Source organism: Fulvivirga imtechensis AK7 (genome assembly GCF_000331535.1).
GTDB lineage: Bacteria > Bacteroidota > Bacteroidia > Cytophagales > Cyclobacteriaceae > Fulvivirga > Fulvivirga imtechensis.
In genome coordinates, this window is the sequence record NZ_AMZN01000027.1 from 1 (window position 1) to 57,671 (window position 57,671).

Annotated in this window: 44 protein-coding genes (1 of these 44 running past the window's edge); 35 read left to right on the forward strand and 9 right to left on the reverse strand. The window is 44.6% G+C overall.

All coding sequences use genetic code 11. The annotated features are described in order from the left end of the window. Positions 1 to 379 precede the first annotated feature (379 nt). The 23 genes from C900_RS08130 to C900_RS08235 all read left to right on the forward strand — a co-directional run bounded on the left by C900_RS08130 (position 380) and on the right by C900_RS08235 (position 38,612). Positions 380 to 988 carry a Pvc16 family protein gene (locus tag C900_RS08130; RefSeq protein ID WP_009579258.1) on the forward strand — a complete coding sequence of 203 codons (609 nt, stop codon included), beginning with the start codon at positions 380 to 382 and terminating at the stop codon, positions 986 to 988. A 3-nt stretch (positions 989 to 991) separates the two neighbouring features. Further along, the gene (locus tag C900_RS08135; RefSeq protein WP_009579259.1) at positions 992 to 2,122 is read left to right on the forward strand and encodes a hypothetical protein; all 1,131 of its coding nucleotides are present in this window, start codon (positions 992 to 994) and stop codon (positions 2,120 to 2,122) included. Between the two features lie 17 nt (positions 2,123 to 2,139). After that, positions 2,140 to 3,855, forward strand: coding sequence for a phage tail sheath family protein (locus tag C900_RS08140; RefSeq protein ID WP_009579260.1), 1,716 nt, complete (start codon positions 2,140 to 2,142; stop codon positions 3,853 to 3,855). A gap of 18 nt (positions 3,856 to 3,873) precedes the next feature. Next, complete coding sequence (locus tag C900_RS08145) at positions 3,874 to 5,286, forward strand: phage tail sheath family protein (protein ID WP_009579261.1); 1,413 nt, start codon at positions 3,874 to 3,876, stop codon at positions 5,284 to 5,286. Positions 5,287 to 5,455: 169 nt separating this feature from the next. Next, the gene (locus C900_RS08150; protein ID WP_009579262.1) at positions 5,456 to 5,890 is read left to right on the forward strand and encodes a phage tail protein; all 435 of its coding nucleotides are present in this window, start codon (positions 5,456 to 5,458) and stop codon (positions 5,888 to 5,890) included. 3 nt (positions 5,891 to 5,893) lie between these two features. Next, the gene (locus C900_RS08155; protein ID WP_009579263.1) at positions 5,894 to 6,343 is read left to right on the forward strand and encodes a phage tail protein; all 450 of its coding nucleotides are present in this window, start codon (positions 5,894 to 5,896) and stop codon (positions 6,341 to 6,343) included. A 12-nt stretch (positions 6,344 to 6,355) separates the two neighbouring features. Continuing rightward, positions 6,356 to 6,517 carry a DUF5908 family protein gene (locus tag C900_RS29795; protein ID WP_009579264.1) on the forward strand — a complete coding sequence of 54 codons (162 nt, stop codon included), beginning with the start codon at positions 6,356 to 6,358 and terminating at the stop codon, positions 6,515 to 6,517. Positions 6,518 to 6,547: 30 nt separating this feature from the next. Next, positions 6,548 to 7,231 (forward strand): CIS tube protein, encoded by a 684-nt coding sequence (locus C900_RS08160; protein ID WP_157493945.1) that lies wholly within the window; start codon positions 6,548 to 6,550, stop codon positions 7,229 to 7,231. Then, entirely contained in the window at positions 7,228 to 8,976 is a 1,749-nt protein-coding gene (gene vgrG, locus C900_RS08165) for a type VI secretion system tip protein VgrG (protein WP_009579266.1), read from the forward strand. The genes C900_RS08160 and vgrG overlap by 4 nt, the downstream gene beginning before the upstream one ends. A 16-nt stretch (positions 8,977 to 8,992) precedes the next feature. After that, the gene (locus C900_RS08170) at positions 8,993 to 9,277 is read left to right on the forward strand and encodes a PAAR domain-containing protein (RefSeq protein ID WP_009579267.1); all 285 of its coding nucleotides are present in this window, start codon (positions 8,993 to 8,995) and stop codon (positions 9,275 to 9,277) included. Positions 9,278 to 9,294: 17 nt separating this feature from the next. Beyond that, on the forward strand, positions 9,295 to 9,708 hold the full coding sequence (locus C900_RS08175; RefSeq protein ID WP_009579268.1) for a GPW/gp25 family protein: 414 nt from the start codon (positions 9,295 to 9,297) through the stop codon (positions 9,706 to 9,708). Beyond that, positions 9,705 to 13,055 (forward strand): baseplate J/gp47 family protein, encoded by a 3,351-nt coding sequence (locus tag C900_RS08180; RefSeq protein WP_009579269.1) that lies wholly within the window; start codon positions 9,705 to 9,707, stop codon positions 13,053 to 13,055. Before C900_RS08175 ends, C900_RS08180 begins: the two co-directional genes overlap by 4 nt. Before the next feature lie 3 nt (positions 13,056 to 13,058). Beyond that, complete coding sequence (locus C900_RS08185) at positions 13,059 to 17,798, forward strand: hypothetical protein (protein WP_009579270.1); 4,740 nt, start codon at positions 13,059 to 13,061, stop codon at positions 17,796 to 17,798. 12 nt (positions 17,799 to 17,810) lie between these two features. Continuing rightward, entirely contained in the window at positions 17,811 to 22,073 is a 4,263-nt protein-coding gene (locus C900_RS08190; protein ID WP_009579271.1) for an MSCRAMM family protein, read from the forward strand. A gap of 169 nt (positions 22,074 to 22,242) precedes the next feature. Beyond that, positions 22,243 to 23,862, forward strand: a complete 1,620-nt coding sequence (locus C900_RS28225; protein ID WP_009579272.1) for a contractile injection system tape measure protein — start codon at positions 22,243 to 22,245, stop codon at positions 23,860 to 23,862. After that, positions 23,856 to 25,208 (forward strand): ATP-binding protein, encoded by a 1,353-nt coding sequence (locus tag C900_RS08200; protein WP_009579273.1) that lies wholly within the window; start codon positions 23,856 to 23,858, stop codon positions 25,206 to 25,208. Before C900_RS28225 ends, C900_RS08200 begins: the two co-directional genes overlap by 7 nt. 11 nt (positions 25,209 to 25,219) lie before the next feature. Next, positions 25,220 to 26,356 (forward strand): eCIS core domain-containing protein, encoded by a 1,137-nt coding sequence (locus tag C900_RS30560; RefSeq protein WP_009579274.1) that lies wholly within the window; start codon positions 25,220 to 25,222, stop codon positions 26,354 to 26,356. Between the two features lie 31 nt (positions 26,357 to 26,387). Then, on the forward strand, positions 26,388 to 27,995 hold the full coding sequence (locus C900_RS28235) for an eCIS core domain-containing protein (RefSeq protein ID WP_009579275.1): 1,608 nt from the start codon (positions 26,388 to 26,390) through the stop codon (positions 27,993 to 27,995). A 25-nt stretch (positions 27,996 to 28,020) separates the two neighbouring features. Beyond that, positions 28,021 to 28,335: a hypothetical protein gene (locus C900_RS08215; RefSeq protein ID WP_157493946.1), complete on the forward strand. Its 315-nt coding sequence runs from the start codon at positions 28,021 to 28,023 to the stop codon at positions 28,333 to 28,335. An 8-nt stretch (positions 28,336 to 28,343) separates the two neighbouring features. Further along, positions 28,344 to 30,164: an eCIS core domain-containing protein gene (locus C900_RS28240; RefSeq protein WP_009579277.1), complete on the forward strand. Its 1,821-nt coding sequence runs from the start codon at positions 28,344 to 28,346 to the stop codon at positions 30,162 to 30,164. A gap of 13 nt (positions 30,165 to 30,177) precedes the next feature. After that, on the forward strand, positions 30,178 to 33,699 hold the full coding sequence (locus C900_RS30350; protein ID WP_009579278.1) for an eCIS core domain-containing protein: 3,522 nt from the start codon (positions 30,178 to 30,180) through the stop codon (positions 33,697 to 33,699). A 256-nt stretch (positions 33,700 to 33,955) separates the two neighbouring features. Beyond that, entirely contained in the window at positions 33,956 to 37,321 is a 3,366-nt protein-coding gene (locus C900_RS28250) for an eCIS core domain-containing protein (RefSeq protein WP_009579279.1), read from the forward strand. Continuing rightward, a complete protein-coding gene (locus tag C900_RS08235; protein WP_009579280.1) occupies positions 37,308 to 38,612 on the forward strand; it encodes a hypothetical protein in 1,305 nt (434 codons plus the stop codon). Before C900_RS28250 ends, C900_RS08235 begins: the two co-directional genes overlap by 14 nt. A gap of 54 nt (positions 38,613 to 38,666) precedes the next feature. Here C900_RS08235 and C900_RS08240 read toward each other — a convergent pair whose 3' ends face one another. Beyond that, complete coding sequence (locus tag C900_RS08240; RefSeq protein ID WP_009579281.1) at positions 38,667 to 39,413, reverse strand: YqjF family protein; 747 nt, start codon at positions 39,411 to 39,413, stop codon at positions 38,667 to 38,669. Between the two features lie 175 nt (positions 39,414 to 39,588). Here C900_RS08240 and C900_RS28255 point away from each other — a divergent pair, with 175 nt between their 5' ends. From C900_RS28255 to C900_RS08265, 5 genes are all read left to right on the forward strand, one after another. Further along, positions 39,589 to 40,074 (forward strand): YybH family protein, encoded by a 486-nt coding sequence (locus tag C900_RS28255; protein WP_009579282.1) that lies wholly within the window; start codon positions 39,589 to 39,591, stop codon positions 40,072 to 40,074. 249 nt (positions 40,075 to 40,323) lie between these two features. Then, positions 40,324 to 41,121 (forward strand): RNA polymerase sigma factor, encoded by a 798-nt coding sequence (locus C900_RS08250; protein WP_009579283.1) that lies wholly within the window; start codon positions 40,324 to 40,326, stop codon positions 41,119 to 41,121. A 275-nt stretch (positions 41,122 to 41,396) separates the two neighbouring features. Beyond that, positions 41,397 to 42,197, forward strand: a complete 801-nt coding sequence (locus tag C900_RS08255) for a hypothetical protein (protein WP_009579284.1) — start codon at positions 41,397 to 41,399, stop codon at positions 42,195 to 42,197. 118 nt (positions 42,198 to 42,315) lie between these two features. After that, entirely contained in the window at positions 42,316 to 42,690 is a 375-nt protein-coding gene (locus tag C900_RS08260; protein ID WP_040496157.1) for a VOC family protein, read from the forward strand. Between the two features lie 75 nt (positions 42,691 to 42,765). Beyond that, positions 42,766 to 43,659, forward strand: a complete 894-nt coding sequence (locus C900_RS08265; protein WP_185113961.1) for a sugar phosphate isomerase/epimerase family protein — start codon at positions 42,766 to 42,768, stop codon at positions 43,657 to 43,659. A gap of 295 nt (positions 43,660 to 43,954) precedes the next feature. Here C900_RS08265 and C900_RS30815 read toward each other — a convergent pair whose 3' ends face one another. Both C900_RS30815 and C900_RS08270 read right to left on the reverse strand, forming a co-directional pair. Next, a complete protein-coding gene (locus C900_RS30815) occupies positions 43,955 to 44,077 on the reverse strand; it encodes a hypothetical protein (RefSeq protein WP_009579288.1) in 123 nt (40 codons plus the stop codon). Positions 44,078 to 44,187: 110 nt separating this feature from the next. Further along, positions 44,188 to 44,412, reverse strand: coding sequence for a helix-turn-helix domain-containing protein (locus C900_RS08270; protein ID WP_009579289.1), 225 nt, complete (start codon positions 44,410 to 44,412; stop codon positions 44,188 to 44,190). A gap of 66 nt (positions 44,413 to 44,478) precedes the next feature. Between C900_RS08270 and C900_RS08275 the strand changes: the two genes are divergently transcribed. Then, the gene (locus C900_RS08275; RefSeq protein WP_009579290.1) at positions 44,479 to 44,706 is read left to right on the forward strand and encodes a helix-turn-helix domain-containing protein; all 228 of its coding nucleotides are present in this window, start codon (positions 44,479 to 44,481) and stop codon (positions 44,704 to 44,706) included. Positions 44,707 to 44,990: 284 nt separating this feature from the next. Here the strand turns inward: C900_RS08275 and C900_RS08280 are convergent, their stop codons facing one another. Continuing rightward, positions 44,991 to 45,887, reverse strand: a complete 897-nt coding sequence (locus C900_RS08280; protein ID WP_009579291.1) for a cation diffusion facilitator family transporter — start codon at positions 45,885 to 45,887, stop codon at positions 44,991 to 44,993. Between the two features lie 103 nt (positions 45,888 to 45,990). On the opposite strand from C900_RS08280, the gene C900_RS08285 reads away from it, so the two are divergent. Genes C900_RS08285 through C900_RS30570 form a run of 3 tightly spaced genes read left to right on the forward strand, consistent with a single transcriptional unit; the run spans position 45,991 to position 48,594 of the window. After that, positions 45,991 to 47,316 carry a sialidase family protein gene (locus C900_RS08285; protein ID WP_157493947.1) on the forward strand — a complete coding sequence of 442 codons (1,326 nt, stop codon included), beginning with the start codon at positions 45,991 to 45,993 and terminating at the stop codon, positions 47,314 to 47,316. 53 nt (positions 47,317 to 47,369) lie between these two features. Further along, entirely contained in the window at positions 47,370 to 48,083 is a 714-nt protein-coding gene (locus tag C900_RS30565) for an ABC transporter permease (RefSeq protein ID WP_009579293.1), read from the forward strand. 19 nt (positions 48,084 to 48,102) lie between these two features. Then, entirely contained in the window at positions 48,103 to 48,594 is a 492-nt protein-coding gene (locus tag C900_RS30570; protein ID WP_245558408.1) for an ABC transporter permease, read from the forward strand. 663 nt (positions 48,595 to 49,257) lie between these two features. Here C900_RS30570 and C900_RS08300 read toward each other — a convergent pair. Continuing rightward, positions 49,258 to 50,922, reverse strand: coding sequence for a M1 family metallopeptidase (locus C900_RS08300; RefSeq protein WP_009579295.1), 1,665 nt, complete (start codon positions 50,920 to 50,922; stop codon positions 49,258 to 49,260). Between the two features lie 202 nt (positions 50,923 to 51,124). On the opposite strand from C900_RS08300, the gene C900_RS08305 reads away from it, so the two are divergent. Continuing rightward, positions 51,125 to 52,141: an ABC transporter ATP-binding protein gene (locus C900_RS08305; RefSeq protein ID WP_009579296.1), complete on the forward strand. Its 1,017-nt coding sequence runs from the start codon at positions 51,125 to 51,127 to the stop codon at positions 52,139 to 52,141. A 77-nt stretch (positions 52,142 to 52,218) separates the two neighbouring features. Here the strand turns inward: C900_RS08305 and C900_RS08310 are convergent, their stop codons facing one another. The 4 genes from C900_RS08310 to C900_RS08325 all read right to left on the reverse strand — a co-directional run bounded on the left by C900_RS08310 (position 52,219) and on the right by C900_RS08325 (position 56,323). Further along, complete coding sequence (locus C900_RS08310) at positions 52,219 to 52,989, reverse strand: acyl-CoA desaturase (RefSeq protein ID WP_009579297.1); 771 nt, start codon at positions 52,987 to 52,989, stop codon at positions 52,219 to 52,221. 149 nt (positions 52,990 to 53,138) lie between these two features. Then, on the reverse strand, positions 53,139 to 53,756 hold the full coding sequence (locus tag C900_RS08315) for a sigma-70 family RNA polymerase sigma factor (RefSeq protein ID WP_009579298.1): 618 nt from the start codon (positions 53,754 to 53,756) through the stop codon (positions 53,139 to 53,141). A gap of 607 nt (positions 53,757 to 54,363) precedes the next feature. Then, positions 54,364 to 55,716 (reverse strand): MATE family efflux transporter, encoded by a 1,353-nt coding sequence (locus tag C900_RS08320; protein ID WP_040496187.1) that lies wholly within the window; start codon positions 55,714 to 55,716, stop codon positions 54,364 to 54,366. A 55-nt stretch (positions 55,717 to 55,771) separates the two neighbouring features. Then, a complete protein-coding gene (locus C900_RS08325; RefSeq protein ID WP_009579300.1) occupies positions 55,772 to 56,323 on the reverse strand; it encodes an NUDIX domain-containing protein in 552 nt (183 codons plus the stop codon). 144 nt (positions 56,324 to 56,467) lie between these two features. Here C900_RS08325 and C900_RS08330 point away from each other — a divergent pair, with 144 nt between their 5' ends. Both C900_RS08330 and C900_RS08335 read left to right on the forward strand, forming a co-directional pair. Continuing rightward, positions 56,468 to 57,073: a ribonuclease HII gene (locus tag C900_RS08330; protein WP_009579302.1), complete on the forward strand. Its 606-nt coding sequence runs from the start codon at positions 56,468 to 56,470 to the stop codon at positions 57,071 to 57,073. 28 nt (positions 57,074 to 57,101) lie between these two features. Further along, positions 57,102 to 57,671, forward strand: partial view of an NRDE family protein gene (locus C900_RS08335; RefSeq protein WP_040496158.1) — the 5' portion only. The gene runs 204 nt beyond the window's last position; only the first 570 of its 774 coding nucleotides appear in the window; it begins with the start codon at positions 57,102 to 57,104; its stop codon lies beyond the right edge, outside the window.

Sequence of the window (57,671 nt, forward strand, 5' to 3'; positions counted from 1 at the left end):
CCGTGGTCTGTGGCTCACAGACCATAAACAATTGCCGTGCGGTGGTTTCCTAAGCCTGCCAGGACTAGGAAACCTGGGTATTCTGTCAATGCTTCCGAACGTTAAGCTTTACCAAACTTTAGAAGTTTAGTAAAGCACCCCCAAAGCTCTCTGAGGCCTCTGCTCCTTCTCCGTTTTTCTCTGTGGTAAAACAACTACTCTCATTTCCCATTTACTCAAATCTCCTGCTATGCACGAATCCTCTCGTGAACCTTCCAAAGGTTTCAGATTTCAGATTTCCTATTTCAAAATGACCATAAATGGGGATTGAAATCGCTTCGAAAAGGCAGGAACTTGCATGAATAGAATCTATCGCAAATCATAAGCGAAAAAAATATCAATGCTACATACGGCACTACAATTTCTTACGGCAGAGCTCAACAACTATCTCAAGTTGCGAACAGGCGATCTTGATGAAAACAGGGTGTTCATCACCAATGTGGCTACAGAGAGCGGTGGTGTGGTTATCCCGGACATGTCATTGGGGATGTCGCTGATCAATATCGAGGAAGAAAGAGTATTTAAAGATCAGCAAACCACATTTGTCAACAACGAGGGCCGGACAGAACATATTAATCCCGAGATAAAGCTTAATCTATACATACTCATCTCAGCTAATTTTCAGGATAAGCAAAGCGATTCATCGGAAGATGATTATGTGGAAGGACTCAAGCAGCTTTCTTATGTGATCTCATTTTTTCAGAGCAAGAATGTATTCACCATGGAGAACTCTCCGGCCCTGGCAGAACGGGATCCGTCCATCAAAAAGCTGATCGTGGAGTTGTACTCCTACTCTTTTGAACAGCTTTATAACTTCTGGAGCGTGCTGGGTACCAAGTACCTGCCTTCGGTCTTGTACAAAGTGCGACTGCTCAGATTTCAGGAGCAGGCTGTTCAGCAGAGCAATTTACCTATTGAAAAGATTAAAATTAACTCCTTTGGCAGGTAGGCTATGAATCTGTTATACACACGACTATTTAACCTGAGCATTCGGCACGACTACTACAAGGATGGGTTGGCCAAGGGGGTGAGCCTGCTGCCTTCGGCTGATACAGTCAGGCTATTAAAAGGTGGAAAAATGTTGTTTAAGAATATCCCGAAAGGCATAACAGTGCTTTACAGGACTGAGGATGATGAAACTACCCCTTTTGTGGATCTCGGTAAAGATGTAAGACTCACTTTTGAGTTGTCACTGTCTAATAAAAATCAGTTTCTGAACATAACAGACCTCGATGAATCTCCAACCAGGAAATATTCATCATCAAATATTCTGTACTTTAAAAATGACCCCGCCTCCGCTTCTACTGATTCGGGTGCCCCGGAGGAACTTAGCTTCGAACTACTCGATTTTATACAGGGAAGGCTGTTTACCTATAGTTTTAGCCTGAGTGGTTCGCCTGCGCAGGTGCTATTCCGGGTATACAATGAAGATAACACGCTGGTGCCCATAGGTAAAGAGGTAGACGGCACACCATGGAGTACCACCCTTACGCTCGACAAACTAAGCAATGATACCTACAGCCAGCAGATAGACCTGCGAGACCAGCCTAAGGGAAGGTATAAAATCACCATCAGAAACACAGCCGATACTACTACGCTTCACGAGAAAGAAGTATATCTCGATGAGGAAATGGCGGGGAAGAATATCAATGGTATAGTAGATATTATCTACGATACTGCCGGGGATCACATTTACGATGATACTGAAGAATACGCGATACAATTCAACCGGAAAAGGTCATTCTGGAAGTACCTGGTGGTCAATAAAAGCAATACCCATGATTTTAATGCTGATACTTTCAGTATCGATGACGCGGGTTCGGCAACAGGGCCCTATGTAGTCAATACCTTTTCCGTTTTGGGCAGCGTACCGAGTGCAGATGTAAAAGTGAGCGGATTGGATACCATCGTTTTCCGGTCCAATGCGGAAATACCTTTTTATGAAATACCCAAAGTCAGTTTAGAGCTAAAAAAAAATGCGCTAACAAGCCCGGTTTTAGGCGATTTGCCCAACCCGCTTCACAGCGGTGTGGTCAAGGAAGAAGCTGGAGCCTTAGCCTCTGAAATCTATGTTTTTATTTAAATAAACAATAAAGTACTATGGCAAATTATAAAACCCCGGGAGTATATGTAGAGGAGATATCCACCCTGCCGGCTTCAGTAGCTCCTGTGGCTACGGCCATCCCAGCTTTTGTCGGATATACGGAGCTACGTCCCACTGATAAACCGGTAAGAATCACCTCGTTGTTGGAATATCGAGAGAAATTTGGTGTCAGCAGAGCTGAAAACTTTCAGATCACTTTGACTGTAAATGCAACCGATCCTACCGTTACCGATATAGCCATTGCCGACCCGGCCGGAGGCTTGTCAAAGTATATCCTTTACTACCAGTTGCAAATGTATTTTAGGAATGGCGGGGGACCCTGCTACATCGTATCGGTGGATGAATACCAGGAAGATGGCAGCTTTGACAAAGCGAAGATGCTGACTGCCATAGGCCAGTTGAAAGAGGAGGATGAGCCGACCATTCTGGTAGTGCCCGAGGCGGTGCTTTTGACTAATGCGGCAGATAGAGCAGAGATCAACAATGCACTGCTGGACCAATGCAACAAGCTACAGGATCGTGTCGCCATTATGGACGTACTGGCTAATCCCGCAAACACTGTTCTGCAGGATGCAGCCGCTTTCAGAAATAATGATGTAGGTATGAGCTATCTGAAATATGGAGCCGCCTACTATCCCAGGCTGAAAACTACGCTCGTCCGCTACTACGATGAAGATACACTGGTGATCACCGACAACAGGGGAGGTGCAGGGTCCGGTGCTTTCCATAACTTTTCTTTGAGCATACTTCCCCTGGGAGAAGAATATGCCATGGGTAAGATCGTCATCACCAATAATGCCAATATCGATGGTGATATCTTTACCATCGGTACCGATACCTACACCGAAGGAACAGACTTTACCAAAGGCACCAGCAAGAACAAAACTGCTGCCGCACTGGCTGCTGCTATTACAGCAGCAGGGAGCGCGGGCTACGAGGTGGCCGATCAATCAGGAAATACAATTCTGATCAAAGCCACTGCCAAAGGTGCTCCCGGAGCATTACCATTTACCTACAACAACAACGGAACCGGAGATGGTGCCACATTATCCGGAACTACACTGGAAATTGTAGCTGCGAATACCAGCCTGTACAATGACATCAGGAAAAAGCTCAACTCTACCTATACCCTCGAACTGTATCCCGGAGCGACTATGGCGGGGATATATGCCAGAGTGGATAGAGATCGGGGTGTTTGGAAGGCTCCTGCCAATGTGAGTGTCAATGGTATCTATGAACCGGCTGTATTAGTTACTCCCGCGCAACAAGCCGACCTGAATGTGGACGCTACCTCTGGTAAGTCTATCAATGTTATCAGGCCTTTCGCAGGTAAAGGTACTCTGGTATGGGGTGCGCGAACCCTTGCCGGAAACGACAACGAGTGGCGCTATGTGCCGGTAAGAAGATTCTTCAATTTTATGGAAGAGTCTATCAAAAAAGCAACAGAGCCTTCTGTATTTGAACCCAACACACAGGCCACATGGACCAGGCTAAAAGCCATGATCGAAAATTTCCTTACTCAGTTGTGGAGTGCGGGTGCTTTGGCAGGCGCTACCCCTCAGCAGGCCTTTTTTGTAAACGTTGGCTTAGGCAAAACCATGACTGCCCTGGACATCCTGGAAGGCAGGTTGAACATTGAAGTTGGTGTGGCGGCTGTAAGGCCGGCAGAGTTCATCATACTGAAATTCTCTCATAAGCTACAAGAATCATAAAATTTAAAATATACGATTATGTTACCACCAAAAACCCCCGGGGTCTATATAGAGGAAATATCCACCTTACCGGCATCGATAGCCAGTGTTGAAACAGCTATTCCGGCATTCATTGGCTATACTGAAGATGCTACTTTGCTCAATACCCCGACCAGAATTACGTCTTTACTGGAATACATCGATAAGTTCGGAGGGGCGCCTCCTCAGGAGTTTGACCTCACTCTCAATGACATATACACGGACGGAGAACTGACCTCCAGAACATTCACGGTAGCTGATCCTACCCCAAGTATATTCAAGCTGTACCACAGCCTGGAGCTGTATTTTAACAATGGAGGTGGACCATGCTATATTGTGTCAGTAGGCGCCTACTCGGGAGGTGCAGTAGCCGTAGGTACCGAAGACCCGAAGGCCGGGCTGTTAGGAGGTATTGCGGCCACCGAAAAGGTAGATGAACCGACATTGTATGTATTCCCTGATGCCATTAGCCTCAATGATGAGGTAGAATACGGCTCGGTGGTAAAAGCCGCACTTGACATGTGTAACACCCTGCAGGACAGGTTCACTATTTGTGATGTATACGATAATGAAGCTACGACAGCGATAACCGACTTTAGAGGCGAGCTTGGGATGGATTACCTGAAATATGGCGCTGCTTATTATCCATCATTGAAAACCAGTCTGAATTACCTGACGGATAATGCTAATTCTAATATTACACATAACATCACCATCAACGGCACCGCCCCTGTTCCGGCTCCCACCAACCATACAGGTACATTGGCAGCGGTGGAGTCTGCCGATCAGGTGATCTATCGCGGTTTTGTTGCTGAACTAAAGAAAAAATACCTCACGCTTCCAGCCTCAGGCGCTATTGCGGGGGTATATGCCAAAGTGGATGCCAACAGAGGCGTGTGGAAAGCACCAGCTAACGTTAGCCTTAACTCTGTGACCGCGCCCACGGTAAAAGTAACGCATGAGGAGCAGGCGGGATTGAATGTGGATGCTACAACAGGCAAATCGATTAATGTGATCCGCTCTTTTTCGGGAAAAGGCATATTGGTGTGGGGCGCGCGTACGCTGGCTGGCAATGACAACGAGTGGCGGTATGTACCCGTCCGCAGACTGTACATCACGGTAGAGGAATCAGTGAAAAAGGCTACCGAGTTTGTGGTTTTTGAACCCAACACCGCTACTACGTGGGTGAGGGTGAAAGCCATGATCGAAAACTATCTTACTGGCCTGTGGCGCGATGGCGCACTGGCTGGGGCTAAGCCTGAGCAGGCCTTCTTTGTAAAGGTGGGACTCGGTGAAACGATGACCGCACTGGACATTCTCGAGGGCAGAATGAATGTGGAGATTGGCCTGGCTGCAGTTCGTCCTGCAGAGTTTATCATACTGAAATTCTCTCATAAGCTTCAGGAATCATAATTAGTGTCTCTAGGAAAACGTCAATGTCTGCGTTACGCTCGTTCCAAAAATGCTCGTGTACCTCAGTACATTCCGCTTTTTGGAACTTCACAAGCCTTGACCTAGACGCTTTCTTAAAGCCACTTCTAGTTTACTAACAATTAAAACATCAACTAAAAATTAAATAATCATGGCAGAAAGTTATCCCGTATCGGCATTCCATTTTCAGGTGGAATGGGGTGGTACAAGAATCGGATTTACAGAAGTTTCAGGACTTACTGTGGAGTTGCAAACAATAGACTATAGAGAAGGAAACGCTAAAGAATATCAGGTCACCAAAATGCCTGGTATACCACAATTTTCCAATATCACCCTCAAGCGTGGTATGTACCGGACGGACAATGAATTCTTCCAGTGGCTCAATACCGTGTCTTTAAACAATATAGAAAGAAGAGACATTACCGTGAGCCTGCTCAATGAGGAACATGATCCTATTACCGTATGGAAGATAAAAGCGGCATTTCCCACGAAAGTGGAAGGTCCCTCGCTCAACTCCACAGGAAACGAAGTGGCAGTAGAAACTATCGAATTGGCCCATGAGGGGTTGACCGTTGAATATATCTAATCTATGGCCAGCTACTATCCACCGGTTGCTTTTCATTTTCGGGTAGACATCGATGGGCTCACTACCGGAGACAAAGACATCAATTTTCAGGAGGTCTCCGGCCTGGATGCTACGGTAGGTGAGTATACCCACAACGAAGGGGGTGAGAACCGTTTCGTTCACCGGCTTCCCGACCGCGTCACCTACGATAAACTGGTGCTGAAGCGCGGCATGCTTGTGGGCTCAGCGCTCATCGGCTGGTTCAGAGATGCGGTGGAATCCTTCAAGTTTGACCCGAAGGATGTTGTAGTCACTTTGCTTAATGCTGATCACGAGCCGCTGGAGGCCTGGAATTTTGTGAAAGCCTATCCTGTAAAATGGTCCATCTCGGGATTCAATGCGCAGGGAAATGAAATAGTAGTGGAAACCATAGAGCTGTCTTTTCAATACTTCACCCGCATGGAGGTGAACTAAAAAACGGAAAAAATGCCGATAGAGATCAAAGAGTTGGTAATACGCGCCACTGTGGAGCGTGAACAACCACAACAGAGTACAGCGCCCGCGGGAGCAAGCAGTGCGCAGGTCCGCGCGCTTAGAGACAGGATAGATGAACTAATGCAAATGATTAACGAAAGGAACGAAAGATAAATGGGACTGCTTGACGGAAAACTTGCCAAAATGCTGATACTGTCATTTGCTACAGATGATGACGGTTTAATGAAGGGTATACCCGTGCCGTTTCCGGTGATGTACAACCCGGAGAAGTTTTCCAAAAGTGTCAGGACCAGGTATCAGCGAAGGCAGGTGCCCGGAGATGCCGGTGAAGAATTGTCATTCGAAGGTATTGAAGGTGATGAGATCAGCTTTGAATTCCTTTTTGATGCTACGGGTGGATCGATCAACTCTATCCAGGGTGAAGTAGCAAAGGCGCTGGATGGTGTAGATGTGCAAATAGAATTATTCCTGGCACTGACACACTCCCGGGACCCTAACGAGCACCAGCCCCCCAAGCTCACACTGGTTTGGGGCACGTTTATTTTCGACTGCAGGCTGGTGAATGCCACCATTGATTACACGCTGTTTAACCCTTTGGGCCGGCCACTACGGGCAACGATAAATGCCACATTTAAAGGCGATGAGCCCAGGATACTACAGGCGGCTTTCGATAAGCTGTTTTCAGCAGATCTGACGCACGCACGAATTGTGAAAGAAGGCGAAACACTGCCCATGATATCCAAGGACGTATATGGCGATCCGAAATATTACCTGGAGATAGCCAAGATCAATGGCTTAAAGAATTTTCGTAGCGTTCCCGCAGGTACCGAACTGATATTGCCACCAATAAACAAACAGGAGCAATGATTTCAAGGAATATACACGATACCGTACTGGACGTAACCGCGTTTTCCATCTTTTCCAATGGCACCGAGTTGCCTGATAGCTTTGCTGTGGAGTCGCTGGCCGTTTCCAAGTCTACCAACAAGATTGCCAGCGCCCGGCTGGTTTTGCAGGATGGCAGTGTCGCAGCGGAGGATTTCCCTTCCAGCAATAAAGATGAATTTTTGCCCGGTAGTGAGATAGAAATAAAGCTCGGCTACAGAGATAGCCTCGAGACAATCTTTAAGGGGTTAGTCATTAAACATGGGATCAGAACCCGCGAGAGTGAACCCTCGCAACTCATCATCGAGCTGAAGGACGTAGCGGTGAAAATGACCATAGGCAGAAAGAACAGGTATTTCCAGGAGGTGACAGACAGCGATATTATTGAAGAAATACTGGGTGAATATGAAGTAGAGCCGGATGTGGAGTCTATGACGGTAACACATGCGGAGATGGTGCAATACTATTGTACTGACTGGGATTTCGTGGTAACTCGTGCGGAAGCCAATGGCAAGCTGGTGTTTGTGGATGATGGCGCCATCACCATCAAAGCTCCCGATCTGTCCACATCTCCGGTTCTCGATCTGGTGTATGGCCAGAATATCAAAGAATTTGACGGCAGCATGGATGCTCGAGACCAGTACAACAGCATCAGCGGAACATCCTGGGACTATGCACAGCAGCAAGTCATTACCTCGGAAGGCACTGACCCTATGCTTACCGACATCGGAAACGTATCCGGCAGCGACCTGGCTGGGGTGATAGGCCTTGATGCATTACCTCAGCAACATGGCGGAAGGGTGAGCACAGAGGAGTTGCAGTCATTGTCCGATGCCCGGTTTACCCGGAGCCGGCTGGCCAAAGTGAGGGGCAGACTGCGCATACTGGGCTACGCTGAAGTAAAACCGGGTGATGTAGTGCAGTTGGGAGGCCTTGGAGATCGCTTTAACGGTGTGGCTTTTGTCTCCTCGGTAGGCCACCACTATGGTCTGGGCACCTCCTGGTATACTGATCTTGAAATTGGGCTTTCACAGGAATGGCTCATAGAAAAGTACGACAACGTGATGGCCAGGCCTTCAGCTTCTCTGCTGCCCGCCATTCAGGGACTGCACATAGGGGTGGTTACGGCCATTCATGATGATCCTGACGGTGAAGACCGGATACAGGTAAAGCTGCCAATCATAGATCCTGAAAATGAAGGTATATGGGCCAGAATAGCCAGCCTGGACGCGGGAGAAAACAGAGGCGCTTTTTTCCGGCCTGAGGTTGATGATGAGGTAGTAGTGGGTTTTATTAACGATGATCCCAGAGACGCGGTAGTGCTGGGGATGTTGCACAGCAGCGCCAAGCCGGCACCGATCACGGCCACGGAAGAGAACAGTGAAAAGGGCTTTATTACTAAAAGCGAGCTCAAGATACTGTTCAATGATGAAACCAAGATCATTACCATCATCACTCCCAATGAAAATAAGGTAGAGCTAAGCGATGACGGAGGATCCATCACCTTGTCTGATGAGAATGGGAATAGCGTGTTGATGGATTCTTCGGGGATCACCATAGAAAGTGCAGGAGATGTGAACATCAAGGCCAGTGGAGATATCAATGTGGAAGGTACGAATGTAAATAACAAGGCGTCCGCCAATGTAGTGTGTGAGGGAAGCTCGGGAGCGGAATTTAAATCCAGCGGAACGGCCAAGATCGAAGGGGCTTTGGTCCAGATTAACTAATAAAAACAACAATAAAATGCCAGCAGCAGCAAAAGTAGCAGACACTACCACCCACGGAGGTACAATTGTAGGCCCGGGCGAACCTACGGTGTTGATAGGAGGCATGCCCGCGGTGGTAGCAGGAGATATGCATGTGTGTGTTATACCACCACCTCCGGCAGGCGGACCGCATCCTCCATCGCCATTTTCCTCCGGTAGCGGAACAGTTCTGATTGGTGGTAAGCCCGCTATCAGAACTACAGATACCTGCGGTTGTGGGGCGATGTCGGCAGTAGGAGAGCCGACAGTTTTAATAGGTTAGAATAAAAATCAAATACAATGGCTCAAGGTAAGGAGTTTCTAGGGCGGGGATGGAAGTTTCCGGTATCATTTAAAAAGGGATACCGCGGGGCTGAACTCAGCGAGTTTGAAAAGGACATCAAAGAGAGTTTGATCATCCTGCTATCCACCATTCGCGGGGAACGGGTCATGAGGCCCAATTACGGCACTACGGTCCGCGACCTGATCTTCGAGCCCTTAGACGTTTCCACCGGTACGCTGGTAGCTGAGGAACTCAAAAAGGCCATCCTTATCCATGAGCCTCGTGTTTTTGTGGAAAAGATCACTCCGGTTCAGGAGGAGCTGAACGGCTACCTGGAAGTGAGCATCGAATACACCATCATAGCTACTAATACGCGATCAAACCTGGTATTTCCATTTTACGAAAGTGAAGGAACAAATATTGAACAATGAGCAGTATCTGTACATCTGAAAATACGTCTGTTGACACCGGTGGTGACGAAAAGCATTGCTTGTCGCAAAATCCACTGGTCAGGGATGGTGTGAGCCAGCAACAGCGCTTACTCAAAACCCTGTTGCCTTCCTATGTAAATGTGGACGAGCGTAGCATGAAGGACCTGGCCCAGTTTGTCTATGAACTAGGTGAAGAGATCCAGTACTATGAGTATGACAATGCCACCGCTACAGTAATAAAAGATACCTGGGATATCTTTTTTAAGATCACTGATGAAGAGTGGGATAAGTTTAACCTCGAAGGATACCTGACAAAGCTCAGGATCCAAAAGGAAACACAGCCGCATCTTGCACTGTTCTTTGGCTTCCTCTACATATTTCGCATCGCCCAGGACGATCTGAATACCATCACCAAACGGCATCTTGATTTTTATTATCGGGAAGTTTTGCAGTTGCATGAAAATCCTGCTGTTTCCGACCAGGCCGCGGTGATATTCAACCTGGCAAAAAACGTGGATGACTACCTGGTAAAAGAAGGTACAAAGCTAAAAGGTGGTAAAGATGATACCGGGGTGGAGCGGATATATGAGGTGGAAGAGGATATCGTGGTGAATAAAGCAAAGGTTGCAGACTTAAAAGCAGTTTTTGCAAACATCGACAACCGGCTAAAGGACGATGTGCCAGGGCTTCAAAACGACAACCGCATCTATGCATCGACTGTAGCCAACTCTTCTGATGGTGAAGGAGGCAAGATCGAAAATGAGGAGATGAGCTGGAGGACCTTCGGGCAGCCCGAATTCACGGAAAACGGAGGGGCGTTTACGGCTGATAGAAAGGAGCCTGAAACAGGTTTTGCACTGGCCTCGCCCATATTATTTCTGGCAGAGGGCAACAGGGCGATCACGCTTGAACTGACCTTTCCCTCAAACACAGGCCTCAACGGCGCATTGCAGCATGACCACTTTGTGGTTAGGCTAAGTGGCGAAAAGGAGTGGCTAAAAGCAGAGGCGCTTACTACAAGTGACACCCAGTCCAGTGGCAACAAGATTATTTTAAAGCGGACATTGAATGAGGGACAGGCTCCTGTAGTTTCCTATAGCGAAAAAGTACTTCTACAGCCCTTTAAAACACAATGGCCGGTGATCCAGGTATTGCTCAACACAGAGAAGGTCCATGACCCGTTCATCTATAAAAACCTAAAGAACCTGAAGCCACAAAGTGTTGTCATTAAGGTGCACGTCACAGGTGTTAAGGACCTGGTATTGCAAAACGACCATGCTGTTCTGGACCCTTCAAAGCCTTTTGTGCCTTTTGGCAATCGCCCTTATGTTGGAAGCAAATTCTATATCGGTAGCTGGGAGGTTTTTCAAAAGGAATTGTCATCGTTAAAGATCAGATTTCAGTGGAACGACCTACCTTCAGGTACCTTTGGTGACTACTACACCAACTATGACAAGATCACTGGCACCCCTTCCGGGCCTGTGCCATCATCTACCAGGAAAAACACCGATTTTAAAGTTGATATTAAGGGCCTGGATAATAAATCGTGGAAATCCCTGTTGACCACCACCAACACCAATTTATTTACGGATGCCTCTGGGAATGACGTTAGCGATAGTTCGAATTTGCCTTCAGCCGGTTCTTACAGTCTTATCAAAGCCATTGATACCAACAAGCTAAAAATTATACCTCGTGATGAGGACCTGGAAAAATTTGATGAGTTTGATGTAAACACCCAGAAGGGTTTCATACGCCTGACGTTACAGGGAGTGGACTTCGGACACGCTGTTTTTCCGAATGCTTATGCCCGCCAGGCCATTGAACTGGCAAAGGAAAGCCCCGCAGCCTGGGCGCAGTTGCCCAACCCTCCGTATACTCCTTCACTACAGGAGCTTTCATTGGAGTATGAGTCTGCGGTGACCTACAGTTTTAACAACACATCGGCTTCCACCACCAACACTGAGCAATTCTTCTACCTCGAACCCTTCGGTGTAAAAGAAGTGATTAAAAAGGGCACTGCAGCCAGTTTTCTGCTGCCTCAGTTCGATCATGAGGGCAACCTATATATTGGCATCAGTGATCTTGTTCCACCTCAAACACTTTCACTGCTGTTTCAGGTAGCGGAGGGCAGCGCTAATCCGAACCGGGAAGTACAGGAGGTAAGCTGGGCGATACTTTCAAACAATGAATGGATTACCCTCGATGAAAAATCGGTGCTCTCTGATACTACCAATGGCCTACTGACCTCTGGCATCATTCAATTGGCCATGCCCGAAGAGGCTACAAAAGGCAACACCCTACTGCCATTACCCTATTACTGGATCAGGGCTTCCGTGACAGAGCAATCCGATGCGGTCAGCAAACTGATTGATATCAGGGCGCAGGCGGTCTTGGTGAAATTTAAAGATAATAACAACGACCCTGATCATTTAAGGGTAGCGCTTCCTGCCGGGTCTATTAGCAAGCTGGTGAAGTCGGATAGTGCTATCGACAAAGTAGAACAGCCTTACTCATCCTTTGGAGGAAAGGTAAAAGAAGAAAGTCGGGATTATTATACCCGCATTAGCGAAAGGCTAAGACATAAGCATCGCGCCATCACCATTTGGGATTATGAGCACATGATCCTGCAGCAGTTCCCTTCCGTGTACAAGGTAAAATGCGTCAATCACACCCGGTTTGAAGGTACGCTGACCAACTATTCAGAAATGGCCCCGGGACATGTCACACTCGTGGTGGTGTCCAACGTACAAAACAAGAATGCGGTGGATCCCCTGCGCCCGATGACCAGCCTGGCCACACTCGACAGTATTCACAGCTACATTGACGGTCTTAACCCTATGAGTGCTGAAATACATGTGAAAAATCCGATTTACGAGGAGGTGAAGGTGTCTTTTAAGGTAAAATTCTTCAGCAGCGATATTGGCTACTACCAAAACAAGCTGGAGCAGGAGTTGAAGGAGTTCCTCTCTCCCTGGTCGTCAGGTTGTGCAGCAGATATCACGTTTGGAGGGAAGATACACAAGTCGGTGATCCTCAATTTTGTGGAGGAACGCTCATACGTAGATTTCGTTTCCTGCTTCAAAATGTTCCATATCGTGCCGCTGGACCCGACCCACGATCCTGATAAAGACCGTGATGAAGCGATAGCCACCACCGCTGTTTCCATTCTGGGCTCTGCCGATGAACATGACATCATGCAGTTGGATACTACAAAAGAAGATTGTGACTGTCCGGATAACGAGGTAGTAAGTACTGCTGAAATAGCTACTGCGGATGAATGCCCCTGCTATCACGAGATCACCTCACTGGAAGAGACGACCGAAACCAAAATCATTGACCTGACCTAAACAATGGAAAATTCGCCAACCATATCGAAAAAAGCCCCTGAACTGAAGAGCATGCAGTATGACCTGCTCCGGGAAACAGCTATCAGGCATATTCAGGATCTGGCCGGAAAGCTATGGACCGACTATAATTCGCACGATCCGGGCATTACCATGCTGGAGGTAATGAGTTATGTGATCACCGACCTCGGATTCAGGGTAAACTATGATGTTAAAGACATCCTGGCCCAGCAACTCAGCGACACTACGGATATCAGGAATTTCTATACCGCAGGTGAGATACTTCCCAATTGCCCGGTAACAAAAAATGACTTCCGAAAGCTGATGATGGACGTAGAGGTGGTGGATGACACCGATGACGAATGCAAATATGCAGGGGTAAAAAATGCCTGGATCACCCGGTCACCCATAGCAGAGCATGAGATCTTTGTCAATAACAGCAAAAGTGAGCTTTCACTGGAAGAAGTTCCCTTTGTGCCGGAACAGGACAGCTATTATGTACAGGCGCTGTATGATGTGCTTTTGGAGTTTGATTCCTGTGATACTTATGGAGATCTGAATTCCAACACCATCGACAAAGACCTGGTAATCTACGAGCATGCTCCTGACCCCGACATCCAGGGAGTGCGTTTCAATGTTAAAGTTGAATTTCCCCGATGGGATAATGCTACTGTAGACTGGAGCAGCGCAGCCAGTGTTCAGGCCAATATTATCAAGGTCACGGTAAAGATCTTCGATCTTCCCGGTAACTACACGCTGAATGTTGCCATCAGCAATAAAAATGAAGTGATACTTACCGGCAACAAAGAAATTTCCGGGACAGTAAGCGCCATTGACGGCCTGCCAGAGATCATTGATCAGGTCAATAACTTCATCTATGACCCTACAGAAGGTCTGCTTCAGCTTTATGTACAAAAGGTAGCGAAGATCCACGAGATCGTTAATGAAGTCTTCGACACCCTACATGCCAATAGAACCCTTTGTGATGATTATTTCAAATTCCACGCCCTCAAAGTAGAGGAGATCCTGCTTTGCGCTGACATTCATATCGACCCGATAGCCGATGTTGAAACGGTAGAAGCCTATATTTACTATGAGATTTCGAAATTCCTGTCTCCCCAGGTCAACTTCTATACCCTCGAGGAGATGCTGAACAAATGCAGGAATGCTACGCAGTACCAGATTGCAGAGATCAAGCGATTCAAAAAGACCTTTACCATCAATCAGGGGCTGAAAGAGGACCTGAGCAAAGATGATATCATTACTGTGCTGAACGCGGGTGAGGTAGACGGAGAGTACACGGTAACCTGCATCAGTAAAAACAAGGAAAACCCGGAGTATACCGATATCCAGGTGCTGGAAGAAATTGCTACAAACGATTTTGAAGAAGGCGCTTATCTTTTCATAGGCACCATAGATGATACACTTTGCCTGACGGTAGACAAAATATTTGAAGGGCCTAAGCTGAAACATGGCTTTATCGATGATGATGAGCTCAATAGAGCGGAAAGAATGAAATATATCCACGTTTCGGATTTGATCAAGATCATCATGGATGTGGAGGGTGTGCTGGCAGTGAACAGCATCCAGATCGCCAACAGGCCTTTGGATAATACAGACAATATCCCGTCAAAAAGTGTCAGATGGTGCCTGGAACTGGCTATGGAAGAGAATTACGTTCCGCGCCTTAACCTGGATGACTCGAAGATCACCTTCTATAAAGATCAACTGCCCTACCTGGGCGACAGAACAGAGGTCCGTGAACTGATTGAAGAGCTGGAAGGCAGCAGTCGCTCGCAAAAGATCCGATACCCTAAAATGGATATTCCGGTTCCCCGGGGCGATTACAAAGACATAGAAACATACACGAGTCTGCTCGAAGAATTTCCATCCACCTATGGACTGGGGTCAAAAGGTATCCCTGGTCTTGAAGCGCTGGATGACAAAGGCAAAACCATCAAAAAGACGCAGGTGAAGCAGCATAAGGGATTTCTCTTGTTTTTTGACCAGTTGTTGGCTAACTATTTATCGCAGCTCTCCCACGTGAAAGACCTGTTTTCCATGAACGGAGAGAAGGATAAGTTTGGGAATTACCTGATTGATAAAACCTACTTTTCCCAACCGCTGTATGACATACCGCCAGACCCAGACAAGGTTGATCTGTATAAAGACCTGTATGTAGACAGGTCGGGCCATTTGGTAAAGCTGCAGCAGATCATTGAAGACCAGGAGCTATATGAAAAAAGGAGAAATAAGTTTTTAGACCACCTGCTGGGGCGGTTTGCAGAGACATTCACAGATTATGCCCTGCTCTCTTATAAAATTTCGGGGGCCAAGGCTCCGGAAGAGCTGATCGAAGACAAATTAAAATTTCTCAACGACTACCCGGATTTGAGCAAGAGCAGGGGTAAGGGCTTCAATTATATGGATGAGTGCAAGAGCTGGCATATCGACAATGTGTCAGGGTTGGAAAAAAGGGTCTCCCTGCTCACTGGTATTGAAGAATGGTCTTTAGAAAAGCTGGCCTTTACCGATAATTTCAAGGTCGTTGCTGACAGCGGCCAGTTCAAAGGGCAGGTAGAAGATGACAGCGCTAACATTTTACTGGAAACCCCGCTGTTTGATACTGAAACTGATGTGAAAGAAGCCATCGAGTTGCTTCTGATTAGCGGTGTCAGCAGGGAGAATTATGAGATTTATGAAGAAGCCGGACAACTGTTTTTCGACCTGAGCTGCGATGGGCAACTGCTCGGTACCGGGGTGAAAAGCTATACCAATGACGGTGCGGGAAATACTGCCGCTGAAGGTGATATCGATACATTGATCGGGGTGATCCAAAGAGAATTCTTCACCAACCCGGAGGCTAACCGTAAAAACCTGACATGTCCGCTACCCAATTATTTCAAATACGAGGTCACCGCTGACATGACCCCGGTAGATCCGGAGCCACCGACCTTTACCATCACATACACCCTGTATTCCAAATCATTTGATTCATCCCCCGCAAACGCCCTGTTGGAGGGTAGCATCACCCAACCGGCCGAAGTAGGGGACACCGAACCGGAGGTCATTGGAAAGGGTGAGGCTTATGTACATAAAGCGTTGTGGGATGTCATTAACAATGGGTCCAGCCGTGGCCATTACATGTTTGAATCAGCCACCCCGTATCACTTCGCTATCTATGACAGGTACGGTGAAATAATTGCTACAAGCCTCGCCAGTGATTTCAATGATGCTGTAGCTGATGAAGCGGCCAATTTGACCTCAGGACAAGTGGCAGTGACAGGATCAACACACCACGATGGAGTTTATGATGTGCTCAACGCCTCTGCTGACGGAGCGAACGTGGAAATTGAAGTGGATGCCACACTGTCGCCACTGGAATATGACGGACAGTTATCGTGGACCGAAAGCTTTGCCATCACCTCTGTGGATGCTGAAAATAGGATCATTGAAATAGGAACAGATATTACCGGCTATGTTAAGGTAGGGGGATCGGTGAATATTGTTAACTCTACCAGCAACAATGCTGCTTACACCATTTTATCCCTTGAAGCAGGAGGCGCAGGTACGTTGATCGGAGTGAAAGAGCCGCTGTCAGAATCAGATGATGCCGGAGACCTTACCTATAGCAAACAATTTGATATTACGGGTATTACCGCCTCTTCTTTTATCATAAAAGGCAATGCAGACGAACAGACCGTGCAGGACATGATCGACTTTATTGAAGGCAAGTTCTTTTCGCACGAAGGGATGCACGTCATCGAGCATGTGCTCCTCAGGCCCAGGATAAATGAGATGCTTTTTGTGGTGCCTGAAGAAGAAGTGCTTCAGGAAGGCCTGGTGCCTCAGGGCGACCTTTATTTTCAGAAAAAAGTCGCGGTCACCGCTACCAGCGTGGAGGATAGCACTATCACAGTTGCGGGCGACATCACTGGCGAAGTGGCTGTAACGAGTGTCGTACACATTACCGGGGGAAGCTTTAATGATGGACAATACAAGGTAGACACCATCGCTTTTGATGGTACCGACACCATTATTACTACAAAGGCGGATGAAACTCCTATCGCTTTCGACCTGCCGGATGCACCTCACCTCAACGGAGAGCTGCTGTATGTCAAAAAAGCAAGCATAGATAATGTTGTTGCCGTTGAGAACAAGATTGTCATCAGCGATGCCGATGCGCTTAGCCTTCAGGCAGGCAGCAAGATTCAGATACAAGGTTCACAGGATGGGCTCAACGACCGGCGCTACCTGGTAAGCACCGTGCAGGATAATGCCGGCAGCATCGAGGTGGTGTTTGATAAGGTAGAGCAATTGGTGCAGGACAGCCTGCTTCCCATTTACCTCGACCAGGACTGTGAATCGTGCAAGCAAAAAGATCCTTATTCATTTGTAGCAAGTGTGGTTTTGCCTTACTGGCCGGGCAGGTTTATCAATTTGGACTTCCGAAAGTTCATGAACAAAACCCTCCGGCTCGAAGCCCCGGCTCACGTGATGTTCAACATATGCTGGATCAGTTGTGAGCATATGAGTGAATTTGAGGAGAAATATAAAAGGTGGCTGGTAGAGATAGGAAAAGATGAACAGGACAAGGCGCAGTTGTCAAAGGCACTGGCACAATTTATCGACATACTTACCAGGATCAGAAACGTGTATCCGACCGGCACACTACATAGCTGTGAAGAGGATGACACACTGGAAGGAGCAATAATATTAAACAACTCAGTTTTAGGTACATTTTAACACCATGATGTGATGAGTACGATTATCAATAACTACCCCGTATTTGAAGACAGTCAGGTGCTGACCAGCGGTCAGTTGAACCAGATGATAAAATACCTGGACCAACAAAACAGACTTACCAGGGTGTCCCTCATAGGTATGGGCATAGTCTGTGGCATGAAAGTAAGCTGCGAGACGGTGGACTCGAAGACCACACTTACAATCTCCAAAGGGGTGGGCGTCACCTCAGAGGGCTTTCTCATCGGCATCGGTGACTGCCCCACCACCAGGTACCGTGAATACAATATGCCTGACACGGTCAGCTACCCACCCTTCGAGCATGAAGACCTGAAACTATACGAGTTGTTGACTGAAACAGCAATCACCAAACCGGAGGAAGTGATCACCGACCTGGATGAAACCTTTCTTAGCGATAAAGTGGTGCTCCTGTACCTGGAGTGCTTTGATAAAGACCTGAAATCATGCCTGGGCAAAAGCTGCGATGAACTGGGTATAGACAGGATATTCACTTTACGAAAGCTACTCATTACCAAAGAGCAGCTCGAAGACCTGGTATGGCCTGAAACTGAAGGAGGTAAGTCAGATGCTTCTTACCCCGACAAACACCTGCTGCCGCCATACCTGTGGACGCGGCCGCTGATGGATACCGATGTCGACAACTACTATGAAATGGGCGTCCGCTACCTGAGCGCCCTTACCTCAGATACTTTTCTGCCTATGTTGGCGCAGACATATGATGTTTATGAGCCCCTCCTGGCTAAGGTCTATGAGGAAAACCCCTTTACCTCTGCCATTGTCGCAGACAAGATCGAGGAGATTACTGCCTATGTAGAGGAATTTCTTGCCATGGAAGAGCCTATCTATGGTGTTCAGTACATCTATGACTTCGTGAAAGACCTCAGTCTGGCTTATAACGAGTTCAGAGATGTTTCTTACCACCTTTCCTCAGTTTGCTGTCCCGATATGGATCGTTTTCCCAAGCACCTGATGCTGGGAGAAGCCTGTGGCGGGGAAGAAGATATTTGTGTGCCTTTAAAATACAGAAATGAATTTGTCGGATCGCCCGTTTTGAGCCAGCAGCACGACCTGGTGGAAAAGGTGAGCTTTTTACATAAGAGAATGGTACTGATGATCGAGAGCCTGGACCTCGACCGGTTACGAAAACCCGAAGAGTGGCCGCTGAAAATAACTCCTTCCTGTGAAAAGAAGGGTACACTTTCACAACGTACCATCCCCATCTACTACGACACCAAAAAGGAAAGTGCCTATGAAAACCTGGGCACGCTGGAAAATACCTGGAATTATGAAATCTATAGGAGATGCTATGATTCCGACTATCCGAAGCAATTGTCATATGATAATCATGAGTTTGACAAAGACCCTGAGCATCCCATCACTACGCCACTCGCATTTGAGCTCGATCAGTTTAACTTTTTGAGAATAGAAGGCATACTTGCCAAGCCAGTAGAGGAGGTGAAAAAGAAAATATTGGATGCTAAGACCAAATGGAACCTGTCTTTCGATGTGAAGGCCGTTTACTTTGGGGACCTTCTCGAGGAAAAAGCCATACCAGACTGCCTGATAGCTGACCTGCAGCCGGATTATGCTATCTGGAGAAATAAGCTGTTATTGATATTGAATAATATAGTTAGAGCCAATAAGTCTGCTGAGGATGTGATACTGAGTAGAGAAGATTACGGTGAAGTATTTGAGATTACCCATCGGAAAGCAGCTTCCAGTACTTCCGGAACTAAATATTCTTCAGCATCTGCAAACTTCTTCAATATGCAGTTTTCCGAGATGTCTGATGAAGGGAAATTCGATTTTAATCACTTAAGCCGCAAGGTGTTTGACGCTGAAATTCGACTGGCAGATATTTCTAAACGTGCTAAGGCCAAGAAATCAGCTTCATTTACCTCCAAGGAAGATACTTCCATCAGAGGATTGTTTGCTGATCTTAATAATTGCCTGCTCGGACTAATCAAAGCCATGCCGGAAGATTTTAAAAATTTTTCAATGGCTGAATGGCTGGACAAGTACAAATGTGTTTTGAATGTTTACATCAGGCTGATGAGATTTTGGAGTACCTATGCAGTCAGCAATGTACTGATGATACGCATGATGGTCATATTATTGATCATGTGTATGCTTTTTGATGTAATCAAGTTCTTTGCTATCTACCCATACATTACCATCCGCACATTATATGATGCTCTTCAGGAGCGAATCGATCAGTTGGCTGCTTCCCTGGAATTTCCAAACTTTCTGAAGCACCATCCGGGTATGGGCCATAAAGCCGGAGTGTCTCCCGGCGATACTTTTATCCTGGTGTACCAGTCTGCCTTTAAGAAATACGGAAAAGCTGATGAAAAGACCCGGGCACTGCTTGAAAGACTGGAAGAAATACCGCTGCTAGGAAATCAGGAGCAGAAACTACAGGTGAAGGAGCCAGGCTCAGAACAGTTGGCTAAAGTATTCCAGGAGATGTACGGCAAGGTAGTGGCCGACTTTACCTTGCCCTTTATTTGCTGCGATGAATGTGGTAATCTTCCTCATACTCCATTACCACTCGATCCGCTTGTGTTGCCGATTTGTGGTATTATTGGCTTTGCCGATCAGAAGTTTGCCAGCTATAGACCGCTTTCCAAAAAGGTATTGAACAACCTTTATGACCCGGCGGTGTACAAGGTGTCGCTCCTGTCAGACCCTAAATTGGGCACTGCCGAACTCACCGAAGCCAGCTACCTTCCTGATCCTGCAAAAGTGAGCCAGGTACTGAACTATACCGTTAATCCTGAGCTGGTTGAGCAGGAGAAAAAGGTAAATGATAGCTACATCTTTATTGATGAATTTGAATATCAGGTTACAGATGCTTCAAGAAATGGAGAGGTAATAGGTAAAGATGTAATCACCATTTTCATCCCAGTGGTCAGGGAGGAACAGGCATCGGTAGCAGGTAAAGTCACAGCTACGGATGCTGCCGGTAACCAGGTGAATGTTTATGAGGCTACCGTGTCTGTGGTGGGAACTTCTTTGACTGCCACCACGCGGGATGACGGTACCTATGAACTCCAAATGGTACCTGTGGCAAACCTGGAAATGATGGCTTTACATCCGAAATTTGGAGAAGCTCGACAAAAAGTCACTATTGTTAACGGGGAAAATAAAGTTGATTTCCACCTACAGCCGCAAGTAAGCTTCGGTGTTCTGACCGGTACGGTTTTGGTAAAAACAGACAAAGGTAACCAACCCATTCCGGGAGTGGTGGTGAGTATTGATGAGTTGGGAAAGCAGGTTGTAACTAACAACGTGGGAGAATACAGGTTCACGGAAGTGCCATATGGCACCTTTAAGGTTCGTGCTCAGTATGGAGATTTTCAACAAGTGGTTACAGCAAATATTAATCAACCCAACAATGTAGCCAACATTGTATTCGAACTGAATAGTAGGACAGGAATTATCAAGGGAAATGTCCGGGGAATAACTGCGACCAATAAAGAGATACTGCTACCGGGTACGATTATAGAAGTATACGGCAGTGAAACCTTTAAAAAGAGGAGCGGGATGCCGCAATACACTGGTGAGGTACAAAAAGACGGTTCATTTTCGATTGAAGGAATATCGCCCGGAAAGTATTTGGTAAAAGCGTCTCATAGCGGCTACTACTCCGAAGAGCAGGCCATTGATATCAAAAGCCGAGATACCCAATCAGCGAATTTTATCATCAGAGCTACCCCGAAAATAGATATCAAATACGATCGCATGTATAAGAGCCATGAAATTGCCCCGGATACCCCGGAAGCTAAAAAGATACAGGATTACTATTCTTCCCGAATGGGCAATTACAAACGCGAAGCGGAGAGAATAGAGGAGCAGCTTGGAGGCAGTGAAGTGACAGCGGTAAATAAAGCCAACAATGCTATCCGGGAGTTTTCCGATGCCAAAGATATCAGTGTGGTCAAATTGAATAACGACTACAACGGCATCCGTAATGAGTTGGTGAAAGGGTGGAAGGAGAGCTCCGGCCAGCAAAAGGAATTGTACGCAGAAGCATTGCAAAACCTGACTAATGCCTACCTGGACAGGCTAGCCTTTATTCAGCCTGAAAAATTGACAGACACGAGTAAGGATTTATTAAAAGAAACGGGTTCTATTATCAATGACAATGAAGATCTGAACGTGAAGGAGGCGGTGCAGAATTGGTTGAAAACTTCAGAAGGGTATGTGACCAATGATTATCGGGCGAATGTAAAACGATTTATGAATATTAAGTAGTGTCTCTAAGAAAACTCTTGTCGTCATCGCGCCTGTCCCGGGCTTGCCACGGGGAGAATCGAAGCGATCCCCTCTTAATGCACACCAAAAAGGGGGATTGCCGCACTTCGTTCGCAATGACGATAAGTGGTGAGTTTTCTTAAAGACACATAGAGTTTTCTTAAATATTATGGCTTCAGGAAAGCACATCATTCACAGGCAGCTTATCGACATCAAAGTAGCCGATAAAGCTGAAGCACAGCGGTGGCAGAATGAGTTTTCTGCTTACTACAAAAGTGCTGTACTACAGGCTTTGGAGCGTGCCTGTGATGAGCTGTGCCCTGAAAATGAGCATATCCGTATCAACAAGCTTGAAATTGACATTGGAAAGATCAGCCGGGGTAAACTTCGCCCGGAACTGACGCGGGATCTGGTCAGAAAGTTTCAAGAGGAGATACTAAAGGTGGCTTCTGAAAAGCTCTATCTGGTCAGTCAGGTTACAACCAGTGCAAAATCAGGTGTACCTGAGGGTGTAGCGACTATTTCCGGGAAAACCGCTTCATTGTACGATACGGTAATCTACTATCTAGAGTATGGTATGCTGCCCTGGTGGGCCTCAGCAAAGGGCTTCAATATTCATAAAAGCATTGACCAACTGATTGCGGGAAATGCCGGAAGCCTTCCTGAAGAGCAGTTTTTCAATAAATTAAGATCACTATTGATCCGGCAACACTGTCAGTTGAGGGTCATTGATGTCTGTACCACTCAACAATTGAACCGTTGCTTTGATCCCCGGAACGACCATTCGCTGCTAAAGTTCTACAAGGATTTCGAAAAACTGACCAGTAGAAAAGACGTGAAATATACGTTCTTCAAAAATGTGCTGGCCAATGCTACTCTGGTTGCTCCGGGTGCAGGGTTTGTTATTGATAAGGAAAAAGCGGTTTTAAATGCTTTGCGGGAATCAGGTTATACGGTTGAACAGAAATTACCAACTCTGCTGTCACTGATACAGGAAAAAACGGGATTAAAAAGCTCCTTAGCGCGCCTGATCGATAAACTCGTGAAAGAAAAAGGACAGTCGGCAAGTGCTATCAAAAACGAAGAAAAAGAGTGGGAAAGTGGAAAACTGAATAAAGAAAAAATTGATCCTTTGAAACGCCCTGTTAGTGATAATGATCACGCTGATCCGTCAATTTCAAATGACAAAGCAAAGTTGCCGGCTCATCGGGATCCTCGTGAATTGAAGGGTAAAGGATTACAGGCGGTCAACAAAGACCGGTCACAACCGCAACCCTCTCTCCCTTCTGACGATGCAATCGAGATCGCTAATGCCGGTGCTGTCTTGCTCTGGCCTTACCTTCAAATGTTTTATAAAGAACTGGGATTGGTTGAAAGGGGAGCATTTGTTAATGAAGAGTGTCAGGTGCGGGCCGTGCAATTGCTGCATCATCTGGTCAGTGGCGAAACGGAAGCTGAAGAGCACCAATGGTTGCTATTCAAACTGTTGTGCGGCATGCAGCCAACAGATTTTGTACCCACAGCGTTTGAGTTGTCTGAGCCAGAGCAACAGGAATGCAACAATTTGCTGAGATCGGTGATCAGAAACTGGGCCGTGCTCAAGAATACCTCCTCTGAGGGACTGCAAAGCAGCTTTTTGCGCAGACCAGGCCTGCTGAAGCGGGATTACAATGGTTGGATAGTCCATATTGAAAGGATAGCAATAGACGTGCTGTTGGACAGATTAACGTGGCCAATCTCCGTGATCAGGCTGCCGTGGAATGAAAAAGCAATACATGTAAAATGGTAAACGAAGTACTGAAATCTAATGCGAAGGACCTGCAGCGGGAGCTGGAGTGGTTTAAGGAAATACTCAAAACCCGGTCGATGCTTAATGCAAAACAGGCCTGTGACTATGAGGATGTGTATGACATTATGCCTCCTCACCTCAACGGCAGCAACTCTGAATATGCTAAGTTCATCAATAAGCACAAGTTGGGGTTTGAAGAGCGTTTTTTACTGATACTTTCCCTTACACCTCATATAAAACCTGAGCTGCTGGATATATTCCTGGTAAAGAATGAAAATACCAACCAGATCTATACGGAGTTCGGAGGACGGAAAGGCAATACGCATCTGGGATTTCTGCCCACAGGCGAAACGGCCATGTTCATCCTGGCCGGCAGTGATCTTGAAAAAAGATTTTCCCTGCAGCGGGTCTTTGATGGTTCACAACTATTGGCAAAAGAAAGCATCCTATGGCTCGAGGAAACGGAAAAGGGAGAACCGGCCTTAAGTGGCGCCCTTATCATCTCACGTGAAGTACTGGACCTGTTCACATTAGGAGAAGACAGAAAGCCCGGGTTCAGCGCTGAGTTTCCCGCTAAACTGCTCAGCACAAAAATGGAGTGGTCGGATGTAGTGCTCACCCCACAGGCTGAGGAGCAGCTTATCGAAATTGAAAATTGGATTGAGCATCATGAAGTGCTACTGAACCAGTGGAACATGAGCAGGATGGTGAAGCCCGGGTACAGAACCTTGTTTTACGGCCCCCCGGGGACCGGAAAAACCCTCACAGCAGCGTTGCTGGGTAAAAAAACGGGGAGAGATGTGTACCGCATCGACCTGTCTCAGATGGTGTCCAAATATATCGGTCAGACGGAGAAGAACCTTGCTAAGGTGTTTGATCGTGCTGAGAATAAAGAATGGATACTGTTCTTCGATGAAGCCGATGCCCTGTTCGGCAACCGCACCAGCACGAAAGATGCTCATGACCGCTATGCCAACCAGCAGGTGTCCTACCTGCTCCAGCGTATCGAAGACTACAATGGATTAGTAATACTGGCCTCCAACCTTAAAAGCAATATCGATGAGGCGTTTATGAGGAGGTTCCAGTCGATGATCCACTTTCCGTTACCCGGCAAAGACGAACGCTATCTGTTATGGAAAAATGGATTTTCAAAGTCAGCTAGTCTGGGAGAAAATGTAGACCTGAAAGATATAGCGGAAAAGTATGAGATCTCCGGAGGGGTGATCATCAATGTGATACAGCATTGCTCGCTAAAGGCCATCAGCCGGCAGAGCAATGAAATACACCTGCAGGATATTGTGGCTGGAGTGAAGAGAGAGTATGGTAAGAGTAGGAGAACTTTTTAATGGTTTAAATTATGCTACAATTAGCTACTACACGAGAAAATTTTATCCAACGCAGGCTGGAGATTGGCCAGCCGGATGATAAATATGAAAAGGAAGCAGATGCCGTTGCGGATAGAGTTATGCGTATGCCCTCATCCCGGAGTTTTCAAATGACGTCTGGCACGCAAAGCCCGGGTATACAGATGAAATGTGCCAAATGTGAAGAGGAGGAAAAGCTACAGATGAAGCCCATGAGTAAAGGCGGAGATTTTTTGCAAATGAAGTCAGCCAATAAAGTAATGACTGCTTCTGAGGGGTTGAGGGGAATGGTGAACAGTAGTAAAGGATCGGGACAGTCTTTGCCTGAAGGGGTAAACAATGAAATGAGCGGTAAAATGGGTGCTGATTTCAGTAAAGTGAAAGTCCACACCGATAGCAATGCGATACAAATGAGCAGGGAGCTGGGAGCACAGGCGTTTACCTATGGCAGTGATATCTATTTTGATCAGGGAAAATACGACCCCGGAAGTTCTGCAGGAAAACATTTGTTGGCACATGAGCTGACACATGTCGTGCAGCAGAATGATACTATTCAAAGAAGCTGTCATGATGGAAATTGTGACTCCTGTGCAGGAGGGGTAAAGGATTTTTGGGTAACTTTCTTTTTTAGGGTCCGGGCAACACGAAGGGTAATGTCAACGCTACGGACTATGATCAATGAGGCAAAAAGGATTTTGGCGGATTGCTGCCTGAATTTAAAAGCTGATTTTAACTGGGATCTACTAGGTGGAGACAGGGATGTGGATCCTTTTACTATGAATCCTGACGGAACATGGCACTATAACCCTTCTGTTACTGATGTGGGCGAGTCCAACGCCTTTGCATCTGCCAGAGGTGTTCCCATTTTGGTAGTGGACAATGTGCAGAAATCGGGAGGCGGCATTACTGTTGGCTCTGCTTTTGATACTGCCTACACAGGAGTGGAATATTTTGTGTTAGCTGTCAATCAGATCAATTCTAATCCAAACTGTAACCATTTAGCTCATGAATTATGGCATGTAGGAAGTGATACCGGCAGGCACAATGCCGCTGCAGATGGTTCTTTGGCTGCTTGTACCGGCAATGATGTATCACCGGGTTACTGCTCCGGGTTAAGAGCTATGGTTTGAGAAGCCTTAGTGTAGGTAAAAATATAAAGGTATGGCTATGCTTCACTTATTTACCAACAGAAAAAAAGTCATTCAAAGTAGACTGGAAATTGGCCAGCCAAATGATAAATATGAAAAAGAAGCCGATGCTGTTGCTGATAGTGTAATAAAGATGGCGCCCGTAAACAGCCTGCAGATGAAACCCGTCCGCCAGATACCAGACCTTCAGATGAAGTGCAAAGAATGTGAAGAGGAGGAGAAGTTGCAGATGCATGCCGATGGGAACAAAATTCAAATGAAGCCTGAAAGTGGTCAAGCAGGAACATCGGAAGGTTTTACAAGCAAGCTGAACCGCTCTATGGGAGCCGGACAGCCATTACCTAAGCCCGTGAATAGCGAAATGAGCCACCGCATGGGAAGCGATTTTAGCCATGTCAGGGTGCATACCGATGACAATGCCATACAAATGAGCCGGGAAATAGGTGCGCAAGCCTTTACCTACGGTAGTGATATTTATTTTAACAAAGGAAAATATGCCCCAGATAATAGCCAGGGAAAGTGGCTGCTGGCACATGAATTAACCCATGTGGAGCAACAGAAAGGGTTAAGTACTGTTAATAGAAAAATACAGAAAGCTTCCATTGCCCAGTTCCGCAGCGACCTGGAAAGCATTAGCGCTGATCATAAGACGGTGATTGAAGAATTGTTTAAGCATCCCAAATTCACACCAATGGTCAAGTTCCTCAAGGGCTGCCCGGCCGGCACAATAGATTTTCAGGTGAAGCGTATCCAGCAATTAGTAAATGGTGTTCTTGTCGACCTCTTTGGTGGCTATAGTCGTCCGGCAGCATCTTCTACAGGGAGAATGACGGTAAACCCAAAGAGACCCGAACATAAATCCAATCCGTTGGAAGTCGTTGATACCGTTGTCCATGAATTCATTCATGCTATTATTGACCTGAAGGCTGCGTGCTCATCATCATCCAATCCATTTCCTTTAGCAGCGAATGTACAAGATGCATTTAGTGACCCTGAACTTGGACCATTGGTTGCTGCTGAAGTTGCTTCCGGAGGACGCGATCCTTTCAAGCGAGAAAGAGTAGCTCACCACCATGCGGCAGGCGTAGCAACTGCTTCAGGTGGCAATATTATAGAGTATATGGAGAATAACTACGGTCCCAGCGCAAGCAGACCGGAAACACACTACGTTGACCTTAACCGCCAAGGACTGGAGTTTGTCACCTCAATTATTGGTGACATCAAAACCAAACACCCTAAAATCGGAAAAGAAACCGTGTCTTTTGATAATGTCGAACTAATGCAGGCTGCCGGCTTTTTACCTATTAGATCATGGTTAAATAATGCTCAATTTAGTTGGTCAATGGGCAAGTTTAAAGATGGCGTAGCAGATAAAAGGAAGATCGATAAATCCACTTTTACCGAAAGGGAATATAAAACAAGTGCCATCCAGGTAGTGGAGTTCGCTGATAAAAAGGTATTTAATTCAAACACTGCAGGTGGCTTTGGAAATATTGGCGGTGTATGGATATGTTATAAGAAATCCAGGTATACCGGCAAAACGCTTAAAACTGCAGTAACCGGAACAAAAGGTGCTCCACCTGGAGGCAGCACCGACTATAAAATTGTACACCATTTATAACCATGCCGTGAATAACAGAGACAAGTTGAAGGAATTAATAAAGCGGTTTTCGTATCAGGACGGAAAACAGGCTGATTTGCTGGAAGATATCGACAGGATAGTATCGATAACCCTAGAGCAGGAAATAAAGATAGGAGATTCTTTAAGAAGAGTGGAGGAATTGCTGGGACCCCCCTTTACTATTATAGGCGAAGAGGAAGATGAACAAATGTACTGGCTATACCCTGCAAGCCCATTGGAGAACAAACCTGATCAGTTTCCGGAAGAATGGTTTTATGTTTTGTCATTTTATAATAAGCAGTTAAGAAAAGTGGAAAAGCGAACATACAGGCTTCACTGATTTAAATTATGCAGGCATTCAAAAGTTTTAAATCGGCACATACCCAGCATCAAAACTCCAGGTTTTCTGTTCAACCGAAACTGGAAATTGGTCACGCCAATGATAAATATGAGCGCCAGGCGGATGCAGTGGCCGATCGTGTTATGCGTATGCCTTCCTCCGAAAACCTGATGATCAGGCCTGATACTCAAAAACCTGGCATACAGATGAAATGCGCTAAATGTGAAGAGGAGGAAAGGTTGCAGATGAAGCCTGCAGATCAGACTGGAAGCGTTTTGCAAATGAAACCTGATCAAATAGCGGCACCTTTGGCCCTGGGTAACAGGTTAAGGAACTCAAAGGGCACCGGACAGGCCTTACCTGACAGAGTGAATGCTGAAATGAGTACTAAAATGAGCGCTGATTTCAGTGGCGTAAAGATTCATACCGATAGCCAGGCAGTGCAGATGAGCAGGGAAATCGATGCACAGGCATTTACCTATGGTAGCGACATTTACTTTAATAAGAGTAAATATAATCCGGCAAGTGCGGAAGGGAAACATCTGTTAGCACATGAACTAACGCATGTAGTACAGCAAAATGCAGCGGCTGCCTCGATACAAAAAAAGCCATTGTCTGAGGAGGAAAAAAGTAAAGATCTCCAGTCCCCCAGGTTTAAGAACAATGAGCGCCTTCAACAAGCATATGACAACAACCCTATACTCCGTTATGGTGAGAAAAATGAAGCAGTAAAACTATTGCAGCAGGCTCTTATCGATGACTTATGTCCCTTGGAAGTAGCATTAAGCCCAAACAGTCAGGAAAATTGTGCAAAGCTAATTATGCCAAATTCAACTAATCAAGGGAAAGATGCACCGGATGGAATTTTTGGTGATGAAACTTATATCACCGTTCAGAAATTTCAGATGAAATATGGCTTGCTGGATAAGAATGGTAAGGCAGATGGCAAACCAGGCAGAATTACCATTGGCAAACTCGATGATATCTTCAAAGCACCACCACCCAAACCTAAGCCCAAACCTAAGCCGAAACCAAAGCCAAAACCAAAACCGAAGCCAAAGCCAAAACCAAAACCGAAGCCAAAATCGCCTCCTGAAAAGCCCAAAGATAATAATGAGATAGAGAAGGGTAAAAGCATGGGAAAATGTAATATATCAGCAGTTACCGGTGAGTGCGCTGCTGCGGCATCTCTTTGTAAGGGTGTGAGCGCTGAGTGTAAGAAGGATTTTCCCACGAAAAAGGATATGGATGCTTTAGAAAAGAAGTATCGCGACCATGTAAAGGACCAGCGAACTTCCTATCCCAATGCCGCAGCTAACCTGGAGCATTTTCTTGATGCCAGTGGTACAAAAAAAGTTATGCCTTCTGACTTGTTTGATAAGGACAGCAGTGTGCAATTATTACTTTCCATTCATCGTATGAAATTTGAGGAGGGAGCTGAAAAGAGGATTAAAGCCATGGACAGTAAGCCTACGTCATCAGTGGTATTTAATATGCAATTCTCTTCATCAGGAAATGCTTTTAGCTTCCCGTATACAGATTTAGGTTTAGCCGTAGGGGGCTATTTGTTGTGCTCTTCAGTGGAAATGAGAGTTACACCAGACTGGTCATTTGGGGTGGATCGTTATTCATTTGAATTTCTGAAATGGGATATTCAGGCTTTTGACTGTTACAACTGGGATCCTGGAAAGTCAGTGCCTTTTGTTGGTAATGATGAAGAATTATGCTGTCTCCAAAACGATGGGCGAGGTAAACACTACCTTATCCAGACTGCTCAATGGGCAAATACCCACCCAAGTAAAAACCCGGGGAAAATTTTTGTTTTTTAATAGCCAGCATTCAATGGCAGGATACACACAAGAGGTAAAAAACTGCGACAGCAAAGCAAATAACCGGTTAAACCAACCGGAAGATACCATTGTGGCCAATGTTCCGGCACCTCCAAAAACCCAACCTGCCCAACCCACCTTTGAACCTATTCATGGTAATGAGAAAGTTTTGCCAAAAATGACAGCCAGGGAACCGGAAGCAAACCTGCAAATGAAGTGTGAAGAATGTGAAGAAGAGGAGCGCATCCAGATGCAGACAGGGCCCCAGGTAATGAAAATGGCCGGTAATGCTGATGACGAGGAAGGCAACGCTGTTCAGCCCAAACTAAAAATAGGAGCTGCTGATGACGAATATGAGAGGGAAGCCGATGCTGTAGCCGATCAGGTGATGAGAATGCCCGATCCCAAAGCAGATAATAACGCAATAATACAGCGTAAGCCGGCTCTGATCCAGGCCAAATGCAAAGTATGCGATGAGGAAGAGGCAGTTCAAATGAAAGCGAACGGTAATGCAGGCAATAATGCTCCTCATGATATAGCACAAAAATTACAAAATTCCAATGGTGGACGAGCGCTTTCACCCGCTTTACAGCATGATTTTGGAAGTAAAATTGGAGCCGATTTTAGCCGCGTTAAAGTCCATACCCACTCACCAGCAGTACAAATGAACAGGCAGTTGGGTGCCAGGGCATTTACCTATGGAAGCAATATATATTTTAATCAAGGGGAGTATGATCCCTGGAGCCTAAAAGGTAAGCACTTGCTGGCACATGAACTGACGCATGTGATACAACAAACGGGCAACATTCAAAAAGAGGATGGGGATGAGGCTGAATCTGCGACAGATACGGAAAGAAGACCAATACGAATCGATATCACTGCAGAGCCGATTGCATTTTTTGAGCAATCAGGGTCGGAATATATCATCAAGACTCCACGATGGTATAGAGACAGGCTGGAATTTAACGGGGATACCCCTGTATTACAGCCGGAAGATTTTGTGAGCGGACTGGAGCACAGGACCACTTTTGGCACCAGGTGGGATGCCGAAGAAGGGGTTGAAGTTTTTACCTCGTGGCGAAGAAGGACAATGCCCCTCTTGCCTGAAGCCAGAGAGCAATTGCTGGCAGGCAGCCCCATTCCACTTGAAGATTATGACGATCATTATTGGGCGGTGTACCTAAATTCCGTGGATTTGGTGAGGTGGTATGGTTTGGAAAGGTGGAATGCGAGGCATGAAGGTACGGCAGGTGGGGAAGGAGAAGGATTAGCTTCCCAAGCCGAGATAATCAATGCACGTCTTGAAGGAGATTATACGGTATTGAGGTCTAATAGCGATTTATCAATTGTATTGTTGTTTATGTTGGAACACTTCACAGCTTTGACACTTACAGATGAGATAGTAGAAATGGCAAGCGATGGGTTGGCGCAGGAGGAATTGGATCAGATACTGGCGGGAAATGACCGCAGGCCCACTGTCACCAGTATATTCACTCAGGCATGGAACGAATATAGGGAGGCTGGAGGAAGCGATGTCGCGCCTTTTAGCCTGTTGTCAGAACGGATCGTTGAACAGTACATATACAGGAACCCTAATGCCATGGCGAACTTCCTCAAAATTGGTAGAGGACGAGGACGAGAAAGCAGCATCCTTGGTATTATTCAACGCAATACAGGTCGCTTGCTTTATGATAGCCTGGGTCTGCCAATTATTTCCGTAAATGGTGCTACCTATCGTGATGCCGGTTATATGGGATTCGATATGTCGCAGCTTATACCCGATGAGCTGGAAACCGATGCAGTCAGGTCCGGGGATTATGGTTCTATGCTGGTGACTAATATGTTTAGCCAGACCTTTGGCGTGCATGATATACCTGCTATTGCTCAGGGCGTAGACGCTGCAATTGAAAACATCGAAATTGTTGCAGCCCGTGTAGAAGAGGGCTTGTCGGCAGAGGTTAAACGCGTGGTGGGTCAGGTATTGGTTATTCTGGCCGCTTTTATGCTGGGCAAGGCCACAGCCAAATTATTGCAACGCATAAATATTGCACCATTGCAGGCATTTGGCTATGCGTTGGAACTTGGCATAATGGGTGCGGAATATTACTTTGGGTTTACATTTATTTCCGATACCTGGCGCACCATGACCAGAGCGGCATATCATATGAGCCGGGTCATTAACCAGGAAAATGGAGAGCTAACCCACCTTTCTCAATTACATATAGAGTTGGCAGCGCGACCTATTCAACATCTGATAGCCAACATGGCCGGACTAATGGGTGCGGCTGCATTTGGTGCATCTGTCAGGGGTGCCCGTGCCGGTACCAGAATGATCTGGGAGAGCTCGGAAGTTCCAATACGTGAGGCCATAGCAGAGACTGCCAGGGAATCAGCCGGAGAACGAGGAACCACAGAAGTTGAAGCCCCACGTCAGCCTGCTCCGGAAAGTCGAGCACCAGAGCCTACATCACCACCTGAATTACGGGTTATTGAAGGTGGTCGTTCATCAGAAGGAGGAACTGCTCCCCGTTCAACCGGAGGTGGCACAGGCATCGGTAGAGGCCGCCCTTCTTCGCCAGGTTCAGGGACAACCGGCCCCTCAGCCCCATCTGCTCCTGCCGTAAGAGGAACCACTCCTTCACCGGGAAGATCTGCTGATGTACCGGTCGCCAGAGGACGAGGCGGAGGCTATGAGTCCGGAGCAGCCACTGCAAGAGTACTGGAGCCCGCCGAAACAGCACCTGTACCTGAAGCGCGCCCCATTCCTGAGCCTTCCCCGGCAGAAGTACCGGAATTGCCCGATAATGTTGTACGCGGACCGTGGCCTGAGCGTCCTGCTCCTGCAGAACCGCCCCCGGCAGAAGCACCACGTCCCACAGAAGCTCCACCACGTCCTGTGGAAGTACCGGCACCTGAAGCTCCGGAGGTGAGTTCTCCTGAAACGGGCAGAAGCGAAGCTCCTTCGGCACGCAGAGGTGAAAGTGCGCAAAGGGGCTCGCAGGCTGATCCCTCATCAGTGCCTGTACCCGTAGCAGTACCTGAACCGGCCAGAGAGGAGGAAGAAGAACCAAGAAGAAGGTGCTACGATACCAGCCAGAAGCTCGGTTTCAACAACGGAAGTTTCTATGTACTGCCTATCGGACCTACACCTGAAGATTTGAGGGTTCTGGCATGTATGGAGAGAACGGCAGTCGGAACCACCTACCGTGCGTTCAACACCAGAAATATCGCAGTAGCACGATTTATAGTCAACGGTCAGCCCCGGTATGTGGCTGCGCCCAACGTATCGCACAACGATTCGCATGGCACCCATTCGGAGGACTTTATATTTATCGAAGCCAATAACAGATTTGGGCAAGGCAACTATATCATTGATGCGCTGTTTAGTGAAAGAACACCCTGTACAACTTGTTCCGGATTCCTGAGGATAGCCCCAAAAACACCGGGTTTTATGGTACATTATATAGTGTCAAGAAGAATTACCGGGTCTGCCAAAGTACGTGTGCTCAGAGAGAATTATAATGGTGGCGTTTAACAGCAGATAATATTTACCATAAAAGTTGAATTATGTATTGTTCAAATCAATCTTTGACTATGGAATTGTGAAACGATATCTTGATCCGTATTTTGGTCTTCAAACAACCCCCGGATGATCTACTGCAGGCACAAAGCGTACAAACCGGGTTAGGGACGCCCGGTCGTTTCTAAAATGACCATAAATAGGGATTGATCTCCCCCCTTTAGTTCGCTACCTTAAGCATAAAGCTCCCAAAAGTGATCATTTTCTTATAATGGATGGGCATAAACCAGAGGTAAAAAACAGCGATAGAAAAATTATTAACCGGTTAAACCAACCGGATGAAGCTTCTATGGGTCACCTTCCCACAGACCCAAGGCTTCAACCTGCTATTGACTCCATTCATGGCAATGAAAATATATTGCCTAAAATGATGGCCAGGGAGCCCGAGCACGATCTGCAGATGAAGTGTGAAGAATGTGAAGAAGAGGAGCAGATACAAATGCAGGCAGAAAAACAGGTCATGAAAATGGCAGGCAATGCTGACGGTGAAGACGATGGCATTTCTATTCAAACCAAATTAAAGATCGGTAGCCCTGATGATAAATATGAAAAAGAAGCAGATGCTGTAGCCGATAAGGTAATGATGATGCCTGATCGGGACGAAGAGGAAATGGCACAAATGAAGTCCCTCGGGACGGTATCGCCAATTCAGATGAAATGCAAAGAATGTGAGGAGGAACTGACGCTTCAGATGAAGCCGGAAATGCAAATGCTGAGTGGTGAGCAAAATCATGCTTCCGATGATATCTCGAGTACATTATCTACATCTGCCGGAATGGGGCAAGCGATGTCTGCGTCTGTTCGCAGTGATCTTGAAACGAAAATGGGAGCGGACTTTAGTGATGTGAAGGTTCATACTGATAGCAAAGCTGTCCAGATGAACGAGGAATTGGGCGCACAAGCTTTTACTCACGGAACAGATATCTATTTCAATAGCGGTAATTACAGCCCAGACAGTTCGCAAGGTAAGCACTTATTGGCCCATGAACTAACACATGTTATACAGCAAACAGGTAAAATTCAAACCCGCAGCACTCCTGAGATTCAAAAATTCGATGCTCATGAGAAAATTGAAGAGAAGCTAAGAGGAAAGAATAGCGAAATGATCACAGAAGCCCCTATTCCGGGGGGAGATACCCTGGGTAAAGGTTTTGGTAAGCTTGGATATGCTGATTTATATAAGAGTACCGGAAGTGTAATTACCGGTATATACGGAGCCAAATACCGGGAAGAGGAAGACGAAACGACAGGACAAAAAACTAAAAAGTTCGCTTATAAGAATATCAGTGATACAAAACTATTACATACTCCACAGGGTACTTTTTCAAACAATCCACAACTCGTTAAGAGCCCTGTTTCCGTGTTTCAGCATGAAGATGGGAGCACGAAACATTTTGTAAAGACAACGGAAGTACCCTCATCAACCAAAAACACATTGATAACCGGTGGCTTTCCCAAAGATTTTTTTGTAGGTGATATTAAAAAAGGTGATGATAGCCTGACAGCGGCTAAAAGGCAACTTAAGAATTATCGGGAGGGATTCCAGGACTTTTCCCAACATGCAGGCAGTCATTTTGGGATTGCAGCTATGAACGAAGGACAATTATACAAAGACGTTGAAATACCTGAGGGTCTGGATTATTCAAAATTTGCTACCCAAAATGCGCTTGAAGGTGATGGGATTTTGCTTGATAAAGCGGGTAAATATACCAGAAGGTATTGGTTATATCCATACAGGGAGGAAGGCCTGTACCTATACATATGGCTTCCTCATCCCTGGAGATCACATGTGCCCAAATTCCAGCAGGCAGGAAAAGATGTGATGGACGAGCTTGATAAAGTGAACAAAGGGCTCAAAGTGTCACAAAAGAAACCGGGAAAAAGTATAGATACTAAACGAAAGAAGGTACAAAAGAAGGATGAAGCGAAAGTAAAACAAAAAAACAAGCAAAAGTCCATTCAAAAAAAGGATACCGACTGGGCAGCGCATAAAAAGAGCTACATGCAAGCCCGCAAGACATGGAAAAATGAACACGGTGATAAATATCTCAAAAGAAAGGATATAGATACAATTGTTGAGGACAAGATAGAATTTGACAAAAAAGTTGGAATTCCTCTTACGGCACATGGAGACTTTGGCAAGGTAGCGAAGCAGTTTAAACAAATAGAATTCTGGGCTGGTGAGAAAGGATGGGCTTTTGCAGAGTTGCGTTTTCTTCTCGGGGATAAATTTGATACCCTGGCGAAGAAATTTGAAGAAATAAAAGAGAGAACCAGGAAGACCAGAACAAAGGCTAATTCATTATCCGGATCCGGAATCTCAGTTGGATGGAAGAAGAAAGTTATAAAGCTGTTGATGAAAGGCTTTAAAATAGGCTTTCAGGCTTTCATTGCAGAAACTTATGCTGTATTTGCTGGTTGTATAGGAGGGGTGATTCAGAAGTTTGAAGAGAGCTTCACTGATATGGAAGAGGTGGAAGCACTAATGAAGGAGTTGGAAGGGTTAAAAACTCAGGTGGAGACCCTACTTACAGAGATTACCGCCAAATATGATGCACAGATGCAGGCCTTTGAGGCTATTCTTGACCAAATGGAAGATGTAAAGTTTTATGCAGAAATACTCAGCACAGCGGAAACACTCATTAGAGCAGGGGTTCAGGTGGTAAGTTGTCTTTCCCCTCCGGCACTCGGGTGTTTGTGGGGGCTGGTGGCTCAGGTAGGTATAGAAGTAGGGCTTAACCTGGTGGTCGGCACCGAATGGTTCGAAAACAAATTCATGAGGCCGCTGGTAAAAGAACTGGTCGATAAATTTCTTAAAGATGATATACTATCCTTCATGAATAAATTATTTGCAGAAGTTGGATTAGCGGATTATATAAAGGATGTTGATGCTTGTAAGGTGAGGGTGGGAGCTTCCGCAGGTGCTGGTACAGGCTGGTATTCCGGTACGCCAACTATTCCTGCTTCGCAATATAAGCAGCATGCAGCAGCCTGGGAAGCTAAATATAAAGATCAAATACTTGGTGATATTGCTACAGCCTTTAATCAGGGTGCTTCCGGGAAAAAAGCTGTAACCAAGCAGGAGGTGGAGGACTTTATGAAAGAGGTACAGAAAAAGAATATGAGCATAGAGGACTTTAAAGCATCTGTAGCCTCGGGTAAAAAGGGAGAGAATAAGTTTGACTTTGATGCGATAAAAGGTGCAGTGCAATCTTCAGGTACTGAAAGTGGAGAAGGTGGAGAAGGTGCTGGTGTAGCGGTTATTGATGGAAGTAAAGTGGCTAATAATGACGCGGATAAAGGAACCAATGCTCCTAACACGAGTTATGTTGTTGATGCTCATAGTTCTCATACCAAGCACTCCGAACCCGCCCTGACCATTTGGATCTACGAAAATGGCGAGCATATTGCTACGCTGGTTAAAGTCCCTTCAAGGGTGATCAAAAGAAAATGGTGGCCTTCAGAAAGCGACAAGCAGAAATTGGAGATTCACTATTCCATACCAAAGAAAATTCCTATCATCAAAGGTTATTTTATAGCAAAAGGAAGGACAATATACGGATATGCCAAACCTTGACATCCTGATCGATTTTTACAGATCCGGGGAACTTGAACACGCTGTGGCAAAATATAAACTGCTAACGGAGCTTATAGCTGATGATGGTATCGAATTACTTGATTCAGAGCCTTTTTGGGAAGGTCAGTCATCTCTGAAGTCGACTTCCTGGACGTATATAGCCACACCTCTGCTTAGACATCCTCTTCAGGAGGTTGATAACCAAAATAATGATAAATTTATTCAGTTTTTGCCCATCCCGCCTCTGCATGACGTGTATTATAAATCATCTGTTTCAAATCAGGCTATTCCAACAATAGATCACCTTCTGTTTCTCGATCTGGTGCTCTGTGTAGCGGAATACGAATCTATGTTTAATGCCAGACTCGATAATCTGGTTATGAAAACCAAAGAAAAGATTCAATCCGTTTTTACTTTATTGGTTACATTTTATCAGCATAAGAAAATAAGCAGCTGGTGGGAGCTAACAGAACGGGCGGGTGTCAGTACCCCATATTCAGCATATGGAGAATTGTTGCCTCCCTTGATAGGATCTGAAGTTATCACTTCTAAACTTCAACATGAGAATCAGGATTTTAGCGAGATTAAAAATGCCTTGATGCCGGATAGTGATAACGTGTTACTTGCTTTTGACCAATTTGTCGCGCACTTCACACTGTCTACATTAGCTAAGGGCTTAGTATCTGCCTCCCAACTAAAATTTTGCTGTCTTAGAGATGAATATTATGTTTTCTTCCATGAAGACGGTTTTCTTCAATATTTCTGGAAGGAAAGAAGGTGGACCAATGACCCTGTTGATGATGTGGAGTGCATTATATTTTCCCCGGAAGATGATGATTATATTTTTCATTTAAATAAAAAGCTGGCTGTAGAAATACCTGAATTAACGGACCAGACCATTATTAAAATAAAAGACCCCACAGGATATTTTGCTTTAATGATGGATAAGGAGGCTCATGGAGGGATATATGATTTGCGAACCCTGTTCAAAGTAGTAGACACCGGTCAGCTAAATTGGTATGATGAGGTAGAGGAAATACAGTTGAAAAACTTGGAGGAAGGACTCCGAAACATCGAAAATAAAGTTGCAGCCTTTTGGGTAGGCGGTAGTGGGTATAAATTAATTGCCTACGGAAGGTTAATAGTAAATAATAAACTTGTACGAAGGTTGCCTGAGACAATTCACGGGGCGTGTTTTTCTCCAAATGGTGACTACCTGGTGCTTTTAGAAGATAAGAGAGGTGTAGTATTAGAGACTGCAAACTACACTCCTATAAGGAATTTTGGATAGTTACAACAAGCTCACAGCGGCTATTGTTAAAAACTCCAACAACGGGGAGGCTGCCTATTTCAACTGTGGTGGCCAGACCAGCACTTTTTGAAAATTTGAATAGTGAATCAGGGGTTGCTGGCCATCTACTTGTAAACCTATCGATTCCGTGAGAGAATTTTTGCTGACATCAGCATCGGCAGACTGCAGTTCCCAGGGCAAATGGTGAATATCGATGGAAACAACTTTGCTATTAAAGGCCTTCTGGAATAAACAATACCTCTCCACAAGCCAGTAAGTGAGACTGCCTTTTTCTGCAAAGAACTTTTCCGGATGTGGTGAATATGCTACCTCCAGATCACCCGGTACTTTCTTACTTCCTTTTCTGTGGCTCGTAAAACAGAAGCCATTCCCGTCCGATTTTACGCTCATTGACGCCCTGAAGTAAGGTAAAAATGCCATTCTTGCCGCTATTGCCGCTAACGAACTGGATGTATCGAGACTAAAAAAATAGATTCCCGGCTTTTCATTATGTGTTACATAAGTGCGAAAATTTAACTCCAAAAAATTATATGTAGTGGGTATAGGGGGAAGCCAGCGTAATTTTACATGTCTCATCTTAAAAGGAGAAATACTGACCCAGTAGCTGTTATGATAATGATCAAGCTCTAGTTCCGGGGGAACAGCTTTTCTAACAAGTTCATACGGAACTTTATAATGTAGAAAAAGCAGGTCTTTCCAACCTTGCCGCATCACCCATGTAGATCGTCTTGGCGGAAAAGGACGGTGATCAATTTGCCTCAGTAGATCGTTTTCTTTCATCTTCAAGATTTGGCTGTTGTTTTATAATATCAATAGAAGTGCTTTTGTTTCATAGTGTAAGGAAACTCCTTTGGAAGAGTGCTATAAAAAATCACAAATAAAAATTCACACTATGTCTTTTTTGCTGTCTAATGTCATGTAGTCGCAAAGTGGTGGCTGCTTAAAAACAGAAATTATGTTTAAAACAAGTATTTATTTATTCACCGCATTGATGTTGGGGGTAGTGTCCTACAGCAATGCACAGACCGGTAAAAAGATGGAAACAAACTTTAACAAAGAACAACAGGAAGTATTCAGCACAATCGAAAGAATGGTAGACGCATTTCACAAAAAGGATATTGCGGGCGTGATGGCCTGCTATGACAGAAATGCGCTCATACTGTTTGAGCCTCAAAAACCTGTAGTGGGTACAAATGACCTTAAAAAGGAATTTTTGGCAGCCTTTGAGATCAATCCGCATTATGAGTTCAGTGGTCACGAGATCTATATTGCTGGCAATATTGCCACACATGTCGCACCCTGGACAATGAAAGGAAGGCTACCCGATGGCACACCCATTGAACAAAACGGGTTGTCCATTGCAATTTTGCAAAAGCAGACCGATGGCTCCTGGATCATGGTTTTTGACAACCCTCACGGACAGTTTTTGATGGAGAAGTAGTATATTATGGAATGTTTCAATCGTGAGTAAAAATTTACAAGCGGAGGATGCTCTTTAGTTGAGGAGTCATCCCGATGAAAGAGGGAAAACGGCTTAGTAAGATACCTCCAAAATCGGTGTAACATTCGTTTTATTGAAGATCAGACCTTAACTAAGAAGAGGATGCACGAAGAGGCAATGAGAACCTCTCCGTGTTCCTCTGTATAAACTCTGAGCACTCTGCGGTTCGTAAAAGTTATTACTGAAAAGATGGAAGAAAAAGAACTGGTAAGATCCTGCCTGCAAGGCAATAAAAAAAGTTTGGAGAAATTGGTGACTTCTATTCAAGGTATGGTATTCAACCTGGCGATAAGATTCCTCTGGAATAGAATGGATGCAGAGGATGCTACCCAGGAAATACTGATCAAAGTGATCACGAACCTGAGCAAGTATGATGGGCGCAGCAAACTAAATACATGGGTATACCGTGTTGCGACCAATTATTTGATCAATCGTAAGCAATCGATCCTTGAGCGGGAGCTTACGTCTTTTGACGCATTTGCCCAAGGACTGAACACCTACAGCGCTCCCATGGCCTATGATGAACCCGATAAAGATATTTTGGATAAGGAACTAAAGACAGGCTGTACCTTAGCCATGTTGCAATGCCTGAACAGAGACCTGCGCATTGCATTTATTCTTGGAAGCGTGCTGAAGATCAAAAGCAATGTAGCTGCCAATATTGTGCTTACCACGCCAGAAAACTTTCGAAAGCGGCTTGAAAAATCGAGAAACCTGATCGGAGAGTTCCTGGCCGGCCACTGCGGGGTTTACAACTCCTCCAACAAGTGCCGATGCCATAAGCGCATCAATACCGCAATAAAGTGTGGCCAGATAAACAGGAATAAGCTGAATTTTGCCGACAAAGTAGAAAAATACAACGAAGAGATGGAAGAGATCGACTCCCTAACCGGTATCTATCACAACCACGGCACATTTGGCACCGATGTAGACCTCATAGCCCAACTAAATGAGCTGATACAGACAAAACGCATTATCAACGATTAAAGCCATACACACAGTCAGCAATCGGCGAAAGCAGTAGGCAAAGTGCTATACTGTAGTCGGTGGTAGTACGCTTTCATCGGATGAGTGCCTTCGCAAAGCAAGTCTCATCCGATGAATAGGGGTCGCGAACTCGAGACTCAGACCGTGAACTGAGAATGGATAAACGAAAACGGAACTCGCTTAACAGTCAGCTATTTAAGGTGGTGAAATGGAATTTTTATGCATATATGTCCAATGTTGTATATATTCAAGTATGTGACACTAAAGAATGACAAATGAGTAATTTATCAGACATAGGTTTCAACGTTGAAACGGAAGAGGACTTTCGGAAACTTATGGAAAAGGCCTATGGACTGGGACAGCCAATAAAACCCAGCAATGGGACCTATGTACTTTATTCAGACAAATCAGGGGCCGAACTATGGATGCAACTGAACAGAAAAGACGAGTTCATTGGTGCAAATCCTCACTTCAAAGGAAAAAGTAAGAGAACTGTTTGCCTTACTGCTACGGTTGACAGGCACGAAAGCGAATTAGATGGTGCCTATCACTCAAGGGCTGATCCGACAGAGGGTAACAACCCAGACAGTGGAGCGTACCCCTTAGTCTTTGACATTCCTGATTTTAGAACAATTGCTGAAATAGTGACTCCAAAAAATGTAGATATTCAATTGGTCGCGTTTGCTCAGGAACTTAGCTGTTATGACAGCGAACGGGCATTCAATGAAAGCCAGTACACAGAACTTAAATTTGCTTCACAGTCATTTATACCCAGCGGACTATTTTCCCCTAATGGAGAGGATACTAATCCACCAGAAGCACTTGGAATATTTACTGGTATTATCAGAGAATGGGAAATGAAAACAAATGAATTGACAGGAGAGCAGTTTTATTGGTTATTTGTAGACACCTTAGGTGGTGAGGTTGATGTAGTTGCAGACCCAAGGTTCTTTGACAAAAAGCCAAATATTAATGGAGTAGTTCAAGGACAATTCTGGCTTTCGGGACGACTTATTGATGCACCGAAATTTATGTCAAAGAAAAAAGGGCTGTTCAGCAGATTATACGGAAAGTGAAAAAAAGTACACAACACACCGAACATGGCTAATGTGATTTTTCGGCTGCCAGAGACGTGTTCAAAACCCGTACGTTCTTTAGCCAGGCCGTTGCGTGTAATTTAAACCGAGCGAAAAAATGAACTTAAACCAAATAACTGTCCCCTCATTGGATTTAACAAAATCAATCCCGTTTTATGAAAAATTAGGACTCAAATTGATTGTAAAATCTCTACCGCATTACGCAAGATTTGAATGTCCTGATGGCAATTCGACCTTTTCAATTCATCAAACGGAGGAATTGCCAAAAGGAGAGGGAATCTATGTATACTTTGAATGCGAAAACCTTGACTACCAGGTTGAAAAATTAAAACAAAATGGAATCGAATTTGACCAGGAACCAACCGACCAAAGATGGTTGTGGAGAGAAGCAAGATTAAAAGATGTAGATGGAAATCAACTGATATTGTTTTATGGCGGAGAAAACAGACTGAATCCACCTTGGAGAATATAAAACAAATAAAGTAATTGAATAGTACACACACTTATAGAAAATAAAAGCACTTAAGTACTCTAAAATTTTACTATTATGAATCGAAGGAATTTTATAGAGACCGTAGGAATTCTAGGAGCAACAGTACTGATACCAACATCAAGTTATTCAATGTTTGAGAAGCCTAAATATAAAATGGGCCTCCAACTCTATACCATTCACGAAGACATGACTAAAGATACTATTGCCACCTTAAAGGCTGCAAAGGCTATGGGTTATGAAGAGTTTGAAACCTTTGGATTTGATAGTGAAAAAGGAACTTTCTATGGATATACATCTTCAGAATTTAAGAAAATACTGGAAGACCTGGAGGTTACTGCCTCTAGTGGACATTATGGCTTTTCTTCCTACCTCGCTAAACCAGACGATGAGCTAAAACGATTTGTAGATCAGTGTATAAAAGGGGCTCATGCTTTGGGTATGAAATATATCACCTGGCCATGGCTGGCCCCGGAACAACGGACGATGGATAATTTCAAGTTGATGTCTAAAAAACTCAATGTAATAGGTGAGCAAGTAACTGCCGCAGGCCTTGGATTTGCCTATCACAATCATGGCTTTGAATTCATAGAACACCATGGAGAAAAAGGTTTTGATATTATCTTAAGTGAAACAGACCCTACGCTGGTGAAACTTGAAATGGACATGTACTGGGTGATGCATTCTTCTAAACTTACTCCTAAGGAGTTGGTTAGAGATCAACCCGGACGCTATGTAATGTGGCACATAAAGGATATGGACAAAGTAACGAGAGATTATACCGAGCTAGGAAACGGTTCTATTGACTATGTTGAAATACTTCCAGACCCAGTTGAGTCTGGACTTGAATTCTATTATTTGGAGCAGGGCGGTAATTATGCCCACAGTCCCATGAAAAGTATAGCTGATAGTGCTGATTACTTTAAAAAGCACTTACAACAGTATTTGTAGTAGTTAAATAAAGTGGCCTGCAGCCAACAATATGGCTGCCCAATGTGGTAAACGGAAAATGATCGGGGATTTTCAACCAACACTCGTGGGTGGTTTCACTCATTTCTGACCGGTGCATTTCGCCATCAATAATTCCGCCGAAATAGTGTTCCCGGTTCTTCTTACAAATGGTGACAAAATGTGCTGTATTCCACCCCGTAATTCCAGAATAAAGTACGGACGGAAGGGATGCGGCATTTGTTTTGGATGGGTATTCAATAAAGAGAATTGTCATGCCGACTTTGGAGGCATCTTGCTAAGATGTTTTATTTACATTTTTTATGAGGCCCTCACTGTCAGTAAACTCGTCAGAAGTTACATTAATCTCATCTGCTGTACAGGCAGCAAAGAGGGCAAGAAATGAATAAATTTTGCTCATAATTATATGTTTTAGTTGATAATTGTGTTTACACATCCTTTGATAGATTGATGGGTGCTCCTCCCGTTCGGGCCCGTTTGCAGCGGGTTAGCCTGCCCATACCAAAGCCGTCAAGCCTTTGAAAACGCAAATAATTCATGCAATTCCATGTTAAAAGCGTCTGCCAGTCCCAACAACAACGCAAGCGGAGAGTCCACCTGGCCATTTTCCAGTTGCAGTATTTCATCCTCAGGGATATCGCAGATTTTAGCCATCTCCTGAACAGAAATTTGCTTCTTCAACCTTATTTCCCTCACGTACCGGCCGAATAATTTCAAAAATGCACCTGGTTCCATAGCTTCTATTTTATGTGTTCGTTTTAGCGAACAATAATAAAGCAAATATTTCTGATATTCGGAATAATGAACACGAAAGAAAAGGAATTTTTCATCCGGCTGGGGGTGAAGATCAGGAAGCTAAGAGAAGAAAAGGAATATGAGCAGAAGGCTTTTGCTTTTGATTGTGATATCGGCAGAACACAGCTTTATATGATTGAAAGTGGAAAAACCAATCCGAGATTACTCACACTTATGAAAATAGCCCAGGGATTGGATGTTTCGATTAGTGAACTTTTGAATATTGGTAAGTGAGGTATTTTAAAAAGCTTTCCTTGGCGTTTTTTACCTTTAGTTGAATTTGATGATAATGACATCGCTTTCAGACCGGCCTTGAGAAAATGGCGTTCCGCTGACGGCTAGAGTTTTCTTAGAGACACTAATTAGTGTCTCTAAGAAAACTCTAAGTGGCTTTAAGAAAATGTCAAAGTCAAGGCTTGTGAAGTCCCAAAAAGCGGAGCGTACTAAGGTACGAGAGCATTTTTGGGACAAGCATAACGCAGACATTGGTGTTTTCTTACAGACACTAATTAGCTTTTCTATGTCCAGCAATGTTCCAATTCACATTTTTCATCTTCAGTTTCAAATTCTATGGTAGCATGTTCTATTTTGAATGACTTGAGGAGGTCTCTCACCTTGTGTTTGATTACAGTTAATTCTTCCATAGTGCTATTTTTCTTTACTACCAGGTGGGCGCTGAATACATAATACTCACCGTCCATTGACCACAGGTGAAAATCATGCACATCCTGAATGTGTTCTATCTCTTTGGTTTGTCGGATGATCTCATCGATCTTAAGGTCTTTCGGGGTGCCCTGTAAAATAATTCGGAAACTTTTCTTGATGTTCTTAAAAACATTGATCAGGATGTAACCGGCAATCATGAGAGAGAGAATGGGGTCTATGATGGGAGCATTGTAAAAATGCATAATAATTGAACCCACCAACACGGCAGTCCAGCCCAATACATCTTCCAAAAGGTGAAGAGAAACTACCTCTTCATTAATAGATGAACCTTTCCTTAATTTTAGTACGGCAGCGCCATTAAATATAATTCCAAGTACAGCCAGATAAATCATTCCCTGAGCATCGGGCTGCTGGGGATTGAATAGTCGTGGGATAGCTTCAAATATTATAATCGCTGACCCTGCCAGTAACACCACTGAGTTAATAACTGCACCCAATAAAGAAAAACGACCATAGCCGTAGGAGAAGGTTTTGTCCCTTCCTTTGGTCGAAAGATACTGGAAATACCAGGACAGCCCTAAGCTAAGGCTATCACCCAGATCGTGCAATGCATCCGATAGAATAGCAACACTATTGGTAAGTAGCCCTCCAACAATTTCAATGATCGTAAAGCCGAGATTCAGAAAGAATGCAACTTTCAGGTTCTTTGTACCATGATGATGGTGCACGTGATCGTGGTTATGTCCCATTGAATCTTCTGAGGTATCTCTTTTAGTTATCTTAACAAGTTGACCCCGCCAGGGTTGCAAGGTTTTCTGTTGATTGTATATTTGTCATTCAATCTATTCGCCAATGAAAAATACAGTTTGTCTTTTGATATCGTTGCTTGCCCTTTTAAATGCGCAGGCACAATTTAAAAACATTGTACTGGATACACAGGATTCTGTTACCAGAGCCCCTGCCGAACCCAGTGTAGCAATAAATTTAAAAAATAAAGATAATATAGTAGCCGCTTCTATACTCGATAAAGTGTATGTCACCAAAGACGGTGGCAAAACCTGGACCAAAACCCGGCTTACCTCCAGTATGGGTGTTTGGGGCGACCCTGTGGTCATCTCCGATAAGAAGGGTAATTTCTATTATTTTCATCTCTCAGACCCTACGGGTAAAAACTGGCAAAGTGAGGAGATTCTCGACAGGATCGTTTGTCAGAAATCTACCGATGGTGGGGAAAGCTGGTCAGATGGTGCTTCCATAGGTTACAATCATCCGAAAGATCAGGACAAAGAATGGGCCGTAGTTGACCCTAACTCTGGCACGATCTATACTGCATGGACGCAATTTGATAATTATGGCTCTAAGGATCCTGATTGTAAAAGCAACATTTTATTCTCTGAGAGTAGCAATGGTTTGAAATGGTCTGCCCCAATTCGGTTAAACCAGTTTTCGGGCGATTGTGTGGATGATGATAAAACAGTGGAAGGCGCTATTCCGGCAGTAGGCCCGAATGGCCAGTTGTATGTGGCATGGTCGTACGATGAGAAGATATACCTCGACAGGTCTCTTAATAAGGGAAAAAACTGGCTGAGCCGCGATATCGAAATTGCCAGTCAGCCCGGAGGCTGGTCCATTGATATTCCCGGGATAAACAGAAGCAATGGTATGCCTGTGTTAATATGCGATAACAGCGAAAGTCAATACCGCGGGGCATTATACCTCAATTGGTCTGACCAGAGAAACGGACCTGATGATACCGATATTTGGTTTATCAAGTCATATAATCACGGAGATACCTGGTCTGCCCCTGTCAGGGTGAACGATGATGAAAAAGGCAAACATCAGTTTTTGAGCTGGATGGCGATAGATAATGCTACAGGTGTTATTTATATTTTGTATTACGACAGGCGGGCCTATGATGATCTTAATACGGATGTATACCTCGCATGGTCTACTGATGGTGGCTCCAGCTTTCACAACAAAAAGATCAGTGAAACTCCTTTTGCACCTGATGCTGAATATTTTTTCGGTGACTATACCAACATCGCTGCTCATGAAGGGCGCATAGTGCCTGTCTGGACCAGGATGGACGATGGTAAGACCTCTATCATAACCGCTGTTATTGATCAGGAAGAGTTAACCGGCATTCCTTATAAACAAAGGAAAAGGAAGAAGAAATAAGAAGATATGTAACATTTTGAGCGCGGGTTCAGTCATTGATAAAAGGCTGAACTATGCTTAAAAAGATACTTATTTCCTGTTTTCTGGCGTTACAGAACATCAGATCTAACTTTTTTCATACTATACTTTCTGTTCTGGGGATTGTTATTGGAGTGGCCGCACTGGTTGCTATTCTTTCTCTTATTGATGGCATGGAGAAGTTTGCTCATGAGCAGATATCCAAAACCACATCATTAGAAGCGGTGATCTTACAGCCACAGCTTTATGAGCAGACAGATGGCGTAAGAATGAAAAAGGAGAACTACGTCTATATCGATTACCGGTATTTCCAACAGCTTCAGGAGCAGGTGAAAGAAGTGGCAGCAGGGTATATGTTGACCACTGAGCCAAAAAGGATCTCTGTAAAGGATGCAAAAGAAAAACATGGTATTTATCTTTCTGGGGTTACAAAAGGTATTGGGCCTGCTGTGGAAGTGGTGAAAGGCGAAGGCTTTTCTGAGGCTGAATTAACTTCGGGGGCCAAGGTAGCAGTGCTTACCGAGGAGCTGGAGTTGAAAATGGCCAATCAGGACTCATCCGTTTCCTTATTGGGTAAAAGTGTTGTGATAGAGGATCAGGAGTACCTGGTAAAGGGAATAATCAAAGCTGACGGGCAAGAGGCAATAGCAGCAATACCCATTACGGCCATTGATCCGGCCAAACTTAGGGAGAGCCCTCCTCAGATTATTTTTCAGGCTTACTCGGTAGAATTGGTGCCGGGCATTTAAGGAAAAGATAACTGATTGGTTGACCCAGAATTTCCCAGGCTCCGAGGGTGATTTCAAGGTGGAGACCAATGAATTTCGAGTGAAACAGGCAAACCAGGGCTTTTTGGTGTTTAGGATTGTAATGGGCTTTATTGTAGGGATATCTGTATTAGTAGGTGGTATAGGAGTAATGAATGTTTTATTGATCTCTGTTAATGAAAGGACATCTGAAATTGGGGTGCGTAAGGCTGCCGGGGCTAAGAAGCAGGATATTTTACTGCAGTTTTTGTCTGAATCCGTAGCCATTAGCGGACTAGGTAGTTTTGTGGGGTTAATATTCGGTGTTTTGGCCACTATGGTTTTTGTGCCTATCATAAAATCCATCACAAAAATGCCCTTTAGCGCAGCTTACACGGCTGATACCTTGATCGTTATAGCAGTTGTGGCCCTGTTAGTGGGGATCGTTTTTGGCACCTATCCGGCTTTGCGTGCCTCCAGGTTAGATCCTGTAGAAGCAATTAGAAGGGAGTAAGCATGATCGCAGAATAACGAAAAATACATCCGGCTCTTTCCTTGAGCAACTCCATAAAGCCTCAAAGGACCTGTAATGCTCTATCAGTGATTATGAAAAATATTGTGTATTACAGACTCTGGAAGTTTAGTAAAACCCCTGGAGTTTAATTCCATTAATTTAATTAACGTGAGTTAGACATACTAGAACTGATTAAATTGTATTCGTATCTAAAAACAAACCTGAAAGCTCTTTTTAAGGTCATTCTACCTGTCCCGAACTTGCCTCGAACTTGCCTCGGGGGAAGAACGCAGATCCTCCGTAACGAGGACAGTTTTCATCACATACTGATAGTCAGATAACTATTCAATTCCCCACTACCGTCATCCCGGACGTAACGCAGTGAAGACCCCGGGATGAAGACCCCGGGATCTCCTCGCTACTGGCAGTGACTGAACTTCAGCCTCTGCCCACCTGACCAGGGGATCCTGAATATTTTCTCCGTTGCTCTATGAAAATCCGGGATGACGCGGTGGTTTATCATTTCTGTTCCTCCTCTGTGGTTAAAGATAGTGTAATGTCATTATCCACAAAATCAACTGAAGTTGTTGGATGCCTCCCCGGGGCAAGTTCGGGACAGGCAGGATGACTGCCCTTTTCTAAGCATTTTATATCGAACTCGTGTTATTTAGGACTTGCATTGTAATATCTGCCCATCAGATCCAACTGGCCAACATAAAAATTAGCGTCAACTTCAACCACAGGGTTTTCCGGGATGTTTTCGAGCATGTTCCAATGGTTAGTAGCTTCAAGCCTATGTTCTGTGTCATTGATAAAAACTTTTACAGGCATTGTAAAGCCACTAACGGTGTTGGCCCAACGGTAAAATAAAATACCCTCCCGTACACGGTATTCAAGAGTGGGAATACGCGTGTCACGCAAATATTGGTCAAAGAATGCAGACAGGTCTCGGCCTGTTTTCTCGCCCAGATAATTTTCAATTTGAGTGGTTGTCACAGTCTGGTGGTAGAACTCTTTATTCAGACCACGGAGGATGCCGCGCCATTTTTCATCATCATTAACGATCTGGCGGAGCGTGTGCAGCACATTTGCACCTTTATAATACATGTCACTGGACCCCCGGTGATTCACATCGTAAAAGCCAATAATCGGGCGATCATTTTGAATGGCAGACCGGGTTCCTAATACATAGGCTGAGCTTGCGTCTTTTCCGTTGTGGTAGTCAAGAAAGAGATTTTCCGAATAAGCTGTAAAGGATTCATGTATCCACATATCGGCATTGTCACGGTTGGTGATATTATTGGCAAACCACTCATGGCCAGATTCGTGTATAATGATAAAATCAAAAGTTAATCCCCAACCGGAGCCGCTGAGGTCTTTTCCCTTATAACCATTTTGATAGTTGTTGCCATATGTCACAGAGCTTTGATGCTCCATGCCCAGATAAGGCGCCTCTACGAGCTTATAGCTATCTTCATAAAAGGGATATGGTCCAAACCAATGTTCAAGCGCTTCCAATGTTCTTTTAGCGTCTTTAAACTGTATTTTCGCTTTTTCGAGATTATGTCGCAATACATAATAGTCACAGTCGAGCTTGCCTTTTTCACCATCATATGTTTCGCCAAAGTGCACATAGTCACCGATATTTACATTAACCCCGTAATTGTTGATAGGGTTTGAAACAAACCAGTGGTAGGTTTTTGTTTTGGCTTTTTTGTTTCTTTCTGTTTTGATCAACCTGCCATTTGAAACATCCATGAGGTGCTCCGGTACCGTCACACTTATCGTCATGCTGTCCGTTTCGTCATACATGTGGTCTTTGCATGGCCACCATATACTGGCCCCGGCACCCTGATTGGCATTGGCAATAAAATGATTTCCTTTTTCATCTTTTTGCCAGGTAAAACCTCCATCCCACGGTGGGTTTTTGGCAACCTGAGGCTGCCCTCCAAAATGGACGATGATGGCATTGGAAGCACCTTTTTCCTGCTTTTCATTAAACTTGATCCAGTAGACATTACCCTCTCGCTGAAACTCTAGTTCTTTGCCTTTGTAGGTCACCTTTTTAATCTTCATGGGTTCTTGCAGGTCGATCTGCATAACGTCATGAGAGGTCAGTACCTTATACTGAATCGTATTTTTCCCCTCAACAGTCTTTTTTTCGGGATCAACAGCTACATCCAAATGATAGTAGGTAAGATCCCACCAGGCGCGCTCAGGCGTAATGGAACCCCGCAATGTATCCTGACGGGTAAATTCAGGGGTCTGCGCTGTAACAATGGTAGCCGAAAGGATCAGCAGATAAGTGATAGTAGTTCGAATATTCATAGTACGTGATTAAAACAATGCTTTGAATATACAAAAGTAAGGGAAACACTGCTTAGTAGAAGGCCAAAATCCTTTATTGGTAGTATTCTGTTGTGGCTGGTTTAGTAGTGGTAACAGCACACTCATATTGTCTTCTTGTAGTACAGAATTGACATATGCTGTTGGAGAATGCCGGATGGTTTAATTGATTATATTTGCCTATATGACATTTTTGACGGTTTCCGGGGTATCAAAATCATTTGCTTCAGTAAGGGCAGTTAATGATGTGTCGCTGACAGTGGATAGGGGGGAGATCTTAGCCATTGTAGGAGAAAATGGCTCAGGTAAAACTACCCTGCTCCGGCTTATTGCCGGACTGGAGGATGTTGATTCCGGTGAAATTTTTTTAGATCAGGAAAAAGTTACAGGTCCTGCATTTAACCTGGTGCCCGGGCATAAAGAGATCAGGATACTTGCACAGGACCTGCATCTATTTCCAAAACACAATGTAGCTGAAAACATCGGATACGATCTAAGAGGGTATGTGCAGGAGTTTCAGGAGGAACGCACAGCAGATTTGATAAATCTTTTACGACTTCAAGGTTTGGAAGAAAAACTGCCATATCAGCTTTCTGGTGGCCAGCAGCAACGTGCAGCGCTGGCCAGGGCACTGGCTGACGAAGCGCCTTTGTTGCTATTAGATGAACCTTTTAGCAGCCTGGATGTAATGCTGAAGGATGAGATCAAAACTAAAGTGATCAGGAAAGCTAAGAACTCTGAAATGACTCTTATATTCATAACACATGATATAAAAGAAGCATTATCTCTTGCTGATAAAATTGCGGTAATGAAAGGAGGGAAGGTAGTTCAGATTGATATGCCGCAGCGTATTTATGAAAAGCCCGTGGATGAATATGTGGCGTATTTGTTCGGAAGTGTTAATGTCTTTTTATTCAGGATATTTTTAAGGGTCTTTCCAAAGATGAATGTGCCAGAGAGGTTTAGGGAAGTTGACGGGAGGACTAAAGTATGTTTACGTCCTGAGCACATTATACTTTGTAAAGCTGAAGTCAGTATGGGTGAGGGTATTGTCCAACGATCATCATATCTGGGAGACCACTGGGAACTAGAGGTGATAACTTACAGTGAAGTAATAAAAATCAGATCGAGAAAGTGCTATAGTGAGGAAGAAACGGTATTTTTTAAAGTAAATCCCTCAAAAATCCACATAGTGATATAAAACAGGAGGGGTAAAATCGTGAATAAATTTAGTGATCATCACACTAGCCCTCCTGTTTTATTAAATACCCAAAGTAGCTAAGCAGCCTTTTTAACCTGCTCCAGTTGAACTTCCTTCTTTTTGTTTATTTTAATCACTCCTACCTTATCCAGAATTTTGATCACCTGATACGTAGGGTCAATTTCATGCCAGCGAATGCCTCCGAAGTTAGGTCGGTCGCCATGCTTATGATGGTTGTTATGATAGCTTTCTCCCATCATCAGAAAATCAAACGGAAGAAAGTTTTTAGAGGTATCACCTACCTTAAAGTTTACATAACCATATTTATGGGCAAACCAGTTGATGATAGCTCCGTGGATTGGAGAGAGCATAAACTGGATGGGTAACAGTAGCCATAACCACCATACTGTGGCAAACTGCCAATACATAAATACATAAAGCGCCCCCCACATGATTCTGGATATCCACGACCGGGCAAAGGAGTCAAATGCTGTCCATTCTGGCACGTCTCTTGTGAAGCGATCATCCACTTTCATTTTTTTACTGGTGATCGCTGAGTAGATCGTTTTGGTTTTCCACATCATCTTGAAGAGACTTTCGTCATACTTAGGAGAGTGTGGATCGTTAGGGGTATCGGCAAAAGCATGGTGCATTCGGTGCATAATGCCATAGCCATACGGGCTTAGATAATTGGATCCCTGGAATATCCAGGTCAGTACAAAAAATACTTTTTCAGTTCTTTTACCCATGGTAAAAGACTTATGTGCTGCATAGCGGTGCTGGAAAAATGTCTGAAAGAATAACGACAGGTACCAATGCGCTATAAAGAATATTAAGATTACTTCCATGTTAGTTCAACTTCCGTGTTTACAGGTTTTGTTTTAAAAATTAGACATAGTTTACCCTTTAAGAGAGTCTATAACTTTATAGACAAATGAAAATTCCATTTGTGACAAGAACCATTAAAAAAATTAAATAAAGGAAAGGTGAGATGAAGCTATCGGCCGCTTGATTTCTTATTTATCTCTTGTTTTACTTCATGGATCAATTCATCAGGATGGCCGATGTTACAAGCTTTTTTAAAGCTTTCTATAAAGCCGTTTTCGGGACTTAGGTTATTTTTTATTTTACTGGTTTCCTGAGAAAGCTTATCCTTTGCACGGCTAAATAGTTGCCGGCAGTTGTCCTTCTTTTTGTCAAAGATGTGCTGTAGTTCTTCATAGTCGAAGTCAAATAGCTCTCTAAGTACAAAAATACCTTTTTCGACAGGTTCTAGCTTTTTATGAAGCACATGGAGTGCAGCAGACACTTCATTTTCAAGATCAAACTTAAAAAACTCTTTTTCTTTGTACCAGTCGATAAGCTCCGAAGCGTGAATGTTATGGAGACATTCATCTTTCTTCTTTTTTAGGGCATTGAGGTGATTAATGCAGTTATTGGTGACGGCAGTAATAAGATAGGCCTTTGTATTCTCGATTTTCTCACCCCCGATCGTCAGCCATTTTAAGAAAGTATCCTGCACTATATCCTCAGCATCAGCCAATGATCCTACCATCTTCATAGCGATCTGCTGAAGGATGGGTTGGTAAAGTGCTATAGCCTGTTCTCTGTTCATTATTCACAAAGGTACGATCAATTTAGTAACAAACAGTGTACTTTGGCAAATGTTTAGACGAAATAAGGGTGCTATACCACTTTTAGTATTAAAATATAGCCTCATATGTCTTACTTTTTTGTCTTGACACAAAAAAGTAACAAAAAAAGTCAAGGCTGTGAGTAAATGGCTAAATTTCAATGCCTGCGATGACAAATCACAAACTCGCCCCGTTTGAAACAACGGGGCTCAAACAGTGTGATTTACAAAGTGTACGTGGGGCATTGAAATTCTTAACGCCATTTCCTTAAGGCCGTTCTGAAGCTATGTCATTGTCTACAAAATCAACGAAAAGTGGTTGTTTGCTGCGGGATGACTTCCTTAACTAAAGAGCATTGGGAAGTCACCAGCGGAGGAAAGCGCTAAGTTAACCAAGTCGTGTATTTGATTAGCACTGTCCTCCGCTGGCGGAGGTGTCCGAAGGACGGAGGTGGTAACTAGTGTCTCTAAGAAAACGTCAAGGTCAAGGCTTGCGAAGTCCCAAAAAGCGGAGCGTACTAAGATACGAGAGCATTTTTGGGACAAGGGTAACGCAGACATTGACTTTTCTTAGAGACACTAACCAACATCAGAGGTGATGTTTAACCAGCAACTGTTTAGTTAAATGATTAAATCTCCAGAACATTACCACAGCTACAATAGACAGCCCGATGAGTAGTCCATACCAAACACCTTGTGCCCCCATTTCAAGCTCAAAACCCAGGAAATATCCCATAGGTAATGCCAGCACCCAGTAAGCAATAAAAGTAAGAGCCGTAGGTATTTTTACATCAGCTAGTCCACGTAAAGCCCCGAGACTTACTACCTGCACACCATCTGAGATCTGAAAAAAACCTGCAATAATGAGCAGTGACGAAGCCGTCTGAATAACTTGATTGTCGTCAATGTACAGGGAAGGCAAAAAATACCTGCCTGTAATAAATGCGGCAGCACATACGGCCATAAAGGCCACCACCATACCATAAATAGTGAAAGCCGCAGCTCGAAGCGAGGGTATATCTTTTACCCCAAGTTGATTGCCAACCCTAATAGTAGCGGCGGCAGATAAGCCCGAAGCCATCATATAGCTGATAGAAGCCAGGTTGATGGCAATTTGGTGTGCTGCCAGGGCTTCAGTACCGATCCACCCGATCATGATCACAGCGAAACCAAACGCACCCACCTCAAAGATAAACTGAAAACCTGCTGGTAGTCCAAGGCTGAGGATTTTCCTGATGAGTAATTTGCTATATCGCCCGATAGCAAAACCTTTGCGATAGGGTATAAAACTTTTGCCCTTATAAATGTACAATGCCATCCAAAGTGCCAGAATTACCCTGGCAATGAACGATGCCCACCCGGCACCATTTAGTCCCATTGGCTCCAGGCCAAGTTTACCATAGATAAAGATATAATTGAGGGCCACATTGATAATGTTCGACCCGATAACAATGATCATTGCCTGCCGGGTTAAAGATAGCCCCTCAGCAAATTGCCTGAAAGTTTGAAATAGCATCAGGGGGATCATGGAAAGTGTAATGATGTTCAAATATGGTAGTGCCTTTTCAACTACATCCTTAGGCTGGTTGAGGTAGTATAAGCCCTGCCCCCCGATAGAAACCACTGTAAACAGGAATACCCCCGCAAGGGTGTTGATGAGGATTGCATGTTTTAGCAGTTCGGTCGATTTATTAGTATCCCTGGCCCCATCAGCCGCAGCTACCAAAGGGGTAATAGCATATGACACGCCTATGCCAAACATCAGCAACAAGTGAAAGATCACATTGGCCAAAGAAGCACCTGCCAATGGCAGTGCACCCAACTGTCCTACCATTAAACTGTCAGCAACATTCACCATCATATGGCCAAGCTGACTGAGCATAACCGGGTATGCCAGGAAGAAATTATTCTTCAGGTGCTCTATATAATTTTGTTTTGTCATAAAAATAAAATGGATCAAGCTTCGGCATGGTGCTGCCACCGAAACAAGTCATGTTTTAGAAGCCTTTCATTCGGGCGACTTTCAGTATACCGGCCACACTCATACTATCGGTGATCTCCTGGTCCATGACCATACGAAGTACTTCCGAAAAAGGCAGTTTCTTTAGCAATAGATCCGACTCTGACTCTTCAAGCTCACGCGGACCGGGAGTAAGGTCCGTGGCCATGTAAATGAACCCCACTTCATCAGTTACAGAGTTGGAAGTGTGGAAGCGCATGATCATTTCCCAATTTGCAGCAGTAAGCCCCGTTTCTTCTTTGAGCTCTCTCTTTGCAGCTTCAATAGGATCTTCATTCATGGGGCCGCCACCTTCGGGTATTTCCCACGAATATTCATCAAGAGTGTATCTGTATTGGCCAACTATCCAGGTGTAACCTTCAGCATCAAGGGGAACGATGCCTATGGCTCTATTTTTAAAATGAACTTTACCGTATATTCCTCTGCCTCCACCGGGGTTAATAATTTGGTGCTCTTCAACATTGATCCATGGGTTGTCATACTTTTCTTCCTTCGAAAGCATCTGCCATGGGTTGTTTATTTGTTTCATGGCCGCAAAACTATCAAATTTAACGCTGTAGTCTCCTCATAATGAGAAAATTTACCTGATATGAAGATATTATGAGCCGGATGTTAAATTTTTTAAAATCATTTTTTGTCTTGAGTAATTGAAAAGGAAATTTATTTTTGTGATATGCTCCTTTCATTTTTTTCAGAAGATAAAGTAGAGGCCGGATGTGATGAAGCAGGTCGTGGCTGTCTGGCCGGGCCGGTGGTGGCAGCGGCTGTTATCCTGCCAAGAGATTACAAGCATCCTGAATTAAATGATTCTAAGCAGCTCACCAGGAAAAAGAGAGAAGAGATAAGAAAAGAGATTGAACGGGAAGCCATTTGCTGGGGTGTCTCCTTTGTTGATAATAATGAGATTGACGCGGTCAATATCCTTAATGCATCTTACCTGGCTATGAATCGTGCCATAGATCAGTTGAAAACTATTCCTGAGCTACTTCTGATCGATGGAAACAGGTATAAACCACATAATAAGATCCCCTTCGAGTGCATTGTTAAAGGTGATGGGAAATATTACTCAATAGCAGCGGCATCTATATTGGCTAAAACCTTTAGAGATGATTATATGGCAGAGCTGGCGCAGCATCATCCGCAATATGATTGGCATACCAATGTGGGGTATCCCACGGAAAAACACCGCGAGGCTATAAAAGCTTTTGGACTTACCGACTATCATCGCAGGTCATTCAGGTTACTTCCGGAGCAGTTGGAATTATTTGATGAGTTTTGACTGTTTCTTTCCCTGAAGCGAATATATCATGTGTCTAATACTTTTTGCTCACAAGGTGCATCCCCGATACAAACTCGTTATAGCGGCCAATCGCGATGAGTTTTATGTCAGGCCCACTATGCCTGCAGCTTACTGGGAGGATCATCCTGAGATATTGGCAGGTAGGGATATGGAAGCAGGCGGTACCTGGATGGGTATCAATACCAAAGGGGAAATTAGCATGCTTACCAACTACCGGGATCCTTTTAATATTAAATCGAATTCGCCTTCACGAGGTCATTTGGTCTCAGGTTTTTTAAAAAATAATGAAAATGCACACGATTATTTGCAAAAGATCGCCCGGGAAGGACACTTATACAACGGCTTTAACATGATCTGCGGAAATGTGGATCAATTATATTACTATGGAAATTATAGTAAGGGTGTTCATGAAATTGCGTTAGGGTTTCACGGGTTAAGTAATGCTTTGCTGAATACCTCCTGGCCTAAGGTAGATAAAGGACTTGAAAAGTTGAAGAGCGCAATAAAAGGTGAGGAAGTACAAGTTGAAAGCCTATTTAAAACTCTTTATGATGATGTGAAGGCTCCTCCCCACCTG

Coding starts and splice junctions, on each gene's coding strand:
- C900_RS28255 (WP_009579282.1), top strand. CDS start 39,589: ATGTTTAAAACAAGTATTTATTTATTCACCGCATTGATGTTGGGGGTA.
- C900_RS29795 (WP_009579264.1), top strand. CDS start 6,356: ATGCCGATAGAGATCAAAGAGTTGGTAATACGCGCCACTGTGGAGCGT.
- C900_RS08175 (WP_009579268.1), top strand. CDS start 9,295: ATGGCTCAAGGTAAGGAGTTTCTAGGGCGGGGATGGAAGTTTCCGGTA.
- C900_RS08265 (WP_185113961.1), top strand. CDS start 42,766: ATGAATCGAAGGAATTTTATAGAGACCGTAGGAATTCTAGGAGCAACA.
- C900_RS08330 (WP_009579302.1), top strand. CDS start 56,468: ATGCTCCTTTCATTTTTTTCAGAAGATAAAGTAGAGGCCGGATGTGAT.
- C900_RS08155 (WP_009579263.1), top strand. CDS start 5,894: ATGGCCAGCTACTATCCACCGGTTGCTTTTCATTTTCGGGTAGACATC.
- C900_RS08255 (WP_009579284.1), top strand. CDS start 41,397: ATGAGTAATTTATCAGACATAGGTTTCAACGTTGAAACGGAAGAGGAC.
- C900_RS08325 (WP_009579300.1), bottom strand. CDS start 56,323: ATGAAACAAATAAACAACCCATGGCAGATGCTTTCGAAGGAAGAAAAG.
- C900_RS08320 (WP_040496187.1), bottom strand. CDS start 55,716: ATGACAAAACAAAATTATATAGAGCACCTGAAGAATAATTTCTTCCTG.
- C900_RS30350 (WP_009579278.1), top strand. CDS start 30,178: ATGGCAGGATACACACAAGAGGTAAAAAACTGCGACAGCAAAGCAAAT.
- C900_RS08160 (WP_157493945.1), top strand. CDS start 6,548: ATGCTGATACTGTCATTTGCTACAGATGATGACGGTTTAATGAAGGGT.
- C900_RS28235 (WP_009579275.1), top strand. CDS start 26,388: ATGGCTATGCTTCACTTATTTACCAACAGAAAAAAAGTCATTCAAAGT.
- C900_RS08270 (WP_009579289.1), bottom strand. CDS start 44,412: ATGGAACCAGGTGCATTTTTGAAATTATTCGGCCGGTACGTGAGGGAA.
- C900_RS08240 (WP_009579281.1), bottom strand. CDS start 39,413: ATGAAAGAAAACGATCTACTGAGGCAAATTGATCACCGTCCTTTTCCG.
- C900_RS08145 (WP_009579261.1), top strand. CDS start 3,874: ATGTTACCACCAAAAACCCCCGGGGTCTATATAGAGGAAATATCCACC.
- C900_RS30565 (WP_009579293.1), top strand. CDS start 47,370: ATGCTTAAAAAGATACTTATTTCCTGTTTTCTGGCGTTACAGAACATC.
- C900_RS08300 (WP_009579295.1), bottom strand. CDS start 50,922: ATGAATATTCGAACTACTATCACTTATCTGCTGATCCTTTCGGCTACC.
- C900_RS08200 (WP_009579273.1), top strand. CDS start 23,856: ATGGTAAACGAAGTACTGAAATCTAATGCGAAGGACCTGCAGCGGGAG.
- C900_RS28225 (WP_009579272.1), top strand. CDS start 22,243: ATGGCTTCAGGAAAGCACATCATTCACAGGCAGCTTATCGACATCAAA.
- C900_RS08250 (WP_009579283.1), top strand. CDS start 40,324: ATGGAAGAAAAAGAACTGGTAAGATCCTGCCTGCAAGGCAATAAAAAA.
- C900_RS08305 (WP_009579296.1), top strand. CDS start 51,125: ATGACATTTTTGACGGTTTCCGGGGTATCAAAATCATTTGCTTCAGTA.
- C900_RS30560 (WP_009579274.1), top strand. CDS start 25,220: ATGCTACAATTAGCTACTACACGAGAAAATTTTATCCAACGCAGGCTG.
- C900_RS08315 (WP_009579298.1), bottom strand. CDS start 53,756: ATGAACAGAGAACAGGCTATAGCACTTTACCAACCCATCCTTCAGCAG.
- C900_RS08130 (WP_009579258.1), top strand. CDS start 380: ATGCTACATACGGCACTACAATTTCTTACGGCAGAGCTCAACAACTAT.
- C900_RS08190 (WP_009579271.1), top strand. CDS start 17,811: ATGAGTACGATTATCAATAACTACCCCGTATTTGAAGACAGTCAGGTG.
- C900_RS08185 (WP_009579270.1), top strand. CDS start 13,059: ATGGAAAATTCGCCAACCATATCGAAAAAAGCCCCTGAACTGAAGAGC.
- C900_RS28240 (WP_009579277.1), top strand. CDS start 28,344: ATGCAGGCATTCAAAAGTTTTAAATCGGCACATACCCAGCATCAAAAC.
- C900_RS30815 (WP_009579288.1), bottom strand. CDS start 44,077: ATGAGCAAAATTTATTCATTTCTTGCCCTCTTTGCTGCCTGTACAGCA.
- C900_RS08260 (WP_040496157.1), top strand. CDS start 42,316: ATGAACTTAAACCAAATAACTGTCCCCTCATTGGATTTAACAAAATCA.
- C900_RS08235 (WP_009579280.1), top strand. CDS start 37,308: ATGCCAAACCTTGACATCCTGATCGATTTTTACAGATCCGGGGAACTT.
- C900_RS08180 (WP_009579269.1), top strand. CDS start 9,705: ATGAGCAGTATCTGTACATCTGAAAATACGTCTGTTGACACCGGTGGT.
- C900_RS08275 (WP_009579290.1), top strand. CDS start 44,479: ATGAACACGAAAGAAAAGGAATTTTTCATCCGGCTGGGGGTGAAGATC.
- C900_RS08150 (WP_009579262.1), top strand. CDS start 5,456: ATGGCAGAAAGTTATCCCGTATCGGCATTCCATTTTCAGGTGGAATGG.
- C900_RS08170 (WP_009579267.1), top strand. CDS start 8,993: ATGCCAGCAGCAGCAAAAGTAGCAGACACTACCACCCACGGAGGTACA.
- C900_RS08310 (WP_009579297.1), bottom strand. CDS start 52,989: ATGGAAGTAATCTTAATATTCTTTATAGCGCATTGGTACCTGTCGTTA.
- C900_RS08140 (WP_009579260.1), top strand. CDS start 2,140: ATGGCAAATTATAAAACCCCGGGAGTATATGTAGAGGAGATATCCACC.
- C900_RS08285 (WP_157493947.1), top strand. CDS start 45,991: ATGAAAAATACAGTTTGTCTTTTGATATCGTTGCTTGCCCTTTTAAAT.
- C900_RS08280 (WP_009579291.1), bottom strand. CDS start 45,887: ATGGGACATAACCACGATCACGTGCACCATCATCATGGTACAAAGAAC.
- C900_RS28250 (WP_009579279.1), top strand. CDS start 33,956: ATGGATGGGCATAAACCAGAGGTAAAAAACAGCGATAGAAAAATTATT.
- C900_RS08135 (WP_009579259.1), top strand. CDS start 992: ATGAATCTGTTATACACACGACTATTTAACCTGAGCATTCGGCACGAC.
- vgrG (WP_009579266.1), top strand. CDS start 7,228: ATGATTTCAAGGAATATACACGATACCGTACTGGACGTAACCGCGTTT.